Origin of the sequence: Synechococcus sp. H60.2 (assembly GCF_047462315.1) — a bacterium.
Lineage (GTDB): Bacteria > Cyanobacteriota > Cyanobacteriia > Thermostichales > Thermostichaceae > Thermostichus.
Map to the genome: position 1 here is coordinate 1 of NZ_JANSIZ010000005.1, position 56,749 is coordinate 56,749.

Genomic DNA, 56,749 nt, shown 5'->3' on the forward strand with positions numbered 1-56,749 from the left:
AAGCATTTTATTCGACAGTTTTCCAGAGTTGGGAAGTATAGCATGGAGCAGATAGTGCAGACTTCTTTACTCCTGATTAATCCATCCTGCTTCCGAAGTTGGTTTGCTAAGTGTTGCTACTGTACCCCTTGATTCCTTAACAGGCTGTACCGGGCAATAGCCAGATTGGGCTCGATCAGGCCTTGCAAATCTTTGTATTCTTAGGGTCGGTAGGTTGGTTGCCGAGGGTGTGGGGAGTGATGAGTCTTGGGATACGCAGCCTGAAGGCATGGGTGGTGGTCGGTTGGCTCGCTCTCTTGCTGTTGGGCAGTTTCTGGGGGGTTGCCCCATCTCAGGCGCAGAATGTCTACCAACTGCAACAGCGACAGCAGCAGATCCAGCAACAAATCCAGGGCACCCAACGCCGCCTGGGAGAGCTGCGCCAAGCGGAAGAAGAAGCCCGCCGCCGCATGGGATCCCTGCGGCAAAACATCCAACAGACGGAAGCCAGCCTGCGCGACAACCAATACCGTCTAGAACAGGCCCAGAGGGCGCTAGAGCAAGCGCAGAAGGAGCTTAAAGAGCTGGAAGACCGCCTGCGACGGCAGCAGCAGGGCACGGCCGCCCGCTTGCGCTACATGCAGCGGCAGGGGGCAGAACATTGGTGGGCTTTGCTGCTCACCAGTCGTGACCTGAACGAGTTTTTCGATCGCCGCCACCAGTTGCAGTTGCTAATCGAAGCCGACCGGCAGTTGATCCAAGAGCTGCAGGCGATGGCAAAGGAGGTGGATCAGCAGCGGATTGCCTTGGAGGCGCAGCGCAACGAGATTTCCTTGATCTTGCAGGAGCTGGCGGCCCAGAAAAACCAACTGCAGCAGCAGGCTGCCGCTCAAGAGCAACTGGTGGGCCGACTGGCCAACGAGCGCGCCGCCTATGAAGCAGCCCAACGGCGCTTGGAAGCCGATTCCCAACAGTTGACCATCCTCATCCAGCAACTGATCGCCCAGCAGGCTCAGCAGCGGGGGGGCAGGGATCCGGTTCAGGGCACGGGTCGGTTGATCCCACCGGTGCGCGGGCCGATCACCAGCGGCTTCGGCTGGCGGGTTCACCCCATCTATCGCAGCCGCCGCTTCCATGCGGGAATCGACTTCGGTGTGCCCACCGGCACTCCGGTGAGGGCTGCAGACCGGGGCACGGTCATCTACGCCGGTTGGTACGGCGGCTACGGCTACACAGTCATCGTCAACCACGGCGGCGGCATCACCACCCTGTACGCCCACAACAGCCGCGTCGCCGTCGGGGTGGGCCAGCAGGTACAGCGGGGGCAGGTCATTGCCGCTGCCGGCTCCACCGGTCTCTCCACCGGGCCTCATGTTCACTTCGAGGTGCGGGTCAACGGCCAGCCGGTCGATCCCCGCCGCTACTTGTGAAGCAGCGCATCTGCCGGCAACGGCTGCAGGGATCCCGCCTGCAAGATCCACCGCACATCGGCAATGGAGGACAGCTCCTCGGGGTCGTGGGAAACCACCAACACCGTCCAGGTGGATTTCAGGCGGGCCAGCAGCTCAATCAACTGCTGCCGCACTGACCAGTCCAGCCCCGCCGTCGGCTCGTCCAGCAGCAGCAGAAACGGGCCGCGAATGAGCTGTACCGCCAGGGCCAAGCGCCGCTGCTGTCCGCCGCTGAGATGGTTGGGGGAGGTGCACAGAGGGATCCCTGCCAATCCCACCTGTTGGAGAACGTTTTCAATCTCCTTTTGCTGCAGCTCCGGGTGGCCGAAGCGCATTTCCTCTAGCACCGTCAAGCCACAAAAGTGGCGCTCCGGGAACTGAAACACCAGCCCCGCCATGCTGCGCAGTTGCTGAGGAGAGAGCTCTGTTCCTCCCCAGGCAATCCGCCCGCGCGTGGGCCGCGCCAAGCCAGCCAAAATTTCCAGCAGGGTGCTTTTGCCGGCCCCACTTTTGCCCACGATCAGCCCCAACTGGTTCAGGCCTAGCTCAAAGGAGAGATCCCGGAGAATTGGCTGAGAGAGGGTTGCCGGGTGGTAGCAGAGATCCTGAACCTGCAACATAAGCGGCGGTGCTGGGAGAGTTGTCGTTATTTTGGCACTGGAAAGCTCTGCCGGACAGCTACAACCACTCTTCTAGGCGCCCCAACTGATCCCGGAAGCCATAGGTGAGTTCGCGGTACCACTCTCGCAGCTCCAGTTGATCTACAGCTCGCCGCAAAGCCTCTTGGGAGCGCTCGATGGGGCGCAGAGCCGCAGACGGGATCCCTTCTTGAGCGGCCCATTGTTCAAACAGAGCCAGCTCCGTCTGCAAGTAGAGAATGAGGTTGGCCACATCCTGCGGGTGCGGGTAGCGGGTGGCATCTGGCATAAGACATCTCACCAGGGGAACTAGCTCCATTCTGGCCAAGAATCTGTCCCGCTGCCGCCTGAGGGCCCTATCCCCTCTCGCCTGCTTCTGTACTCTAGGCCGCAAAACGCAGATAATGCGGGGAGAAATGTTCACTGCCGGCGAGGGATCCATGAGCCAAAAGCTGCTGTTTGTGTGCCTGGGCAACATCTGCCGTTCTCCCGCTGCCGAAGGGATCACCAACTACCTGCTGCAGAGCAGCGGTCATGAGGGGGACATTCTCTGCGATTCGGCAGGTACAGCCGCCTATCACATCGGCAGTCCCCCAGATCGCCGCATGCAACAAGTTGCCCAGCGCTATGGACTGGAGCTGCACGGCCAAGCCCGGCAAATTCATCCTTTGGATCTGCGGGAGTTCGACCTGATCCTGGCTATGGATCGGCAAAATTATCGCGATATCCTCAGCCTCGATCCCCAGAGAAGATATGCCGACAAGGTGCGCCTCATTTGTAGCTACTGTCGTTCTCACACCGATGAAGAAGTTCCAGATCCCTACTACGGGGGCGAGGCTGGGTTTCACTACGTGATCGAGCTGCTCTGGGATGCCTGCAGCGGCCTGCTGGAATCCTTGATCCCCGGGATCCAATGCCCGCCGCTGCCCAGCCGCACCTAAATTCTCGCTCAATTCTATAGTTTTGCTGAAATCCGCCTGGCGGACGGATCCCTTCTGGTTAGCCTAAGCCTGGGTTTCCAAGTAGGCCCCAGCAGCCCTGGCAGAACATCTACAGAAACGTGCTGCTGGTAACCATTGGCAAAGGGTAGGGGGGCGAGGATGGATCAGCTCTTTCTAGTCTTGGTTGGGATTGTCTTTTATGCCTTTTTTAGCTACACCTTGATGGTGATTGGACAAAAGCTGAGTGTACCCAATGCCTGGTTGGCCTGGATCCCGATTGGGAACGCTTGGGTAATGTGCAGGGCTGCTGGCAAGCCAGGCTGGTGGGTTCTCCTCCTTTTTATTCCCTTAGTCAACCTAATTTTCTTCATCTGGGTAATCTTTGCCATCCCGCCCCGGCTCAACAAATCTCGATGGCTGGGGCTGTTAATCTTCTTGCCTCTAGTGGGGGCCTTGGCTTATATGAGCGTTCTGGCCTTCACGTAGACTCACCGAGCGTCCTTGCTGTCGATCGCCCCAGGCGGCCGTGACCAGCCTGCCAGCAGCTAGCTCTGGCACTTTACTTTCCCGATAGCGAGCGTTAACTGGGTGCTTACTTCAGCCGGCTCCCGAGTTGAGTTGTTGCCACTAGAAAGATGAAGCTGCCACAGCTCTCTGCCAAGAAGGGGAGCCTCTGGCAGCGCTCTCCTTGTTTTTCTGGGAAAAGAGCTACCACTTGAGCAGGTTGAAGCTCTCCATGTCGATGGTGGCCCGGTTGCGGTAGATCCCCAACACAATGGCCAAGCCCACTGCCGCCTCGGCAGCCGCCACGGTGATGACGAACACGGAAAACACCTGGCCGCGAATCAAGCTGGAGTCAACAAAGTTGGAGAAGGCCATAAAGTTGAGGTTCACCGCGTTGAGCATCAGCTCAATCGACATCAACACTCGAATGGCGTTGCGACTGACGATCAAGCCGTAGATGCCGATGCAAAAAAGAACTGCCGCCACCACCAAAAAAAACTGCAGTTGCAACATCGCAAGAGGCTCCAGTGGATACAGATGAGAGGGGTACCAGGAAAACTCTGGGCTGTACGTCCGAAGCAATCGGGTTTAACGGGTGCTTACCAACTCTGCTCGCCGTTCTGACTCGGCTTCAAGCTGGGGTCGGGCTCGCTCCAGCAAACTCAGATCGCCTTCTCCGGCTTCGGGAGCAACAGACTCTCGACGCGCCACGACAATGGCCCCGATCAACGCCATCAGCAGCAAAACAGAAGCCAGTTCAAACGGCAACAGATAATCGCTAAAGAAATGCCCGCCAATCACCAGAGCACTGCTTAGAGGCTGGATCGCCTGCAGAGGCCAAGGGGTGTTGAACGCCATCACGGTGAGCAGGGCAAACAGACCCAAAGACACCACCGCCGTCACTCCATTGCGCAGCCAGCCCAGTTTCAGAGGAGCAAAGGTGTAGCGCCGGTTCACCAGCATGATGGCAAACAGGATCAGTACGTTGACAGCGCCGACGTAGATCAACACTTGAGCGGCAGCCACAAAATCGGCATTCAAGAGGAGGTACAGCCCAGCCATGCTCAGGAAAACGCCCCCCAAGAGAAAGCCGGAATAGACGATGTTAGGGGCCCAAACCACTCCTAGGGCAAAGCCAATGGCCATCGCCGAGAGCACCCCAAAGGTAACCAGTTGCACGCCTTCTGCAAGGGTCATGGGATCTTCGTCCTTAACAAATCGCTATCGCTGCTCCCTTACCACTGTACTGTCCCGGCGGATTTAAGAGAAGCCCAACCCCCTTGTTCAATCGATAGAGAAATCTCTAGAGTTGGGTCTCACCAACTGCCGCCTGCTCCGCCGCCGTCACTGCTGCCGCCCCCGAAATCTCTATCAGAGTCTCTATCAGAGCTATCAGAGGTACTTCCAGAATCCCTCTCGGAGTCACTGTCCCTAAGTGGCGGGATCACCACTGTTCTCTCGCTACGGTACTGGCAAATCGGGCAGGTTAGGATCTCCAACTTCAAACCGCTGGAGGAATAGGTTGCTTCCTGGAGAATTTGGGTAGTGAGGTCAAGGGTAAGGGCTTGACACCGGGGGCAATAAAGGTGGCGACAGGAGGTGCCTTCGCGCACGACCACGGCCATCCCCTGACAGGCGGGGCAAAACCAGCCGTAGTAGCGGGCTCTGCGCTGGCTTTTGGCCAGGCGATGCGCTGGGGGAAGTTGCTTATCCAGAACTTGCGGCTGGATGGGGCGCAGGGGCCGACCGCAGCTTTGACACACCACCGGCTGAAACGGGATCCCACGCTTCGAGCCCAAGATGCCGTCGGTGGTCACAACTGCCAGGAAGGGCAGCACCAGTACCAGCCAGTTACCGCTGACCGACATCAGGAAGAGACCAAGGCAGAGGGAACCGGGATAGAGAAGCCGGCGAATGGGGGCGCTCTGGAGCGAAGAGAAGGCAGCCGTTGTCCCCTGCTCTCGGCGTGTTAGCGACAGGACTTTCGCTCCTCCCCGCTCGGCCTTGAGATAGACCGGCAGGCGGGAGCGCCGCCACCCCAGCCCTAGGAGCAGGATCCCCAGCAGCAGTAGGCTCCCTTCCAGCAAGCCTTGAGCAACGGCCAAGGCTTCCCCTCCATCTGCTCGAGGAACGGCTGCAGGGGAAAGCGCAGAGGAAGCTTGAACCTCGGCAACTGGCTGCCCCTGCAGCACTGCAGTTAACTGCCGTACTCCTGCCAAGGTGCCGCCATCGAAATCCCTATTGCGAAATTTGGGTAGAATGTGCTGGTCGATAATCTGCTGAACGCGGCTGTTGGGAAGGATGGTGGCCAAACCCCTGCCAGTCTCAATTTCCACCCGCCGATCCCCCACCGAGATGAGAAACAACACGCCGTTGTTGCGACCGGCCTTGCCAATGCCCCAGTAGTTAAATAGCTGCGTGGTGAACGCTTTCGGCGTGGCATATCCCTGAGTATTGGGTACCGTCACCACCGCCATCTCGGCAGTGGTACGCTGCTCGAGCTGGGTAAGGAGACGGTTGAGCTCGTTTTCAGTGCTGCTGCTGAGGATGTCGGCGGTGTCGGAAACCCATCCTCCATACTGGCGGCGGGGGTTGGGCACTTGTTCGAGGGTAATGGCCCAAGCGGGCTGCGGGAGCCACAGCGATACACTGAGCAAGACTGCCGCCCAAACTTTTGGCATGGCTCACCTGGCTGAGCGCTGCCTTGGTTTTAGCACAGCCCCTTTGGATGGAGATGCATCTGCAACACGGAACTGTCTAGAGGCGTCTTGACAGTGCCTTTACGGGCTCGTTTGTGGACTGCGTAAGAATCCCCCCCTTTAGGCGGTGGGAGTGTCAAGAACGCAACCACTTCCAAAGTTATCCCGAATACCAATGAGACGAACACCCCCTCACCCCTAGCCCCTCTCCCAGAGGGAGAGGGGGGAAGTGGATCTTGCCGTTCTCTATCACTCAGGGTCAGCTATCCCTGCCGGATCCTCCCAGTGAAGCGGATCCGGCCAGGTTTCTTCTTGCCATTCCACCTCAAAGCACTCCTGGGCCATTTGGAGAAAATGTTCCATCAAAGCAGGGATCCCCGGCGCTGTGGGGCAAAGGTCGTACAGGCCAATCACCTGCGAGCCGGGCAGGTATCGTTCCCACAGCTCGAAATTGGGCCGCAACAGCAGGGATCCCTGTTGCAGGATCCCCCAGGGTTGCCACAGTTGGGCGTTGCCCATCAGCTTTTTGCCTCCCCAGCTGAGATCGGCGCGGGTACGGGCAGCAAAGCAACTGGTTTTGTTGCGGTAGCCCGAATCTAGGGTTGGGCGGTTCTGGCCATGGGTTCGGTTGTGAGCGAGGATTGGATCCACCTCAACGCCCAGTTCTGCCAGCCCCTTTACCCAAAAGCGGCAGCAGAAGTCGTACACCGAGGCCCGCTGCAAACGGGGCAGCCGAGCTTGGAGGTAAGACAGGGGCAGCACCAGGCTGTAGGTGAGCTCTGCTCCATCTTCAGCCGCCTGGTGTAAGACCGCTCTTCCGCCAGTGGGACGGCGCACCACCGGAATCCCTGGCGCTGGATCCGGCCAGGCCTGGTGCCGTCCCAGCGAGAGGGTAAGCCGATCCCAGCCGTAAAAGCGCAAATAGGGTCTAGGGGCGTGGCGCAGCCGCTGCAAAAGCCAGGTATCTTGCTCCATTTGCCAGGTGCCGGCGGCTACGCAATAGGGCAGCCAGTAGCCTGGGGATCCCATCCTGATCGCGCCGCGGCTCAAGCTTTGGGAAACTCAGCCTGGAGCTGCTCATCGTACTCATCGGCCAAGCTGGCCACAAGGGTGATGGCGCGCGAGATCTCGCCGGCGCTGATCCCTTCCAGGGTGCGGTGGTGGTTGAGTACCACTTGGTTGTTCCAGATGCAAAAGCGCGCTTCCAGAGTGTCGCTCCAATTTTTCTCCAGCAGCTTCTGCATGAGCTTAGCCGGCTCTGCCACCGGCAGAGAGAGAACGGGAGACCAGACCAACAGGGTATCTTCGGGGGATTCGCCGCTCAGGTGGACGAACACTTCCACGCTGCCGTAGGTGAATTTCCAGGTGTGCCCCTGCTCGTGGTTCTCATAGGCGGCATCCTCCTTGAGGCTGGAAACCACCGCCGAGACGATCTCAACATAGCGAACAGGTTCCTCCAACACCGAAAAAACCTCTGGAGAACGGTCAACGAGCGGCTCGCTGTAGGCCATGATCTTTCCCCTACTCCCTGTCCAACCACCTTAACTATACTGCCTAGCACCCCGACCTAGTCGGTCGCCTCTCTCTCGGGATCCGGCTTGGGCCAGAATGGAGCTGTTCGACGTTGGGAAAGCGGCTGATGCCCCAGATTCAAGTGCAAGGACGCACCCTCGTCTGTGAGGTGGGCACCAACCTGCGCCAGGTGCTGCTGCAGGCCGGGATCCTCCTCTACAACCCACCGGCTCATGTCCTCAACTGCCGCGGTCTGGGCACCTGTGCCGTACAGATCGAAGGGGCTGTCTCCCCCATGGGCTGGCGAGAACGGGCCCGTCTATCTTTGCCACCCCATCAACCCCCATCCACCTCGGCGGCGCAGAGCAGCAACGGGCTGCGCTTGGCCTGTCAAGTACAGGTGGTGGGAGATCTGAAGGTCACCAAATGGCCAGGCATGTGGGGGCAGCGGATCCCTACGGCCTCTCAAACCTGAGGAAAGCGCTATGGCATCTCCATCCCACTCCCCCCCGAAGGCTGTTGGCATTTTGGGAGCTCTGCCGGAAGAAGTGGCCATGCTTGCCGAAGCGATGGAAACTCGCTCCATTCATCACCACCTGGGGCGGCAGTTCCATCAGGGATCCCTGGCTGGCCAACCGGTGGTGGTGGTTCAAGGGGGGGTAGGTAAGGTACGGGCAGCAACCACGGCAGCTCTGCTGGTGACCCATTTTCCTTTGCGGGGCATCATCTTTACTGGCGTGGCCGGCTCCTTAGCCGATCACCTCCAGATGGGGGATGTGGTGCTGGCCCATGCTGCCATCGAGCACGATTTCGGCACAGGACGCCCTGAGGGCTTTGTCTTAGGGATCGACTTCATCCCTGAACTGCGCTACCCTCTGGCAGAAGCCGATAGCGCCTTCTACGACTTAGTCGTGGCCCAATCGGAGCGGATCCCTCTTCACTCCCTACACGGACGGCAGCCGGTCATCCACCAAGGCCTGGTGGCCACCGGCGACGTGTTCGTAGCCGACGCCGAGCTGCGCCGCCAAATTCGCGAGCGCACCGGGGCACTGGTGGTGGAGATGGAAGGGGCAGCCGTGGTGCGGGTGGCTCAAGAGGCCGGGATCCCTTGTCTGCTGGTGCGCTCGGTCAGCGACGCGGGGGATGAAACCGACTTCCTCAGTTTTTTTCAGGTGGCGGCGCTAAATTCAGCAGCCGTTGTCCACACTGTCTTGCAAAGCTTACCCCACCTCTCCTCCTAAGCCTGCTGCCTCGTCCAGCTCCCCCAGCAGCAGAGGATCTTAGAACGAGGCAGAGCCCCAGCCCTTTCCCCGCACGAGCGACCTTTTTCGGTCTCGGTACAGTTATGTAGCCAGAGTCGGAGCGAAAGGATTTGAACCTTCGACCCCCACTACCCCAAAGTGGTGCGCTACCAAGCTGCGCTACGCCCCGACGCACCTAAGCCAGAGAGAATCTCTGGAGGTGCTTTACTAATCTAGCTTTTAGAACTGGATCTCGGCAAGGGGGAGGTCTTGGTGGCCGGATCCTGTAGAAGACATGTTAGCTTAGTTAGGCTGTTAAAATACCACACGCCCGAGCCACCGGGTGTCCCCAACGGGGATCCGTTCGGGCGGAGGCCAACCCGTAGGAGACAACCAACTCATGAGCATAGTCAGTTTGCCTCAACTGCTGGAGGCAGGAGTACACTTCGGCCACAAGGCCAGCCGCTGGAACCCCAAGATGCGGCCCTACATTTTCGCCGAGCGCAACGGCATTCACATCATCGACCTGGTGCAGACGGCCCGTTACCTCAACGAAGCCTATGAATACGTGCGGGAGGGGGCCGAAAAGGGGTGGCGTTTCCTGTTTGTCGGCACCAAACGGCAAGCCGCCGGGATCATTGCCCATGAGGCCACCCGCTGTGGCAGCTACTACGTCAACCAGCGCTGGCTGGGGGGCATGCTCACCAACTGGGCCACCATCAAAACCCGCATCGACCGCCTCAAGGAAATCGAGGAGATGCAGAGCAGCGGCCTGCTGGATCGCCTGCCCAAGCAAGAAGCGGCCCGCCTAAAACGGGAATTGGCCAAGTTGGAGAAGTACTTGGGCGGCATCAAAACCATGCGCAAGCTCCCCGACGCGGTGATCATCGTCGATCAGCGGCGGGAGGCCAACGCCGTTCAGGAATGTATCAAGCTCAAGATTCCAATCATCTCACTGCTGGATACCAACTGCGATCCTGACCTGAGCGATGTCTTCATCCCCTCTAACGACGACGCCATCCGAGCGATTAAGCTGATTGTAGGCAAGCTGGCCGATGCCATCTATGAAGGGCGACACGGGCAGCTCGACACAGTCGAAGAGGATGAGTACGACTACGAGGGGGCTATGGACATGGATCTGGAGGATGACATTCTGGAAGATATGGAGGATGAAGAGGAGGGGGATCCCGACGAGGGCGAGTGACCCTTGGGACGAGAGCAGGGATCCCGTGCGGTTCGAGTTACTCCCTGTTCATCCTTTCTCCGGAAGACTGTATCCTTAAAATCTAGATTCATCCTTTGTTCTGCTCCTGGCTATCCTCTACATCCAGCCACATCCTTTCTGCCTCTTTGTACGATGTGAGATTTGAGGAACCCTCATGAGTATTGATGCCAAATTGGTTAAAGAGCTGCGCGAAAAGACGGGCGCAGGCATGATGGACTGCAAAAAAGCCCTGGAAGAGTCCGGTGGCGATATGGAGAAAGCCATCACCTGGCTGCGGCAGAAAGGGTTGGCAGGGGCAGCCAAAAAGGCCGGTCGCGTCGCGGCTGAGGGGGTTGTCGATAGCTACATCCACTTCGGCAACCGGATCGGTGTGTTGGTGGAGGTGAACTGCGAGACGGATTTTGTGGCCCGCAACGAAGACTTTAAGAAGCTGGTGCAAGATATTGCCAAGCAGATTGCCGCCTGCCAAAGTGTGGAGTACGTCAGCATCGACCAGATCCCTCCCGAAGTGGTGGAGCGGGAAAGGGCCATCGAGATGGGCAAAGAGGATCTGGCCAGCAAGCCTGAAAACGTGCGGGAAAAGATTGTGCAAGGCCGCATCGAGAAGCGCCTGAAAGAGCTGTCTTTGATGGATCAGCCCTTTATTAAAGATTCCTCGATTACCGTAGAGGAATTGGTGAAGCAGCACATTGCCAAGCTAGGGGAAAACATCCGGGTGCGGCGGTTTGCCCGCTTCGTTTTGGGAGAAGGGATCGAGAAACAGGAAGCGGATTTTGCCGCTGAAGTGGCTGCTCAGGCCGGTCTCAAGCCGGCAGAGCCAGCGCAAGGGGCAGAACCTGTCGCTGACCAAGCTGCTGCCGAGACTACTACTGAGGTGGTTGTTCCTGAACCGGCTGCCGAGAGCAAGCCAGCCAAAAAAGGCTCCAGCAAGAAGAAAAAATAGCTCTATTTCCGATGGATCCCTGAATTTACCCCAGTGGGCGGCAGCAGTGCCACTCTGCTTCTCCCACCATGGCAAGCCGGCTGAGCAGGTTGAGGCTTTCTGGATGGAGTTTCCCTATTTTTTGCCTTGGCACGGCCAACTACAACACGCTAGGGTGACAGGCGGTCATTTTGGATCTTGGGCATGAGCTGTATCCTACGCAATGCGTTGATCCGCACCGGCACAGGCTACGAAACCACAGATGTGCGCATCGAGGGGGAACGGATTGCTGCTATCGATAAAGGGTTACCCGCAACGGGCACAGACAGCCTAGAACTGGAGGCCGGCAACCAACTCTTGCTGCCGGGCTTTGTCAATGCCCACACCCATTCTTCCGAGCTGTGGCAAAGAGGGATCATCCCGCCCTACCCGCTGGAGCTGTGGCTGGCGCAACTGCACGAGTACGCGCCGCCGGATCCGGAAAAGATCTACCTCAGCGCGCTGGCAACGGCGGTGGAGACCCTGCTCAGCGGCGGCACGACGGTGGTGGATCATCTCATCCTCATCCCCGGCCAGGAGCTGGCCACCCTCGAGGCGGCGGTGCGGGCCTACCGAGAAGTCGGGATCCGCGCCTTCATCGGTCCCCTGCTTCAGGATCAGGCCCTCTCCACCTGCCTGCCCGGCGGTTCATCCTTCGCTGGCGGGGCGGCAGCCTATCCCCTGAGCACCTCAGAGGTGCTGGCCCTGGTGGAAGAGGCGGTTGAGAAGTACCACCGCCCGGAAGAGGGCATCACCCTGATGGTGGCCCCCACCGGCATCCAACTCTGTTCTGACAAGCTGTTTGAGGGCTGCGCAGAGTTGAGCCAGAAGTATGACCTCCCCCGCCATGCCCACCTGCTGGAAACCCGCGCCCAGCAGAGGTTGGCCCAGGAAAAATACGGCTGCAGCGCAGTCGAGCACCTGGAGCGCTTGGGCTACCTAGACCGGAAAACCTCGCTGGCCCACTGTGTCTGGCTTACCGATGCCGATATCGAGATCTTGGCCCGCACCGGCTCTACGGTTGTTCACAACCCCTTGAGCAACCTACGCCTGGGCAGTGGCATCGCCCCCATCCTCAAGTACCGGCGGGCGGGGGTGAATGTGGCCTTTGGCTGCGATGGATCCGCCAGCAATGACTCCCAGGATCTCTTGGAGGCCATTAAAATCGGCACCATCCTGCACAACATCACGGATCCCGACTACCGCCACTGGATCTCGCCCCGCGAGAGCGTCGAGATGGCCTCCCGCGGTGGGGCCATTGGCCTAGGGCTGGGAGAGAAGCTGGGATCCCTGGAGGTGGGCAAGCAGGCGGATCTGGTGCTTTACGATCTCACCCAACTGTCGCTGTTGCCCCGTACCGATCCCATCGGGCTGCTGGTGCTGGGCCGGCCCACCCAGGTGGTGCACAGCGTCTGGGTTAGAGGGAAACGGGTGGTGGCCAACGGCGAGGTAACGACGGTGGACGTGGCCCAGTTGCGGCAGGAGCTGTTCGAGCACAGCCACTGGGATCCCTTCCGTCGCTCGCAGCAGGCAGCACAACTGGAGGCCCGCTACCGCCAGGTGATGGGTCTGCCAGAATAGCCCTAGAGTTGCCGGGGCCGACCGTGGGAGGAGCAGCCGACTGGGCTAGAGCTACCGAACAGGTGAAGCAGCAGGCGCTGGCGCTGGGCTTTGACAAGGTCGGCATCGCCAGTGCGGCGGATCCCCCTGACTTGGCGGGCTTGCGGGCCTGGCTGGCGGCGGGCATGGCCGCCGACATGGCCTGGATGGCCGATCCGCGGCGAATGGATCCAGAGCGGGTGCTGCCGGGGGTGCAATCTCTGGTCTGTGTGGCCCTCAACTACTACACCCCCATCTGCCACAGTCGGGATCCGGGCAAGGGCAAAATCTCCCGCTATGCCTGGGGGCGGGACTACCACCGCGTGCTGGGGCGGCGGCTGAAGCAGCTCCACCTCTGGATGCAAGCCCAGTTCCCGGATTATCGAGGCCGATTCTATGTGGATACCGGCCCGGTGGCGGAAAAGCCCTGGGCCATGCGGGCGGGCTTGGGCTGGATTGGCAAAAACGGCCTCTTGCTCACCCGCGAGTACGGCTCCTGGGTTTTCCTGGGGGTGATCTTGACAACTCTCCCCCTGCTCCCCGACCGTCCCCATACTGCCCACTGCGGCACCTGCAGCCGCTGCCTGGAAGCCTGCCCCACCCAGGCCATCGTCAGCCCAGGGGTGGTGGATTCCCGCCGCTGCATTGCCTACCACACCTTAGAGAGCCATGCTGAGCGGATCCCTGCCGAAATTGCCCAGAACCTGCACAATTGGGTGGCCGGCTGCGACATCTGCCAAGAGGTCTGCCCTTGGAACCAGCGCTTTGCCCGCCCCAGCCGGATCCCGGATTTTCAGCCTTACCCTTGGAACGTTGCCCCCGATCTCCAAGAACTGGCGCGGATCGGCGACGAGGAGTTTGACCGCCGCTTCCCCGCCTCTGCCCTGCGCCGCCTCAAGGCCCACCGGCTGCGCCGCAACGCCCAAGCTGCTCTCCGAGCCCATCCCACCTCTGCAGCCTGCAGCAACGATTTGGAAGCCCTCTCTACCTAATTTGGATATCCTTTTCCAACAGGATCTGGGGATCCCTACCCTTGGGCCTGGGCCGGCACCGGAAAACGGTGGGGCTGTTGTCTCCGGGCTGGGGACGCAAGCTAGCATACAGGTCTTATCCTCTTTTTTGGGATCCCAGTGCTGGGCTGAAGAGCGTCAGGCGTCCACGCCCTAGCGCCTCCTATTGGTTTCCCCTCTTCTTAGACCCTAACCCTGCATGGATAACGATTACGAAGACTATTACCCCGGCTACCGGCAGGCCAATAGCTACAACCTACTGCAATCTGGGTGGAAGCCCCTGTACCGCCATTTCGATGCCGAGTATTTCTGGCAACTGGCGATGCAGGATCCCTGGGCGTTGGCCGAGAAATTTTTGGATGTGTGCAGCGATGTTGCCAATGCGGTAGGACGTAGAGAGTACAGCCCGCTGGCCAACTTTCTCAACTTATTTTCAGAGAACACCCGTTACGAGATCGAAGAGTTTTGGAATAGCATCACCCCACCTCTGCCCGGCCCCGACTATACAGTATTTCAAGATCAGCTCTCCACGGAGACGCCGATTCGGCAGCAGGTGAGCCGCGATCAAATTCCCATCGATTACGTTTTAAGGCGCCTGCAGGAAATGACCGTTCTCAGAGTTTTGGCGCATCTGGGGCGACCGGCGCAGATCGTGCAATTCTATATGGAGCGCTACTTCTACTATCCGGTCGAGCGTTTCAGCAGTTGGGAGGAAATCAGCAGCCCGGGCACCACCTATGCCTTCTGGCCAGAGCACCAGATTTGGCTGCAAGTTCAGACCACCCATCACAACCGTCGCCGCTACACCCTGCTGGGCGTGGATCTCAGGCCCTTAATTCGCAAGGTTACTTACAATCTGGCGGTGATGGTGAGCGGCTACCAAAGCCGGATCGGGCAAGTCTACAGCCCCTATCCAATCAGTTCTTTTCCCGCTGAAATTCAGGCCTTTACCGATCAAGTACAACAGCAGATTCTACAGCAGGAGCGATTGGCGGTCTTGGTGCACGGGATCCCAGGTACAGGTAAAACGGCCTGGACGCAAGCGGTGGCCCACGAGCTGCTGGTGCCCCTGGGCTATGTGGTGTTTATCTTGGATCACGAAGCCGTACAGGAGTTCATCGCGCCCCCCTACCTGGAGCGGGTCTGCTTGATCATCAACGAAGCCGATAACCTCGCCCAAGACCGAGCCAGCGAGGTGGCCCAGCAGAGCACCAAAACCGAACGCATCCTCAGCCTGCTGGATGGCACCCTTCACCAAAGCGTGCTCGATCCCGATTATCTCGACTGCAGGCAGAGGCTGGTGGTGTTGATGACCTGCAACACGACCGAGCGCCTGGATCCGGCCGTTTTGCGCAAAGGGCGGGTGGACTTGATCCAAGAGTTTACCCACCGCTTTGTTTGAGCTGTGTCGGCATCTACCCGGTTTAGCCGCTGGGGCCAATCTTCGATTTGGGTCGGGCTTGGGTGGGCTAGGTAGCCCGCAGTTGAACCGGCATGACCAAATAGCAGAGGCGCGTCGCTCCAATTGGCTTCCAGATGGCCGGCTGAGTGGCGCCGTTCAGCTCCAGGCTCACCTGCTGCGTATGAAACACCTTAAGGGCCTCCAGCAGGTAGCGCACATTAAAAGCCAGCTCCAGGTCAGGGCCGGACATCTGTACCGGCAGAGATTCCTCGCCGCTGCCCACATCGGGCGCCTCGGTGCTGATGCGTAGGGTTTGGGTTGCCTCAGAAAGGTTGAACTTGATGATGTCGTTCCGCTGGGCAGCAAACACCCCCACCCGCTCCAAGGACTCGATCAAAGGCCGACGCTCCAGGGTTACATGCCGCTCAAATTGCCGCGGGATCAGGCGGTTGTAGTCGGGGTACTGGCCCTCCAAAAGGCGGCTGGTAATCCGCTGCTGGCACTGAGTGCCGCCGGCGCCCAAAATAAATTGCACCTGCGACCGGTCAAACCGCAGTTCCACTGCAGAAGCGGCCGTCTGGGCAGCGAGGATGCGCTCCACCTCTCGTAGAGTCCGAGCGGGAATGGTGAAATCCAGTTTTGTCCCCCCAGCAGCCAAATCAACTGGGATCCCTTCGGCCTCCACCTGAACCATCGCCAGGCGATGTCCATCGGTGGCTGCAAACTCCAGCCGCGGCGGATCCCCGGTTAAGAGCTTGACATGTACACCCGTAAGCACTTGCTTGGTGTCATCACCGGAAGCGGCAAAGAGGGTTTGGCCAATCCCTTGCAGCAAGCTCTCGATGGGCAGCTCAAGGATCTGGGCGGCCAAGCTCTCCTCCTCAGCATCGGCAGTGCGGAGCGCTATCTCGGGCAAGGTGGGATACTCTTCCGCAGGCATGCCGCGTAGCTGGTACTGTCCGGCGGCCGATGTAAGGGTCACAGCAGCGCTCTCCGGAGCTTGGCTAACACCGATCGGGCCGCTGGGCAGGCGGCTGACGATGTCGCTGAGCAGCTTGGCCGGCAGCGTGGTGCGACCGGATCCCTTCACCTCGGCCTCGAACTCGCTGCGAATGCACAAGTTCAAGTCAAAGGCCGTCAGAGCAACTCGCTGTGCCTCTGCGCTTGCCTCTACCAGCACGTTGGCCAAAACCGGCAGGGCAGGACGGCTGGCAACGGCTCGGCTAACTGCAGCAAGGTGATGGCTGAGCGCAGCTTGCTCACAGGTGAAGCAAAGACCGCCGGCAGGTAGATCGACAGCCTCGCTGAAAGACTCTGTCCCGTTGACGGGAAAGGGATACCCAGAGCTGCCGTCGCGCGGGGCAGACGCGGGCGAGCTGGCTTCGACTTCCCAATCCACAGGACGTTGAGCTTGCACCATTGGGGACTTGCGAGCTGAATATGCCTATCCTACACCGCCTGCTTCCCACGGATCCCTCCCTGCCCAGACGAGTTTTGCAAAAAAATTTTCTTCGCGCGCGCAGGATAAAGTTAAAAACCACGATCCCTACCCAATTTAATTTTTTGATCTAGTAGTAGTAGGGGCTGTGGAAACTGTGGAAATTGATCGGAAAAGCCTTGCGCCACAAGCTTTTGATCGTATTCCCCACCTGTGGAAAAACTGTGGATAACTTGGCCAATTTTCCACAAGGTATAAATACTCTGTGGATAACTCGGGGGGTTTTTCCACAAGTTTTCCACAGATTTTTGGAGTTTTCCACAAGTTTTCCACAGGCCGAGAGGATAAAAATGTTGTTATTCCCTGACAAATTCATAAAACTTAACACACAACCGGTGTAGGATGCCCTAATCTAGTATCCCACTGCTCTAGATGTGGCCTGGGGATCCTATGAAGGCTGGGGGCGGCCTTTGGGGGGTTCCACGGGTTTTCCACAGGTTGCTTGGGAAAACCATGGCAGCCTTTGGCTGGCTGGGCCCGCCAGACCAAAAGTCCGCATCGAGCTCAGGTGCGGCGGAAGCTGCTGGTCGCGAGCTCCCGTTTGGCAAGGTTACTGTCACTTCAGCTTCAGCCAGGGCAGTTTGCCTATGCTCAACTGCCCATAGCCAGACAGGGTCGCTTCTCCAGAAGCGTGGATGCCTTGTTTCAAGATGAGTTTCAAGATGAAAACAACCGTTTGCAAACGGCAGTCAAAGGTCAATTGGCTACTGCCCAGCCGTTAGGGCAAAAGGATCCCCTGCTCAATTTCGGAGTTTGAGTCTTCAGTTACTTCTTCCGGCTGCAGCGGGGCCTCTTGGCAGCGCTCCATGGCCTGAAGTAGAAGGGCTTCCCCTTCTTGCAAGGTTTCGATGCGGCAGAGAAGGGCGCGAAACTGAGAGGCACCGGCAAAATCCTTGATGTACCAGGTCATGTGCTTGCGGGCCTGACGGATGCCACGTTCTCCCTTATACTCCCAGAGGCCTCGCAAGTGTTCTAAAGCCATTTGAATCCGATCCAGGGGGGTAGGAGCTGGTCTTTCTTGGCCGGTTTTCAGGAAGTAATCGATTTGCCCCACTAGGAAGGGGTAGCCCATGGTGCCGCGGGAGCACATCACGCCGTCGGCGCCGGTTTCCTCCAGACACTTCACCGCTGCAGCGGCCGAGAAAATATCCCCATTGGCGATTACCGGAATGCGCAGATGCTCTTTGACGCGGCGAATCCAATCCCAACGGGCTTTGCCGTTGAACCCCTGAGCCCGTGTCCGGCCATGCAAAGTCAGCAATTGCGCTCCGGCCTCCTGCAGCCGGTGGGCAAAATCCAGGATGTTGATCTCCTGATCCGACCAACCCAGGCGAGTTTTCACCGTTACGGGCACGGACACAGCCTTAGCCACCGCTTCCACAATCCGGGCTGCTGTGTCTGGCTCCCGCAGCAAGGCAGAGCCACCGCCATTTCTGGTAATCTTGTTTACTGGGCAGCCCATGTTGATATCTACCAAGGTCGCCCCTTCATCTACCGCCATGCGAGCTGCTTCCGCCAAAAAGTGGGGTCGGCAGTCGAACAACTGAATGCCGATGGGCTGCTCCCCCTCGCCCACTTCCATGATGCGGGGTAGCTCGCGGGCATAGTGCAACCCCGTCGCGTTCACCATTTCGGTGTAGACCAAGCTTTGCGGGGCAAAGCGGCGTACCAGCCCCCGAAACACTTTGTCGGTTACTCCCGACAGGGGTGCCTGAAAGACACGACTGAAAATCTTCACCCCACCAATCTCAAGGGGTTGGGCCATTCGAGCTTGCAATTGCGGCGAAAGCTGCAGGCTCATCGGGATCCGGAGAAAGCAACCAGCAACTTATCCTTCTTTGTTGACAAAGTAAAGAAGACCCAGGATGCGCGCCCGTTTGATGGCAGTAGACAGCTCCCGCTGCTGCTTGGCGGTCAGGCCGGTGATGCGGCGGGGCAGAATTTTGCCTCGCTCGGTTACAAATTTCTTGAGCAGCTCAACATCGGTGTATTTGATCGGCTCTCCCGGCTTGATGGGAGACAGGCGGCGACGAGCGTAAACCATAGGTCAGGAGAACGGTAAAGCGGCTTGAACTACTTGATCTCTTTATGGACGGTGTGGCGGTTGCACTTGGGGCAGAATTTCTTCAGCTCCAAGCGGGCCGTGGTGTTACGGCGATTTTTGGTGGTGGTGTAGCGGTTCACCCCTGGAGAACGCTTATTGACGTTGGTGCGGCACTCCGTACACTCCAGGGTAATGATGATGCGAGCACCCTTTGCTTTGGCCATAGTGGATCCCAAGGTGGAGGAAGTAAAAGCACTTGAGAACCCCCAACCCCAGGGGTTGAGGCTGGAGGTGGGTTCACCTCGTAAGCGCGATCACCAATTATCCAACTTTTCTTTGACGGAATCAACCCAGTTTTTGACTTGCTTGCCGGTTTGTTGTCTTAGGCTGCGGGTGTTTCGATCCACGTCCTTGCTCAGGCGCTGCATCTGCTGGGAAAGATCGCGCACTGCCTCATTGCGTTGAGCTTGGCGCAACAGCTCGCGAGCAGCGGACTTGACGTCCTCGGCGGCGTCTCCCTCCAGGATGTCCTGCAGCAACCGCAGGGCTTTCTTATCTAAGTGGTAACCCTGCTCCGATTCCACCACCAGGGTGCGCCCGGCGCGGTCGTGGATGCTCTGGCGTTTTTCCTTGTCGAAGAAGGCAAACAGCCCATCGGCCGCCAGGGGCACCAGCAGGGCTTCCGTGAGCACAAATAGGGAGAGCACCCCCTCGCGGGCCAGGGAGCGAACCAGGTGGGGTGGGGCCTCGGTTTCGGGATCCAAGGTTTTGAGGTTCAGCAGCCATTTGCCAAGGCTTTGGCCAGCGGGGCGGGATTGGAAGTAGCCGCGGTTCACCAGCCAGGTGGCGAAGAAGGCGATGTAGCCGGTCATGTCCACGGCGCCCGCATCGGCTCCCACCAGAGAAGCCAAGCCCTGCGCCAGGTAGGAGACCCCCAGCCCCAGCCCAAAATCCAGGGCAAAGGCCCCGATCCGTTTGCCCCAGGGGGCCAGTTTGGGCAGGTTTTCCTCGGCCTGGGGCGAGCTGGCTGCTTGGGAAGCCGGTCGCTCTGCTTGTACAGGAGGCAAGGAGGTTGCCGGGGGCAAGGCGCTGAAAGCTTGCCACTCGCTGGCGTTTTGATCCAGTTGCTTAGTTTTGGGCCGCTCTGGAAATGGAGGCCGTTCAGGATAGGGTCTGGGATCCGTCATCGCAGGTTGAGGCTGTCAGTCCTATCATTCTAGCTAGCAAGGCGGGTCTAGACCCCCACCGGCAGGGGAGCAGGGCTGCGGCGCGGGATCGCGTAGGTCATCCGATCCCGGGCCAGAATTGTGTTGGGAAAAATCGCTTGAGCTTCCGCCAGCAAGTCTTCTAGGGTGATGGGAGCTTCGGGGGTGTAGCGGGGACTGAAGTGGGTGAGGATGAGGGTCTGGGCCTTGGCTTCGGCGGCCACCCGCGCGGCCATGGCGGCAGTGGAGTGCTTGGCGCGCTGGGCCAGTTCGCGATCCGCTTCGGCGTAGGTGGCCTCGTGGATGACCAGGTCAGCAGCACGGGAGAGATCGACGGCGTTGCGGCAGAAGATGGTGTCGGTGCAGTAGGAGAACTTGCGCCCTGGGATGGGATCCCCCACATAATCTCGCCCGTGGAAGTGGCGGCCCTGCCAGAAGATGGATTGCCCGGCCTTGAGCTGGCCGTAGAGGGGGCCGGGCGGGATCCCGTCGGCCTGAGCCTTGGCCACGTTAAAGGTGCCTGGCCGATCCTGTTCCACCACGCGGTAGCCGAAGGCGGGCACCCGGTGATCCAGGGGCGCGCAAAAAACCCAATATTCTGGATCCTGAAGAATGAGACCTGTTTCTACGGTGTGAACCCGGAAGGAATAGGGGATCCGCGTCTCGCTGTAGCGCAGCACCGCCTTCAGGTACTCTTCCAGGCCGGGGGGGCCGTAGATGTCGATGTGCTGGGGGGTACTGCCCAGGCCACAGGAGGCCAACAGCCCCGGCAGGCCGTAGATGTGATCCCCGTGCATGTGGGTGATGAAAATGCGGCGCAACTGGCTGGGGCGCAGCTCGTCTAGCCGCAACAGTTGGTGTTGGGTGCCCTCGCCACAATCAAACAGCCACCATTCCGACCGCTGCGGAAACTGCACCGCCACGCCAGAGACATTGCGCTGGCGGGTGGGCATGCCGGAGCTGGTGCCCAAGAAGGTAACACGAATGGCGTTGGGATCCGTCACAAGGGCAGAACGGTAAAGTTGAAGGAATGGGATCCCTAGCTTATCAACTGTTCCTGCCGCGCGCAGGGAAAAGACGGCCCAAAACCCTTGTTAGGATGAAAAGTAAGTGTCAGCTTTCCCGCCATGATCACCTTGACCGAGAGCGCCATCCAAGAGCTAAAACGCCTGCGCAGCAAGTACGAGAAAGAGGGATCCCAGCCCATCCTACGGCTGGGGGTCAAGCCCAGCGGCTGCTCTGGCCTCTCTTACGTGATGAACTTCGAGCCCCAGGCCAACCCTGATGACCATACCTTTGACTTTGGCGAGCTCCGCGTGGCAGTGGATCCCTTGAGCATGACTTTGATCCAGGGCCTCACCGTCGACTTTTCCGAGGATCTGTTGGGGGGCGGTTTCAAATTCAAGAACCCCAACGCGGTGGCTAGCTGTGGCTGCGGCACTTCCTTTGCCACCGCCGAAACTGCCGCTGCCGTCGGCCATTGATCACATCCTGCCGGACGACTCTAGGCTGGGCAGGCGGAGTACAAAACACGTCCACCCGTCCTCGCTGCTGACTCGAACGTGGCCCTTGAGATGCTCCACCCACTGCTTCACCAAAGCCAACCCCAGGCCGCTACCTGGCTGGGCCCAGGGATCCGCAGTGGGCACGCGGTAGAAGCGCTCGAAGAGGCGGGGCAGATGTTCCGGCTCGATCTGAGCGCTGTTGCCGATCTTAAACTCAACCCCTCCAGGGATTGGCTGAACCCCTATACGGATCGTGCCACCTGGCTGGGTAAACTTGCAGGCGTTGTCCAGCAGTTCTTTGAGGATCTGGGTCAGGAGCTGCGGATGGCTGTAAAACCGCCAGGGGGAGGGGGGCAGATCCCCCACCTGCAGCGTGAGGGAGCGGGCCTGGGTGGATTGCTGCGCCGACTCGATCAAGCTGTGCCAGAGGTGGGGCAGGTCAATAGCTGCAACGGCAGAGCCCAGGTCTTTCCCTTCCAGGCCCTGCAGATCCAATAGGCGGTTGATGAGCTGGATTTCGGCCTCGCACTCCTGCAGGGCAATGTCCCGGTATTGCCGCTGCTTCTCGTTGAGGGGGGTGCGGCCCAGGAGTTCCAGGGCTAGCTTGATCTTGGTCAAAGGCGTGCGCAGCTCGTGGGAGACCGTGGCCAGAAAGTGGTCTTTGAGGCGGTTGAGCTGCTCCAGATCTGCCACCTGGCAGGCCAGTTGGGCGGTGCGCTCCTGCACCTTGGCTTCCAGTTCCTGGTTAAGCTGCTGCAGACGGCGCTGGGCCTGGTTGGCTTGCAGCAAGTGGCGCAGCCGCCGCTTCAAAACCGACCAGTGGATGGGCTTGGGGATGTAGTCGCTGGCACCGGCGGCAAAGGCCTCACTGACAAAGGCTTCGTCTTCTAAAGCGGTGACGATTAAAATTGGCATGTCGGGGTTTTGGGCGTGGAGGCGACGGCAGCACTCAAACCCATCCAGATCCGGCATCACCGCATCCAGGAGCACCATGTCCGGCTGATGGCGGCTTACGACTTCTAGACAAGCCAAGCCGCTGTCCGCTTCTACAACTTGGTAGCCTTCCCGCTCCAGGGCATAGCGAGCCAAAAGCCGCTGGCTGGGATCATCGTCGGCAATCAGCAGCAGTGGCTTTTCCTCGGCTCCAGAGAAGCTCCCTCCCCGCCGATCTGACATAGGCTTGGCATTAAGCTTCTGCATGGGTACTGGCAACAGGAGAAGGCCCAGACGCGGCAGCCGATAACTCCAGGGTAACTCGCTGGTACTCGGCTTCCAACCGTTGCAAGGCCTGCTTCAGGGTATCCCAGTTTACAAAAGCGGGAGAGGGGTGGCGAGAGAGGTTCTCCAGCTCCTGACACATCTGAGCTAGCGACTTGGCCCCCAGGGTGCTGCTGCTGCCCTTGAAGCGGTGGGCCAGTTGGGCCACGGTTTGGGCATCTTGCCGCTCCAGAGCCTGGCGCAGGGATCCCAGCAGGGCCTGGCTGTCTTGCTGGTAGGTTTGCACCATCTCCTGCCAGTCTTCGGGGGATCCCAGCATGCTGCGTAGGCTGGCCAGGGTGTCGGGATCCAAGGCTGGCTCCGGTTTTTCTTCCGTGCAAGAAGAAGAGATTTCCTGCAAAGCGCGCTCCAGCACAGCCGGCTGCAGGGGCTTGGTCAGGTAGCCGTCGACGCCGGCGGCCTCGGCAGCAGCACGGCTTTCCAGGAAAGCATCGGCGGTGAGGGCAAGAATGCGTGGCTGGCGATCTGGGGGAAGTTCGCTGCGGATGCGGCGGGTGGCGGCCAGGCCGTCCAGCTCCGGCATGTGCAGATCCATCAAGACCAGGTCGTAGGCGCGCAGTTGCAGCGCCTGCAGGGCTTCCAGGCCATTGGCCACGATGTCCGGCTGATAGCCCAGCCGCTCCAGCATTAGGCGGATGACTTTTTGGTTAACGGGGTTGTCCTCGGCTACCAGGATGCGCAACGGGCAGCGGCTGGCCAAAGGCAGCGGGGGCTCCAAGGGGGAAGTAACGGCAGGCACTTTTTCCTGGCAAAGCAGAGCCCGCAGTTGCGAGGCCTTGACCGGCTTGCTCAGGGCAGGAAAAGAGCCAGAGCTTGCCAGAGCCGCGCTGCGGGCCACCAGCAGCAAAGGCCTCAGGGGGGGCTGCTCCTGCTGCAGAGCCTTGGCCAGGGCCAGTCCATCGCCGTCAGGCAGGCTGGTATCCACCAGGGCCAGGTCAAAAGTCTGGGCCTTGGCCAGGGCTTGGGCTTCTGTTGCAAAGCTGCAGGCCGTTACCTGCATCCCCCAAGCCTGGAGCAGGCGAGCCAGGAGCTGCCGTTGGCTGGCGTTGTCTTCCACCAACAAAACCCGCTTGCCGGCTAGAGCAGCATCGAGGGCTGGGGCTGCCAAGAGGGCCGGATCCGGAACACGCAGCGGGACACGGAAACCAAAGGTGGATCCCTGGCCCGGCTGGCTTTGCACCCAGATCTCTCCGCCCATCAGTTGACAGAGGCGCTGGCTGATGGCCAAGCCCAAGCCCGTGCCGCCGTAGCGGCGGCTGATGGAGCTGTCCACCTGGCTGAAAGGCTTGAAGAGGCGATCCTGCTTTTCCGGCGGGATGCCGATGCCGGTGTCTTGCACCTGGAAGCTCACCCACTGCTCCTGGGCCTCGACGCTTACCACCACTTCTCCCTGCGGGGTGAACTTGATGGCGTTGCTGAGGAGATTGGCCAGGATCTGGCGCAGGCGGTTGGGATCCCCCACCAGGCTGGCTGGCAAGCTGGGATCCACCCAGGCCACCAGCTCCAGATCTTTGCTCTGGGCTTGGGCGGCCATGAGATCCAAGAGCTCCTCCATGAGCTGGGGCAGGGAAAAGGGCGTTTCCTCCAGCTCCAATTTCTGAGACTCGATCTTGGAGAAATCCAAAATGTCGTTGATGAGGCTGAGCAGCACCTCGCTGCCGTAGCGGATGGTCTGCACCCAATCCCGCTGCTGCGGATCCAGGGGGGTATCTAGCAACAGGCTGGCCATGCCCATGATGGCGTTGATGGGCGTGCGGATCTCGTGGCTCATGGTGGCCAAGAATTCGCTCTTGGCGCGGTTGGCCGCCTCGGCAGCTTCCATAGCCGCCTTCATCTGCTCTTCCGTCTGCTTGGCCAGGGTGATGTCCCGCCCGGCGGCGTAGGCCAGGGATCCCGCCAGAGAGGCGCGCCATTCGATAAAGCGGTAGCTGCCGTCTTGGGTGCGGTAGCGGTTGACTAAGCCATCCAGGCGTCCTTCTTGCAGCAGCTTTTGCATCGCCTTCTGCGTGGCCAGCAGATCTTCCGGGTGCACCCATTCCCAAAAGGGGTGCTGCTGCAGCTCCTCGAGGGAACGGCCCAGAACAGTCTCCCAAGCAGGGTTGAGGCGGCGAAAATACCCCTGCTCGTCGGCAATGCAGAGCAAGTCCAAAGCTACCGAGAAGAATTGCTCCAGCTCTGCTTCGGCCTGCTTGCGGGCGGTGATATCGACGGCGGTAAACACCCAGCAAGGGATCCCGCGCAGCACCAGCGGCTGGACGAAGACGTCTTCCCAAAACTCCCGGCCATCCCGCCGTTGCCAGTGCCACTCAAAGCGGGCAGATCCCTGAGAGCGAGCTTGCTCCAGGTGAGGCTGCAGCGAGAACCCCCTTCCCTGCAGGGCCTGGCGATAGGGGGACTGCTCCAAAACGTCGAAGGCCCGCAGCTCCTCCAGGCTAGAAAATCCATAGGCGGCAAGGGCGCGCGGATTAGCCTCCAAGATCTCGCCCGTTTCGGCATGGCGAATGAGGATGGCCACGGCAGCATTTTCAAACAGGGCGCGGAACTTCTGCTCGCTCTCTTGCAGGGCTTGCTGTGCCTGCACCCGCTCCGTGATGTCGCGAATGATGAGCACCACTTCCTGCGCATTCAGAGGGGCAATGCGCACCTCCTCGTGGCGCACCTCGCCATCGATTTCCAGGCTTTGCTCGTAGCGCTGCAGGGTTTGGGTGGCCAGGGCTTGGCGAATATAGGCAAGCCGCCGCTCCGCCAGGTCTGGGGGCAGGAGTTCGTGGGGTGAGCGCCCCAGGTAAGTTTCTGGCAAGCCGTAGGGCCGCACCTCCCCCCCACAGCTCACTCCCAGGCAAACGCCCTGGCTATCGAGGTGAAAGATGAGATCCGGGATGGCCGCCAAAATAGCTCTTTGCCTTTCCTCGGCAGCTTTGAGCTCCAGCTCGGCCTGCTTGCGCTCTGTGATGTCCCGCACCAAGACGTAGAGCTTCTCGCTGCCGTGGGCAACGATACAGGCCCTGCGATACTGCCGCACCCCGCCTGGCAGCTCGATCTCGTACTCCAGGTATTCGACGCTCTGGTTGGCCAGAGCCCGCCTTCCCAGAACCTCGCATTGCTCCCTCAACGCAGCAGGCAAAATCTCCTGGAGCCGACGGCCAATGTAGTCCTCGGGGGGGCGCAGAGTGGCGAAGTAGCGGGGCGGCTTGCAGTCGAGGATGCGACCGTCGGCAGCGATCTCCAAAACCATATCCGGGATTGCCTCGTAGAGGGCGCGGTAGCGGGACTCGCTTTCCTGCAGCGCCTGCTCCCGCTCAACCTGCTCGCTGATGTTGCGGCTGGTGATCAGGATCCCGTCCCCCACCGGCACCACCTGGTGGTGGATCCAACGGGCCCGCAAGCCCGGCTGGCCGGAGATGGGAAACTCCTCTTCCAGGGGGATGCGGGTTTCCACCACCCGCTTGTATTTTTCAAAAAAGCCAGCCGTGCGGTTGATGGGCAACAGCTCGCACAGCCTTTGGCCGAGGATCTCCTCCCGGCGGCGGGAAATGAGCTCCTCCCCTTTGGCGTTGACATCGACGAAGACAAAATCCACAATCTCGCCGGTAAAAGGATCCCGCACCGCCTCCAAGAGATAGATGGCATCCAGGCTGGCTTCCAGTGCTGCGCGGAAACGGATCTCTGGGCTGGAAGTCGGCAGCGCTCCCTTGAAAATGAGCTTGAAAACTCTCTTAAAGAGAGGGATCCGCCGCCGGAGCCAGCCAAGCCCTAGAAGTGCTCCGAGAACCAAAACAATCCCCCCAAGCGTAAAGCTGGCCCAGCCCGGCAGCATTATCTCTATCCCCAGCTCTTTTCTGGTGGCGGCTGCTTCCAGCTTATCTTCTGGCTTCCGCAGAATCGCTCAGTTAAGTTGCGGAAAAAAGCTGCCCTACCCTGCCCTGGGAAAAAGCTTTTGGCAAAGGAGGAAACCATGGAAGCTAGCCTTAACGGGGGCGCCAGCGGCAGTAGAGTTTTTCCAGATCTACCCAGACCATCACTACTGTGCTAAAGCCGACGCAAATGAGCAGCTCAGTGAGGGTCAGTTCTTCTGTCCCGAAAAAGTCGCGTAGGAAGGGCACATAGAGCAGGGCCAACTGCAGCAGCAAAGTGGTCAGCACCGCCCCCAGCAGGTAGGGGTTGGAAAAGGGGTTGAGCTCGATGGTCAGCTTGTCATTAGAGCGAACCGCCAGCGCATGGCCCATCTGGGCAATACACAGGGTGGTGAAGACCATCGTGCGCCAGTGAACAATGTAGGCTTCCACAATCGCCATCATGAGGATCGTCGCCAAGCCAAAGACGACGCCAATGCGCACCATGTAGGCGCCGAGCCCTTGGGCAAAGATGCTTTCTTTGGGGTTGAAGGGGGGGCGCTGCATCACCCCTGGCTCTGCTGGCTCCATTGCCAAAGCCAGAGCGGGCAGGCCGTCGGTTACCAAGTTCATCCAGAGGATCTGCAGGGGCGTCAGCGGCACGTCCTCTAGGCCTAGAAGGGGTGCAGCAGCCACGGTCAACACCTCGCCGATGTTGCTGCCCAGGATGTATTTCACGAAGCGGCGGATGTTGCTGTAGACCACCCGCCCTTCTTCGATGGCCGCTACGATGGTGGCGAAGTTGTCGTCTAGCAGCACCATGTCGCTGGCCTCTTTGCTGACATCGGTGCCGGTGATGCCCATGGCAATGCCGATATCCGCTTGGCGCAGGGCAGGGGCGTCGTTGACGCCATCGCCGGTCATGGCCACAAACTGGTTTTGCTTTTGCAGGGCCTGCACGATGCGCAGCTTGTGTTCGGGAGCCACGCGGGCGTAGACGTTGACTTTCTGCACCGTCTCCATCAGCTCCTCAAAGCTCAGCCGGGAGAGGGTGCGCCCATCAATGGCCTGGTTCTCGGAGTCGAGAATGCCCAGCTCGCGGGCAATAGCGATGGCGGTGAGTTGGTGATCGCCGGTAATCATCAGGGTGCGGATCCCGGCCTGCCGGCAGCGGGCTACCGCTTCCCGCGCTTCGGGCCGAGGGGGATCGTACATGCCCACTAGGCCCAGCCACACCAGGTTGCGCTCGATCTCCTCCAGGTTCTCCGGGATCCGCGGCAACTGCTGAGTGGCCACCCCCAAAACCCGGATGCCCTGGCCGGCGAGGCGGTTGTTGGCGCCCAAAATGGCCTGGCGATCGGCTTCTGAGAGGGCCTGCCAAGTTCCGCTTTTCTGGATATAGGTGCACTGCTCCAGCACCAGCTCCGCGGATCCCTTGACGTAGATGCGGTAGCTGCCCTCCTCTTGCACCACCACGCTCATGCGCTTGCGTTCCGAGCTAAAAGGGATCTCCTGCACCCGCGGGTGCTGCTCTTGCAAAGAGGCTTTCTGCAGGTTGGCCTTGGCGGCAGCCACCAGCAGGGCGGCCTCGGTGGGATCCCCCAGGATTGACCAGGTGGGGGCAGCGCCGCGCTGGGCTGAGAGATTGGCTTGCAACAGGGCATCGTTGCAGAAGACCACCGCCCTGAGAAGGGCCTGCAAATCGGGGGCACGCTGGGGATCGATGGGCTGGCCGCCGCAGTAGAAGGATCCCTTGGGAATATAACCGCTGCCGCTGACGTGGTAGTGGCGCTCGGGGGTGAGGATGTCGGTAACCACCATTTTGTTTTCGGTGAGGGTGCCGGTCTTGTCGGAGCAGATGGTGGTGACAGATCCCAGGGTCTCTACGGCCGGCAGGCGGCGGATCAAGGCGTTGCGGCGCACCATGCGCTGGGTGCCGATGGCCAAGGTAACCGTGATGACAGCCGGCAGCCCCTCCGGCACCACCGCCACGGCCATGCTGAGGGAAGTTTCCAGCAGCGAGGCAAAAGGCGCCATGCTCCCGGCTTGGAGCAGCCCCACGATCACCACCAGCGCCACCAAGGCCAGGGATCCCGACACCAGCACATTGCCCAACTGGCTCATGCGCCGCTGCAGGGGGGTGGGCTCGTTTTCCACCGTCTGCAGCAGCCTGGCCACCTTGCCCAGCTCCGTGTTCATGCCGGTGGCAGTAACCAAGAGGATCCCTCGCCCCTGCAGCACCTCGGTGCCCATGAAGGCCATGTTGCGCCGCTCGCCCAGCTCTGTGTCTTCGGGGAGGACACAATCAGCCTGCTTGGTAACCGGTACCGCCTCTCCGGTCAGGGCCGCCTCTCGCACCTGTAGGTTCACCGCTTCCGCCAAGCGCCCATCGGCTGGGATCTGCACCCCTGCTTCCAGCAGCACCCGATCCCCTGGCACCAACTGGTTGGCAGGGATCTCCTGCCACAGCCCGTCCCGCTGCACCCGCACGCTGGGGGAGGCCAATTTTTTTAGGGCCGCCAGCGCTTTTTCCGCCCGGCTTTCTTGCAAGTAGCCCAGCAGGCCATTGAGACCTACAACCAGCAAAATGGCTAGGGCGTCTTTAGGAAACTCTCTCTTTTGCCAATCCAAAAGGGCTGAGATCGCCGCCACGGCAATCAGCATCAGCAACATGACGTTGCGGAATTGGTCGAGAAAGAGCTGCCAGGCGCTGCGGCCAGAAGTGGAGATCAGCTCGTTGGGACCGAATTCCCGCTGCCTTTGGATCACCTGCTGGGTAGTCAGGCCAGAATCGGGATCGGTCTGCAACTTCTGGATAACAGCGGGAAGAGGAAGACTATGCCAGGCAGGAGTAGAAACAGCGGCGGATCCAGAAGCTTGGGCCATCGCAAACACTTCCAGGGAATGGACAAATTCTACGTTAGCTCTCGAAGCTTTCCATAGAGGAAAAGGGATCCCCATTTCCCCAGTTTCGTGGCAAGGTGGGGACAGAGGCCCCCTGGAGACTGCTATGGCGAGCAAAACTCCCACTCGCGATGTTCAAGTGGCCGTTATCGGCCCCTCTACCTTGGTTCTCCGCTCTCGCACCTGGGATCGCCTCAAGTTTGAGCTGGAATACGCCCGGCAGCGGGGCACCACGGCCAACAGTTACCTCATCCAGGCCCGGCAGACCTTGCTCATTGATCCGCCGGGGGAGTCGTTTACAGACATTTTTCTCGAGGAGCTGGCCCAGCACCAGTACCTGCAGCGGCTGGACTTTATCCTGCTCAGCCACGTCAACTTCAACCGCATCGCTACCCTCAAGGCACTTCTGCCGCTGGCTCCCTATGCAGCGGTGCTCTGCTCTAAGCCGGGATCCCTCACCCTGCGAGCCGCTTTTGAGGGCAGGGAATCCCCGCCTCCTAGCCGGGATGAAGAGGAGGCCGCCGATTTTGGCATTCCCTACGGCAATGACCAGTCCTTTCGCCTGCGGGTAATCCGGGATGGGGATTGCCTGGATCTAGGCGAGGGCCATGAGCTGCACTTTCGCACTGTCCCCACGCCCCGCCACCCCGATGCCCTCTGCACCTACGACCCAGCCACTGGGATCCTCTTTACCGACAAGCTGTTTGGTGCCCATGTCTGCGACGAGCAGGTGTTCGACGAGCACTGGCGGCAGCTTAGCGAGGATCGCCGCTACTACTTCGACTGCTTACACCGCAGCCAAGCGCCCCAGGTAAAAGCAGCCCTGGCCAAGCTGGAGGAGTTCCCCGCCCAGATCTACGCCCCCGCCCACGGCCCCTTGGTGCGCCACAGCCTGCGGCGGCTGCGTCTAGACTACCAGCTTTGGTGTGAAGAGGATCCCTTGGAGCAGCGGGTGGCTCTCCTGTATACCTCTGCCTACGGGAACACGGGCCTGATGGCGGTAGCCATTGCCCAAGGCTTGGAGCGAGCAGGAGTTACCGTGGAGCGGATTAACTGCGAATGGGCTACCCCTGAAGAGATTGCCCAGGCCCTGGAGCGCTGCCAAGGGTTCATTATCGGATCCCCCACCTTGGCCGGCCACCCCCCTGTCCAGATCCAAACAGCCCTAGGCATTATCCTCTCTTCTGTTCCCACCAGCAAGCTGGCCGGGGTCTTCGGCTCCTATGGCTGGAGCGGTGAAGCTGTGGATCTCATTGAAAGCAAGTTGCTCAACGCCGGCTTTACCCTGGGGTTTGCCACCATCCGCGCCAGGTTCAAGCCTACCCCCGCCGTCCTGGAAGCCTGTCAGGAGGCGGGATCCCAGTTTGCCCAAGCCCTGCGCAAGGCCAAGCGAGCCCGTGCCCCCCGCCAAGGCGGTGTTGAAACTCAGGCGGATCGGCTGGGGCAGGCCCTCAGCCGGGTTGTGGGATCCCTCTGTGTGGTGACCGCCCTGCAAGAGGGGATCCCGCGCGGCTTCCTCACCTCCTCGGTGGCCCAGGCCAGCTTCAACCCCCCTGGCCTAACCCTTTCTGTAAGTAGAGACAGCGAGGCAGAACTGCTCACCCGTCCCCAAGCGCCTTTTGTGCTCAATATTTTGCGGGAGGGCAAAAGCAGCAGCCTGCAGCGACACTTTCAACGACCCCAGCGCCCTGGTGAAGACCGCTTTGCCGGTTTGGCCACGGCTACTGCCGAAAATGGCTGCCCGGTTCTATTGGATGCCCTGGCTTACCTAGAGTGCCGTGTCAGAAGTTGGATGGAGTGTGGCGATCGCTACCTGGTCTATGCCGAGGTGGAACGGGGCAAAGTCCTGGATCCCACGGGGGTTACCGCCATGCGGCGCGGGTAAGATAGTACTAGTATTTTGCTGGTCTCAGCTCCCAGGGGGTGCCATTGACCATGCAAGACATTCTTGAGGGGTTCTTCAAAGGTTTTGCCCAGATTGGCGGAAAAGTTGTAGAGACCGCCTTTGATATAGGCAAGGTTACCGGGTCAGCTGCGCAAACTGTCATTGGTACAGGTATCGAGACCACCCAAAAAGCTGGAGAAATTCTTCTTGGCACGGGTCAAGCCACTTTTGAAGTCATCCAGAAAGTTACAGAAACTATTGTTGACGGGACTAAAGACTATATTTTCGAAGAAGTTACCCATCATGAGCCTCATTTGATCCGCATTGAATCCTCCCTGAGGTGGGACGAGGCCCTGGTTTTCATCAACGGTTTCCTTAGCGAAGGTGAAACCCAACCTTCGGAAAAAAGACTGTTGTGGGAGACGCTTCGACGTGCCGGATGGCAGGGATCCCTGTACTACCTTTGGTGGGATGCTTCCAACGCGGCGAGTTTGACCTTGTCCCCTCTGAAGCTAGGGGTAGGACTACTTGCCCACTGGGAAGCCCACAAAGCAAAGGCCAAAGAAGTGGGACTAAAGTACGCCTATCCCCTGCTCTCTGCTTTGCCGGAAAGGCAGATTACCCTGATGGGGTTTTCCTTGGGGGCAAGGGTAGCCTACTACATCATGCGCGGTTGGCCCCAGAGTGCAGATCGGCGTCTTAAAGATGTTATCTTGCTCAGCGGTGCCGTTAGGAGGCAAGCCGATAAGAACTGGAGCCTGCATGTAGAAAATATCACCGGAAAGTTAGTAAACATCTACAACGAAGACGATTGGGTTCTGGCCTACGTCTTCAAAGTACCTTCCCTCAACCGCAGCCCCTGTGGGATCAAGCCAATTAGAGAGTTTCACCCCAGAATTGAAAACCTCAATGCCACTCACCTAATCGGTTCAGGAGAGCATAGCTGTAAAGCCTATCTGCCTCACTTGGAGTTTCTTCTGGATCAGAAGCTGGACTGGAAAGCTCGCAGCAGCCACCTGATCTAGCCTATGCCAAGCCAGATGGTTTCTGCCCCAGCCACAAGAGAGGATCCCTGTTCGATATCCATCTCTGGAACTGCCGGGATCCCACTCGAGATTGCTAAAGAGCTTGCTTTGCCGTGGTCGGCACGCAGCCTGGCTGCGCAAGAATAAATATCCCAACTGACGGCTATCTTGAGCCTACGCCTGGATGCCGGGGTAGGCGATTGGTCAGGCCACCAACATCGACAGTGATGGCAGCTCTCGCCACGGCCTATCCCTGCTTCACCTAACGCTCCAATCTATCTTCATCTGAATGCACGGGATCCCCCACCGCGGTGGGGAGGGGTAGCGCCTAATATACAGTACCAGTCTGCCCCAAGTTCTGACTACAGCCTGTTAAAGAATCAAGGGGTACAGTAGCAACACTTAGCAAACCAACTTCGGAAGCAGGATGGATTGATCAGGAGTAAACAAGTCTGCACTATCTGCTCCACGCTATACTTTCCAACTCTGGAAAGCTGCCGAATAAAATGCTTCAACACCGACCACATCATCTCAATAGGATTCAATTCCGGTGAATACACAGGCAGGTATAGGATTCGCGCTCCTGTCCCCCTAATCAATTCCTCAACTTCCCGACTCTTATCGATATTTAAGTTGTCCATCATCACAACCTTCCTCGCCTCTAGCTTCAGACATAAATCGCTTCTCAAAAACTCTAAAAAATCCCCTTTCCTCATCCTACCCTTAATGAGGCAATAGCCAACTAACCCTCTCAAGGAAATAGCTCCAATAACAGTATGCTTTCCCCCTTATATCTCTGACGATAATGATAGGCTCTTTGACCGCGTAAACTCCGAGCTACTCCCCGTTCCATTCCCTCCCACACCCCTGTCTGGTCAAGGGTAATCAAATCTTCTGCTGGAATATCTCTGACTTCTTGACTATAAGCTAGCCGTTCTCTGTGCACCTCCTCTTCTTGCACTCTCCCACTGCGGTAAGTCTTTTGTTAGAGTCATTCCTTGCTTTTTCAAGCAATTGTGTATCGTGACGGTACTCGCGTCAATTGCTAAGCATTCCCGCAACAGTTCTTGATACCGCCACAGGTAGAAGTTTGGGTGTTCTGCCATAGTTGCCATCACTTCCTGTCAATGTTGTTCCAAAATACCCACTTGCTTCGTACCTAACTTTACTTGGGGGTTAAATCCTGAGTTTGTTGGTACTGTCGCACCCAGCGGTGTACTGTTCTTTTGGTTACCATGAACCGTTCGGATACCTGGCAGATGGAGATCTGACCTGCCTGATAAGCTGTTACAACTCTCTGCCGTAAATCCAAAGAATGGGTTGGCATCCCCTTCTCTCCTTCCTTTTGAAACTGTACCCTGTTCTAAACTAACAGGCTGTACTTAGAACCCTAGCAAAACAGAAAGCTCTCAGGAAAAGCAATCGCCTCTCCCGGAGCTTAAACCGTGTTAGGTTAGAGCTTAAATCTAGGCCTTGCCCGGCTCATAAAAGGTGCTGGGCACGGGTTGGGAGAACCTTGAGACATCGATCTCCGGTTTGCGCGGCCCATAGTTCATCTTCAGATCAGGAGGCTGAAAGAAATTCTCTACCTTTGCGGGCTCATAGAAGATCCATCTTCTAGGGGTGTAATTGACCTGATAAAGAGTTTTTCGGATACCGTTTACTAGGGATGACGACCCTGAGCCAAACCCTTGCTGCGGTTGATACAAATAGACATTCTCCAACGATACTGAGAGGGGCTCAGGATCGGCGAAGGGAGGCTCATAGCAAAGCGCAGGATTTGGCTGAGGTTGACACTGAAATTGAACCTGATACACAGCTTCAGAAGTCATTTCCTGCCGGGCCTGCTGCCAGGACTGCAGTACCTTGCCAATATCAAAGCCCATAGCCCGCTGAAAATGCCACAGGGATCCCTGGAGGAAGAAGAAGGCCAAGTAGAAGTGAGCGTTGGCCAGCCAGACCCTTGAGGAGTAGTTCCAGGCCCCCGCTTGGTTGGGATCGAAGTAGTAGGGGGTGAGGGCCGACTTTAGCTGCAGAGTTGGCCCATAAAACTCCACCGGATAGGCCAGTGAGTTAAACCCACAATAGTAAGAGGCTGTAAATCCGGCTAAGGCAACACCAAACAGAGAGTAGGAGAGGATCCCGTCTGCTGAAAAGAGAAAGCGAGCTTTAACCCACTCAAAGGGTGGAACCAGGATGTGCCACACCCCTCCCAGCAAGAGAAGAGCTGCCACATAAATGTGGCCTCCCACCAAGTCTTCCAAATTATCGACATCGAACAGATGGGTGCGGTAGTTCCAAAGAGTGGCAAAATCCAAAGTTGGGGACCTGACCAGGCGCACCTGAGCAGTGGTGGCGTCGTACAGCCCTCCAAGCAGCATCGCCTTGGCCACCAGCAGCAGGGATCCCAGGCCCAAGATGAGTAGGTGGTGCCCCAAAATTATCCCCAGTGTTTTGGCATCATCCCAGGCAAAGTGAAACTTGGCAGCCTTGCCGAACTCCATATCTAGGCGGGGGGAAAGTTGGGTTTGGTGGAAGTAGGCACCCCAAGCCAACACGCCGGCAGCCACCAGGTGAATCGAGGCAATGGCCACATAGGGGAAAGTATTGACGATCTGGCCACCGGGGCCGACCCCCCATCCCAGTGTGGCCAAGTGGGGCAGCAAAATCAACCCCTGCTCGTACATTGGCAAATCTGGCGAGAACTTGGCCAGCTCAAACAAGGTGAAGCCGCCCGCCCAAGCCATGATCAAGGCTGCGTGGGCCACATGCGCCACGATAAAGGTATTGGAGAGGTCGATCAATCGAGCGTTACCTGACCACCAGGGGTAAGCGGATGGGTGCATCCTCTTGGCATTCATGGGTAGTTCCTCAGTAAGTCCAGGCGCGTTTAGCTCAGACCGGCAATGATGTGGTCAAGATAGGCAGCCATTTCTTGACTTGCCTCTGGGTCCAGACTTTCTGCTAGCACCTCCTTCATTGCATTGAGGGCTTGAATGACGCGATCGATGGGGACTCCCAGAGTGATGTAAGTCTCTTTCAGACCTCTCAATACCCGCTCATCTAGGATGGAAGGATCGGCGGCCAGCATGGCATAGGTGGCATAGCGGAGAAAATAGGTTAGATCCCGCAGGCAGGCTGCGTAGCGCCGGGTGGGATACATATTGCCCCCCGGCAGGGTAATATCCCCGTAGAGCAAGCTCTTAGCAACGGTCTTGCTGATAATGCTGCTAGCGCTGGAGCTGATAATCTTGGCTGCTTTGACGCGCATGCTGCCACTTTGGAAATAGCGACTTAATTGCTCCAGGGCTGCGGCATCTAAGTAGGAGCCTTTCTCGTCAGCAGGATTGATCAGAGAAGTGATGGTGTCTTTCATGGCTTTTCCTCCAGGAATTATCTAGGAACTGGTTTTTCGAAGCGATTGGGCATTTCCTGACCATCTTTTGCCCAGGCATTGCCCCCCGAGGACTCCATTGCAACCTAAGACACCTCAGAGCCCGCAGGTCAAGCCTGTAAAACGAACCTAGACCTCAAACTCACTATCCAAAAGTGGCACACACCGGCTCTCCAGTAAAACTTAGAACTGGTCAGAAGCGCGGCGAACCAACTTACCTATTCAAAAAGCGCGAATGAGTCTGTCGAAGTAGGGAGCAGCTAAAGCCATCTCTTCCGGAGAAAGAATACCGGCGGCTACGTCTTTCAGGCAGCTCATCGCCACCCGCAGGTTTGGCAGCGGCACGCCCAAAGACATGTACATTTCTCGCATACCGTTCAGGCCAATGTCCTCCAGCGGCTTATCGTTGCCTGCCAAGATGCAATAGCTAATTAGGCGGATGTACCAACCTTGATCTCGCTGGCAGAGGGCAGTTTTTTGGGGGTTGCCCTTGTTGCTGGGGGTGTTAGGGCATTTGGCCCAAAAACGTTTGCTGCCTTCTTGGACAATTTTTTGCTCGTTCTCTGCTAACTTTTGGGCGGCTCGGATACGCACTTGACCTTTGCTGAAGAAGTCTTCTAGCTTGGCGATCTCGGCACTGCTGAGGAAGCGATCGGCCGCATCCGACTGCGCGATGACTTGGGCAACAAGGCTCATAGGTTTTCGACGAGGAACGCTCTACAGGTAACAAAGTAAGTCAGATCCTCAAGATCGAAACCACTTATTAAGAAAAAGTTGTGAATTGAAACTTACTTGCAACAAATTCCCTCTGACCTGCGCTTTTAGTACCGCAATAACCTTGACCCCCTCTTTACCGACCAGGGCGATTGCCAAGGTTTTGAATCGTATCTATTGCTACAGAATCTACGATAGAATTGGCGTGTAGAGGTCAGGGTGGGGAGATCTCTCATGAACGCAACTGCTGAAGCGAGTAGAGTTAGCTTCCGGGCCTGCCATCGGCGGAACATCGCTGCCTCTCTGGCCCATCGTTTAGAAGCAGCCAGGGCAGCCAACAACACCCGCCTGCTGGAGTTGCTGGAACAGGAGCAACGGCAACTAGCAGCAGAGTCCAGCGGCAGGGATCCCTCTGTTTTGGGTCTGCCTGAAAGATGGCGCCACCTTTGGGAGGGCCTGAAAGCCGTGTTGAGCGTCCAGGAGGAGCTGCGGGTGCGCCAGTGGGTGGATGGTGGCGGCACGGTCTGGTGGCACGCCCAGGATCCGCTCACAGGTGAGTGTCTCTGCACGCCGTCTGAGCAAGAGCTGATGGATTGGATCGAGAAGCACTCTCGGAACGGCTAGGGAGGATTGATCCCTAAGATGAAGGCCGGAGGGGGAGCGGGCAGAGGGGGCAGGCTTGCTGGCATTGGTTATTGGTTCTTAGGGCGGAGGCGGGATCCACTTGTTAGGATTGACCTAATCCCAGGAGAGGCGCGGGGATGGTTTGGCAATTACTGACGTGGCCGGCGCAGAGCCTGCTGTGGTTGGCGGAGCAGATTCGAGAACGGGCCGAGGCGCAACTCGACAGCAAAGAAAACCTCCAGAAAGAACTCACCGCTCTCCAGATTCAGCTCGATCTAGGGGAAATCGACGAAGAGACCTATACCCGGCGGGAAGAGGAGATCCTGCTGGCGCTGGAAGCCCTGGCCCAAGCCGAAGCCGGCAGCACCGATGAGCGGCCTGGCGGGGATCTCTAAGTTCTGCGGGGGATCAGAACATGGGAGAATAAGCTTTGGTTGACCTCATTTTCCTACCCTGGGTTGCTTTCCATGACCGAATCCCGTGAAACCTTAGTGCTCCGCGACGAGCAGAACCAGCCTCTGAAATGCGAGATCCTGAGGCAGGTGGTCATTGAGGAGCAAACCTATGCACTGGCCACGCCCGTGGACGCCGTGATCAAAGTGCTGGTTTGGGAGGGGGAGGAGGAGCCCGGCCAAGCGGTGAACGGAGATGCGGACATGGAAGGGATCCTGGATGAGCCGGATCCAGAAGAGCTCCAGGCTGCCCTGCCCACCATCCAGGCCGTTTTGGCGGAGTTGAACTTGACTCTGCAGCAAAACGGCTTTGACATCCTAACGGTCCAGGGAGAGTTGCCCCCTGTGGAAGAGGAAGATGTGTTCGAACTGGGCGAAAGCGAGGAAGATGCCCAGGAATTCCAACTGCTGGCTACCTTCTTCTACAAAGATAAGAAGTACGGCATCTTTACGCCCCTCGACCCAGTTCTGGTCTACGTAGCCCTGCCTGATGAGGGGGATCCCTACCTCCTGAACCCAGAGGACTCACCAGCCCTGTTCGACCAACTCAATGCTGTGCTGCTTGATCTGGACGAGTCAGTGGAAGAGGAGGAGTACGATGATGAATATGACGATGAAGACGAGGACTAGGCAGCTCGGGATTTCTGCCTGAGAATTCAAGGCACCTGGGCCAAAAAGCCCAAAGGTGGAAGTACCAAGCCTCTTGCCCCAATGCAGCCCCTTGGTTGCCGCTCAAGTCGATTGGGCGGAGTCCTTTTGCCGCCAGCGCCGACTGGGGGAGCGGCAGATAATGGAAGGAGGCCCTCGTTTGGTTCCCCAGGCGTTGCCCGATCCCAAGGAGCAGCAGGGATGCAACCGGTTGATCTAACCACCCTCCGTGCTGTACTGGCGGAGCTAAAAGGGGCTGAGGCCGGCGGGGATCCCTTGCTGCCTGCCCGCGTGGAGTGGATCCAGCAAACCGATCTGTGGACAGTGGTGATCGGCTTGCGCACTCTTAGGGCCCGCCCTTGCTTGCTGTTGTCTTGGCATCCCCAGGCGGCCCGAGTTCACCTCTGTCAGGCTCCTCCCAAGGAGCCAGAGGATTTTTCATTTAGCCAACACCTGCAGCGGCACCTGCGGGGCTTGGCCCTGACGGAGCTGGCGCTGCTGGACGAGTGGGAGCGGGTGATTGACTTTCGCTTTGGCCCTCGCCCCGGGGATCCGCCGCAGCGCCACCTTTATCTGGAAGTGATGGGGAAGTACAGCAATGCCATCTTGGTGGACGAGGCAGGCCTGATCCTAGCCTGTGGCCACGGGGTAAGCGAGCGGCAATCGCGGGTACGCCCCGTACAGCCGGGACTTGCTTACGAAGCCCCCCCTGCCCTGACCGACCCAATCCCGCAGCGAGCCGAGCCCTTCTCTCAGTGGCAAGAGCGCCTGGCTCTAGTCCCCGGCCCTATTGCTCAGCGGCTCCTGCGCTGCTACCGCGGCCTCAGCCGGCACTTGGCAGAGGCAATGTGCCTCCAAGCGGGGATCCCACCCCAAACCCCCAGCAACCAACTCTCGCCCCAGGAGTGGCAGGCGCTGTTTTTTTGGTGGCAGGACTGGCTGGCCCGCCTGGAAACGGGTCGGTTTGAGCCGGCACTCACCTCCCAGGGGTACACTCTTCTCGGCTGGAGGGGCTCTAGCGCCGAGGTGGTAGGGGGGGATCCCTCTCAGCCCAACTTGCACCAGCTCCTGGAAGCCTACTACCAAGCCCAGCTTAACCGCGAACGCTTTGAGCGGGAGCGACAGCGGCTGGGGCAAAAGCTGGCCGCCCTGCTCAAAAAACTCCGCCAGCGGCGCGACCACTTCGAGAAGATGTTGGCCGACTCAGCCCAAGCAGAAGCCTCCAAGCAGGCTGCCGATCTCCTCATGGCCCATCTCCACCTCTGGCGGCCAGGGCTGAGCTCGCTGGAGCTGCCAGACTTTTTTAGCGGCCAGATGGTCAAGATCCCGCTGGATCCGGAGAAAAACGCTGTTCTCAACGCCCAGGCCTACTACCGCAAGCACCGCAAACAAAAGCGAGCCCAGGAGGCCGTCCAGCCTTTGCTAGCAGCCACAGAGCAAGAGATCCGCTACCTAGAGCAAGTGGAGGCAGCCCTGCAGCAGCTGGAGGCCTACCGGGATCCCCAGGACTTGGTCATCCTTGCAGAAATTGAGGCGGAGCTTATTCAGCAAGGTTACCTCGAGAGTCCTAGCAAGGCGGAGGGAGCTAGACGTTCCCCTGCAGCCAGCTTCAACCCCTATTGCTTCACTAGCCCCAGTGGTTTCCCTATCTGGGTGGGGCGCAACAACTGGCAAAATGAGCGGCTGACCTTTCGCTTTGCCCAAGACCAGGATTGGTGGTTTCACGCCCAGGAGATCCCGGGTAGCCATGTGCTCCTGCGCCTGCCTCCCGGGGCTGTGGCCGAAAGCGAAGATCTGCAAGCGGCTGCCGACTTGGCGGCGTATTTTAGCCGCGGTCGCCTTAGCGACCAGGTGCCGGTGGTATATACCCGCCCTAAGTGCGTCTTTAAGCCCAAGGGATCCCCCCCTGGCATGGTGGTCTACAAACAGGAGCGGGTGCTGTGGGGCCGCCCCAGCCGCGCTCAGTTGCTCCTGGAAAAGGACGGAGCGCCCAAGTCGGATGTCCCAGCAGGGCTATAGCCCTCTACTCCGGGTTGACTACGGATCCCATAAACAGCACAGTTTGCGCCTCCCGGTTGGCTCCGGAGGCCACAATGGCCAACCAGAAGGGGCGATCCGCTACAAATTGGAAGGGCTCTTGCCGGTCGAGGGCGGTGCGGGAGACGATTACCCCGGTGGCAGCAGCCGCCTCGGATCCCTCTTCGTTAACTTCGATGGCGGTTTTGTGCAAGACTCTGCTGACCTGCGTTGGCTCTGGGGTCAGTTGGCTAAAATCGGCCCGCCGGGAAAAGGCAATCCCCATGCCCAACTGCTGCAAAGCTGGCCCCAGATTGATTTCGGAGGTCAGCTTAAACTTGGGGATCCGCACCGAGCCAGGGCGGGTGGACAGGGATCCCGTCCATTCTTGCCAAGTTTCTGGGCTAAGCTTCTCCCGCAGGGCTGCTAAGCTCACCCCTGGTTTGGGCAGCAGGATCAGCATGGCCAGTTCCCCTTCCCCATAGGGCAGGCGCACCACCTGGAGCTGCTCGGTCTCCCGGTAGCCGTAGCGACCGGATTGGGCCATCAGCGGCACTTGGACACGGCGGCCATCGGCGCGGGTGAAGGGCTGGGGCTTGGTCAGGGTCGGATCGAAGGGCTGGGTCCACTCTCCCTTGAAATAGATGGCGTTGAGCAAAACCATCCTGTCTTCACGGCTGAGGCGATCCACGATGCGGTCAATCTGGCCCTGGGTGCGCTCGGCTACCCAACGGTTAATCGCCTGCACCGTCTGGCGGGATCCCAGCTCCACCCGATTGGCCACTGCTTGGTAATAGGTGGCCAGGGCTTGCAAAAAGGAGGGGCGCAAGGTGAGGGTTGTATCGACCCAAAGGCCGTTGGCCATTTGCAGCTGGATCGGTCCTTCTGCTTGGGATCGCTCCACCAGCCAGCGCATCATCTGGGCATTGGTCCAGTTCAACTCATTGAGGGAGAGTTCCTGGGCCTCCAGCACCTTGGCCATGGCCGCTTGGGTCTCTCCAGCAGCGCCGTTGTACAGCATGCTTAGAGCCAGACGAAGGCTCAAGGGGGAGAAAAAGAGGTTCTCTTGCGGTTGCTGCTGGAGGAGGTAATCGAATAGCTTTAGCGCAAAGCGACTTTGGGCTTGCTGGGCCACAGCCTCCTCTCCATAGCCTTCCCCATCGGTCACGGTCGGCTCAAACGGGGTTCGCACCGAGGTTTCCCCGTGGGTGGGCCGGAGACCCAAAAGCAATAGGCCCAGCAGAGCCAGCAGCGGGATCCGGCTCACCGAGGACATACTCAAAAGGTCTTTCATCGGGGCTCTCCTGGCCGGGTGGGGAACGAGTCTATGGCTAGGGTATCGGGTTGGGGGTGGATGGCCCCTGCCCAGGCCGGCCATGGCGGCTGCGCTTGAGGTGAGATCGACAGGCCAAAGCCCGCAGGGGATCCCGGCCAAACTCTAGAGAGCAGGGTAGGATTAAGCCTGCACAGCTCAGCAGGAGAAAGGGATGAGTTGGTGGGTAAGAGAGCGCCAGGTTGTCACAGCAAGCGGGATTGCCTTGGGCCTGGCTCTACTGCTGGGATGCGCCGCTGGAGGAGAAGCCCAGGGGACGGCAGCCGTTGCCAACGCAACTCCGGCCAAAGGACAGCCCCAGCACCTGCCGGTGGAAGCGGAAGTAACCCTTGCTGGCAAGCGCTTTGAGCTGGAAGTGGCCCGCACCCCTGAGCAGCAGCGCTTAGGCCTAATGTTTCGCACCGATTTGCCTCTTGATCGCGGCATGTGGTTTCCCTTCGACCCGCCCCAGCCGGCTGCCTTCTGGATGTTCAACACGCCGCTTAACCTGGACATTATCTTTCTCTATCGGGGCCGGGTCGTCTACATCGCCGCCGATGTTCCCGGCTGCCCTGCCCAACCCTGCCCTGTTTATGGGCCACCCCCTGACCAGTTGGTAGATGGCGTGTTGGAGTTCCGCGGCGGGACGGCGGCGGCCCTGGGCTTGCAAGTGGGAGATGTTGTGGAGATCCGCCAGCTTCCGCCCCCAACTCCTTGATTTCTCTCTTTGGGAGAAGGGCCAGGGGTGAGGGAAAACAAGCTTGCAGAAGAAGCTGGGATCCCAAAGGCAGCCGTTTGCCCTCTTGCTCGCGGTCTAGGATGATTGTCTCAGGGATCTTTGGGATGATTTTTGAGGGTCGCCAACTGTGGGAGGTTGATGCCAAGAGGCGACGGCGAGCTCAGGATGGTTTAAACCCTATGGATGTTAGCAGCGTAACTCAGTGGCTGGAGGTTGGAACTATTGCCTTGGCTTCCGTCCTTTGGGCGGAGATCGTGCGGGATGTGCGCCATTGGCTGGCCCACCAGTGGCCCTGGCTGCTGCCCAAGCACACCCTGCACCACCGCCTGTTCCGCCCCGATCTCAGCGTGGTAGACCCCAAGTTATACCGAGAATCCCAGTGGCACCACGATGTTCCCGAGGCAGCAACGATGGTTCTAGCCGGGATCCCTTGGGTAGTGCTCTTGGGACAGGGATCCCTCTTCTACGGCCTGGCAGCGGCAGTGGGGGTACTCTACTCGGCCAGTTTTCTAGTTGCCGGCGCGCTGCGGGGCTGGGGGCTGGCTCTGCAGACGGATATCACCCACCAGCCGGGGCCTTTCCCTTCCCCTCCTGCGCAGTGGTATGTGAACCGCGCCTACCACTGGCGGCACCACTTCGACGATACCAACGCCTACTTTTGCGGCACCCTAACCTTGGTGGATCGGATCATGGGCACCAGTCTCTCTTTCAAGGGCAAACGCGTGGCCGTCACCGGCGCTTCTGGCACCCTGGGCCGGGCCCTCTTGCAGCACTTTCACCGCCACGGAGCCAAAGTCATTGCCCTTAGCTCCCATGCGGATTCAGTTGCCATCGCAGTGGACGGTCAGCTCCAGCCGGTGGAGACCGTTCGCTGGCAGGTGGGGCAGGAGGGATCCCTGGCCGAACTCCTGGAGCGGGTCGATATCTTGGTCATCAACCACGGCCTCAACGTGCATGGGGAGCGGGATCCCGAGTCTGTCCGCCAGTCCTACGCCGTCAACACCTTCTCGGCATGGCGCCTGATGGAGCTGTTCTTTCAGACGGTGCGCAACAATCCGGAAGTGGCCACCAAAGAGGTTTGGGTAAACACCTCAGAAGCCGAGGTCAGCCCTGCCTTTAGCCCCCTCTACGAGCTCTCCAAGCGGGCCCTAGGGGATCTGGTTACCCTGCGCCGCCTGGACGCTCCCTGTGTGGTGCGCAAGCTCATCCTCGGCCCCTTCAAGAGCCAGCTCAATCCCATTGGAGTGATGTCAGGCGATTGGGTGGCCGCCCAGATCCTGGCCCAGGCCAAACGCGACTGCCGCAACATCATTGTCACCATCAACCCCCTCACCTACCTGCTTTTCCCGCTGAAAGAGTTGGCCGTCAGCACCTATTTCCGCTTGTTCAGCCGCCGCTCTTCTCGCCCAGTTCTTCTTGATCCCGTCGCCGGGATCCCTTCGATTTAGGGGAGTCGACCAATCCTGCCCGGCTCTATGGCATCAGGCGCAAAACTGGGGTAAGACAAGAGCAGGTTCTTTGGCCGCAGGAGAGGGGATCCCTTGCGCCAATGTGAACCTTGGGGGGAGCGAAAGGGCCCTTTGTTTGGAGGAATTCAACAGCTCGCTCTCCGAGTGAATGTTGGGTGTGAGGAGTAGGAGTGAGCGTCAACATGGTGCGACAGTGGGTAAGCGCAGTTCTCTGCGCAGTGGGTGGGTCTTTAGTGACGGGCCTTTTGGCGGGTTGTGCCATCCCCATAGCCTCTGCAGAGGTGGCGGAAGTGCAGGTGCGCTTGGTGCATGTGGCCCCCGATGCCCCTCGGATTGACTTGGAAGTGGGAGGGGTAAGGGCTGCCCAGGGTGTAGCCTATGGCGCAGTGAGCGAATACGTGCGCATGCCGGCGGGCGAGTACGACATTGTTTTGTTTTCAACACCTGAGAACCCTGGCCAGCCCTCGGGTTCTAAGGACTCCGTTGCGCGAACGGTTGTGGCCAGGACTGTGGCCAACCTCAGGGGCGGGGGAGTGTTCTCAGTGGTGGCCGCCGACGAGCCCAATCGCGTGACGGCCTTGGTACTGGAAGACAATATCAACCCTCTATTTGATCAAGCCCTGGTGCGGTTTGTCCACGCTGCCCCTGATGCGCCGGCCCTGCAATGGCAAGGGGAGCAAGGCCGGGTGCTGTTGCCCCAGTTGGCCTTTGGGCAAGTATCCACCTTTCAAGCCATGCGCCCCGGCTTTACCCAAATCCAGGTGGCTACAGCCCCTTCTGCTTCAGGTGGGCAGATATCTCCCAGCCGGAGCATTCCCTTGCAACGGTTTGACCTCCAGTTAGAGGCAGGTAAAGTCTACACCCTCTACGTAGCCGGCCTGCTGCGCAGCAATCCGGGCTTGAATATGGTGCTGGCAGAGGAAACTCGAGCTCGTAGGCTCCTATAGCAAGGCTGCCTGCGGCTTGATCCTCTCTATACTGTGAGACTAGCCGCTCGTCTCTGGCTTTGGGGGCACAGCCTGTGGATGCCTTATTTCAAGTGGTGGTGCTTAGCCAAACTCCAGATCCCGAACGGGTGATCTGGCAGGCGATGCACCAAGATTACAGCCCCGATTTTGTTACCCCAGAGGGCCGGATCCCGGAAAAGTATGGAGAGGCCGTGGTGCGGCATCTGCTGGAGGGCAATCGTGGCCACTATGGGCCTCTTGAGCACCCTCAGATCACGTTTGGGGTAGGCTATTTTCCCCATGCTGTCATGCAACAGGCCCGTACTCATCGAGTGGGAGTTTCTTTCGACGTTCAATCCTTTCGATATACAGGCCGGCAAATTGCCGATTTGGGCAAAAGACTCTTGTCTGCGCCCCCGTTCGCGCTAGCGGGACGGAGTCCTTGCACCAACGAAACCGCTGCTTTTGCCGACAAAACCGGCGCGGAGCCCTCGTTATCTTTGCAAGAGTTGGAAACTCTGTTTTACGTTCCTGCCAGCGTCAAAGAAGGCAAGGCCAAAACCCGCCAAGGCTTCAAGCCCATCTCTCCTGAGGCCCTGAACATCATTCTTGAGCAGTATCGCAGTCAGGCCATTGCCTATTATCGCCTGGTCGAAGAGTGCGGATTGCCCTATGAAGATGCTCGTAACATCATCGGCTACGGGATCCGCCAACATTTTGTGGTTTCTTTTAATTGCCGCAGCTTGATGCATTTTCTGGATTTGCGGGCCAAAGACGATGCCCAGCGGGAGATCCGCGAGCTGTGCGAGCTCATCTGGCCCCACTTTGAGGCCTGGTGCCCTCATGTTGCCGCCTGGTACCGCAAAAATCGCTGGGGCAAGGCCAGGCTTTCTCCTTGAAACCTAAATCGCGTAAGCGGGACGGAGTTCTCTAACACCGGAAAAGTATAGGATAAGGTCATCTTTCGACCCTCACCCCCAACCCCTCTCCCAACCCCTCTCCCCTCGTGGGAGAGGGGAGCAAGGGATCAACTAACAAGCTGTTTCCCAATACTTGGAACGACTATTGTATGGATCCCAGAGCTTATGAACAAATGGCGGGCTTAGAAGATCGACATTGGTGGTTTGTGGGGCGCCGCCGCATTCTCAGGCAGGTTATTGCCGGGATCCCTCTTCCGCCCGCGGCTTGTATCTTGGAAGCCGGCTGTGGCAGTGGCGGCAACCTAGAAATGTTGTCTCAGTTTGGCCAAGTCTGGGCCATGGAAAGAAGCGAAATAGCATTGCCTTTGGCTCGGGCCCGCGGCATTGGGATTGTGGCCGAAGGTGAATTGCCGCATCAGATCCCTTTTGGCTCCCAGCAATTTGACCTTATTGCCCTACTGGACGTTTTAGAACATTTGGAGGAAGACAAAGCAGCTCTGGAAGCTCTCATCCAAAGGTTAAAGCCATCCGGCTACCTGGTGATCACGGTACCGGCCTACCCCTGGCTGTGGAGCGCCCATGACGAGCTCAATCACCACAAGAGACGCTACACAGCAGCACAACTTCTCTCCTTACTCAAGAGTGCCGGCCTGCAAATTCATACCTTTACCTTTTTCAACAGCTTTCTCTTTCCATTAGCAGCAGGGATCCGCCTAGCCCAAAAGAGCCTTCGCCTCAAGGAGAGTCAAGATCTAAAAATGCCCTCGCCTTGGATCAATTGGCTTTTAACCGAGATTTTTGCTGCAGAAGCCTATTTAATTTCTAAGTTCTCCCTACCCTTTGGCCTGTCTTTATTGGCGGTAGCTAGTCCTATGAAAACTCCTTCTCTAGGAAACTGAATCTCTTAATCTTCTCCTCAGCTTCTTGCTGTTATGACTGGTTTTTCAATTACCGTTGACTTTGCCGTTCGCGCTAGCGGGACGGAGTCCTTGCAGCCTCAAATGGATAGCCTTTTCTGTAGGATTGTTTCCAGTCTTAACTGCTGGAGGAGATAGCTCTTGGCCAATCGCGCTGGCGGGACGGGTTTCTTTCGCGGCTACACCCTGAGCTTGGATCCGCATCGCCTGTGGGTGCCCTTGGCTTGTTTGGGGGATGGGCTCTGTATTTGGCTGGCCTTCGGGGCAGGCTACTGGCTGCGCAGCTTGCGCCCCCACCAGCTTTTGCCCTGGGATGTTTATGCTGGCCTGGGGTTGTTGACAGTCCTTAGCTATTGGGGCGTTCAGGCTGGCTTGGGAGGATACGGCGAATCGAAGCGCTTATTTCGCTTTGAGGAATGGGCCAGTTTGCTGCTGGGGCTGGGGGTGACCTTTGGCTTGGTGTTGGCGGGGGCCTTTTTCGTGCGCTCCGTCTCGCTGTCGCGCTTGGTGGTGGGCTATGCCAGCCTGCTGGCCCTGCTTAGTTTGACGGGGATGCGGGCGCTGCTACGGCTGGGCATGGGTTGGCTGTATGCCCACGGCCAGGGGCGGCGAAGGGTCATCTGGGTGGGATCCGGCCTGCTCTTGGCTGATGTGCTGGAGCGGCTGGAGCGCTGCCCAGCCTTGGGGTTTGAGATTAAGGCTTGGGCCGTGGCCGGGGATCCCTCGGCGCCAGAACCAGAGCCTTTGCAGAAGCTGGAGCGGCTGGAGCCCAGCCACCTGGTGGCCTATGTGCAGGCTCACCCCGAGATCGAAGAGGTGTGGTTTGGGCAGCCGGAGCTGGCCAATGCACCTCTGTTGCTCAGCTTGCAGGCCCTGTCGGTGCAGGTACGGCTGGTGCCAGATATCCTCGGTTTTTTGACGGTGAACTTCAGCCTCCAGTCCCTGGACGGGATCCCGCTGCTGACGCTGCGCCAGCCCCCTCTGCGCTACGCCCACAACCGTTTCCTCAAGCGAGCGGTAGATATCCTGGGGGCCTCCCTGGGCCTGGTGTTGCTCAGCCCCCTGTTTCTGATCATCGCTGTGCTAGTGGCCTGCAGCAGCCCCGGCCCCATCTTGTATTGGCAGGAGCGGGTGAGCTTGGATGGGCGCCGCTTTTGGATTGCCAAGTTCCGCACCATGCGGGTGGATGCCGAGGCAGCCGGCCAGCCGGGCTGGACGCGCCCCGGGGATCCGCGCCGAACCAAGATAGGAGCTTTTTTGCGCCGCACCAACCTGGACGAGCTGCCCCAGCTTTGGAACGTCTTGAAGGGGGAAATGAGCCTGGTGGGCCCCCGCCCGGAGCGGCCCTACTTCGTGGAGCAATTTAGCCAGGAGATCCCCAAGTATCCGGATCGGCATTTGGTGAAAAGCGGCCTCACCGGCTGGGCTCAGATCCACGGCCTGCGGGGAGACACCAGCATTGCCCGCCGCACCCAGTATGATCTCTACTATGTGCAAAACTGGTCTCTGTGGCTGGATCTGCGCATCCTCGCCATTACCCTTTGGCAAGGGATCCGCGGACGGCTGACCGGCTATTAGGGGTTGCCTATGTCCTCCTCGCCCACGTCCCCAGAGCTCCTCTATGAGGGCAAGGCCAAGCGGGTCTACCGCACCGCCGATCCCCAGGTTTACCTCTGCCACTACAAAGACGACGCCACGGCCTTCAACGCCCAAAAGCGGGGATCCATCGCCGGCAAGGGGGAGGTCAACTGCACCGTCTCCAGCCGGGTGTTTGCCTACCTGGCGCAGCAGGGCATCCGCAACCACTTTTTGGCCCAGACCGGCCCTCGAGAGATGCAGGTGCGCGCCCTGCGGATCCTGCCCTTGGAAGTGGTGGTGCGCAACCGCACGGCCGGCAGCCTCTGCCGGCGCCTAGGCCTGGAGCAGGGCCTGCCCATCGAGCCGCCGCTGGTGGAGTTTTACTACAAAAACGACGCCTTGGGGGATCCTTTGGTAACCCCCGACCACATCCGCCTGCTGCACCTGGCCACGCCAGAGCAAGTGGAGAAGCTGGGATCCCTGGCCTTGGCGGTCAACACTCACCTTCGCAACTTCTGGCGGCGCTGCCGGTTGGAGCTGGTGGACTTTAAGTTGGAGTTTGGCCTGGACGAGGAAGGGGAGATCTGGCTGGCGGACGAGATCAGCCCCGACACCTGCCGCCTGTGGGATCTAGAAGGGACTGAGCCGCGGGTGCTGGATAAAGACCTCTTTCGCTTTGATCTCGGCGATCCAGCAGCCGGCTACCAAGAGGTGCTGCAGCGAGTGCTCCAGGCTACTGATCCCAATCTCCCCTCTCCTGCAGCGCGGGAGAGGGGCAGGGGGTGAGGGTGCCATGACTTCCCCCCGCTCCTCTGGCCCCGACGACCGCTTCCGCCGCCAATTGGCCGACCTGTTGGACACCTGGGTGGAGCAGGGGCTGATTCAGCCGGCGCAGCGGGATCGCCTGCGGGAGTACTACCAACTCGATAGCTTGCCGCGAACAGCTGCTAGCCGCTTTACCCTGGTGCTGCTGCTGTTGGGCGCCGTGCTGGTGGGCTTGGGGGTGATCTCCTTCGTGGCCGCCAACTGGGATGCCATTCCCCGCTCGGCCAGAGCCTTGGGATCCCTGGCCCTCACGGTGGGACTGCAGGTGGCCGGCTTGCGACTTTGGCAGCAGGGATCCCCGCGCTTGGGCAGCGCCCTATTGATTGCCGGGGAGCTGGCCCTGGGAGCCGCCATTATTCTGATGGCCCAGTGGTTCCAAATGGGGGGATCCGCCGCGGGCTTGTTCTTGGCCTGGGGGGCGGGCAGCTTGGCCGTGGCCTACAGCTTGTTCCACACCCCCAGTGGCGTCCTGGCCTGTCTCTTATTCGCCCTGGCCGGGATGACTGACCTGTGGCAGAGGGGGATCCGCTCGGCTCTGGATCCCCTCTACCCCTGGCTGGCCCTGGCCCTACTGCTGCCCCTTGCCTATGGGTGCCGCTCCCGCTGGATCTTGGCTTTGGCACTGGTAAACTTCGGCCTGGCGCTACAAAGGTCGGCAGAGGGCTGGGACAGCTCTGGAAAAGGCTTGACCCTCTGGCTGCTGCTGGGTCTTGCCGTTGTCTGGGGGCTGGGCTTTTGGCACCAACGCCATGGTTACCGACTAAGCCGGATTTTGACCGGAGAAAATGGCCAGGATGGCGAGCAGGAGCAAGTCTTGGATCTGATCCCGACGGCGGAGGGCCTGGCTTTGCTGGGGCTGGGTTTCTTGCTCTACGTCTGGAGCTTCCGTGACCCCTGGGACTGGGATCCCGACCCCTCACCTCTGTTCCAGGCTGTGGATCCCTGGGCAAGCTTGTCGGCGGCAGGGTTGCTGCTGCTGGCCGGCTGGGGCTGGTGGCAGGGGTGGCAGGCCAAGAGATCCCAGCCTGTCTCCGCCTGGCTTAAGGATGCCGTCGTTTTCCTCTCCCTGATTACCCTGGCCCTTTTGCTGGTGATCAGCAATGCTGTTTCTGGGGACTTGACCTCAAAAGTGGCCCTGGCCTTTGTTGCCCCCTGGATCCTAACCCTGCTGCTGGTGGGGTTGTCGGCGATCCTCTGCTGGGAAGGGTTGCAGCAGGGGCTGCGGGGGCGCTTCTGGCAGGGGCTATTGGGGTTAACCCTGGTGGTGCTGACCCGCTTTTTCGAGTATGAGACTGGCCTCTTGGTCAAGTCGGCGGTGTTGGTGGCCTGCGGGATCGGCGTGATCTGGGTGGGGCTGAAGGTTGAGAGACGTATCTTTAGGAATAATGACTAGAAATCCTCCCTTTGGTCTTCAGGAACTTAAGAGTCAATAGAAGTTTACAGAAAATCCCCCTATCTAGGGAACTTGCTTTTCCCTGAAAAGTCTTTGTTATTAAGTTTCCTGGAGAACGTCAATGAAAAAAACAGGCCTGGGCCTAGGTATACTGGCTCTAGTCTCTTTTTCTAGTTTTTGGAGTTATAGCTCTGCTTCAATTGCTGCGGGCAGAGATCGGTTTTGGGAGCATTTCCCCGTTGCGCAAGCTCCAAGGCCGGCTGTAAGGCCTAGGCCTTTAGAACCAACGCCCTCCCCCGTTCCCCCAATTGGGGAGCTCGATGAGCTGTTCCGGCAGATCCCTATTCTCCCCTCCCCAAGACCGTTGCCCACGCTCCCCTGTTCTCAGCCCATGCGGTTGCAGTCGGTAAGGCTGCAGGCTCCACCACCCAGCCCCGCTGTCCCTTTGCAGTCAGAGATACCGGCCACCATTTGGAGCAGTCTCCAGGGTCCTTACGGAACTACCAACTGGGCAGAACCAAGCCCCAATAAAGTCTTTGCCCATACTTTTCAATGGGATCCTCCTTGTAAAATAGGCTGCCGGCTAGGAGGTACTCTGACATTTGCCTACCGCAACAATCTGCCGGCTAGCAGCAACAGTTCTCCAGATGCGGGCAACGACAAGTACTACGTGTATAACGGCGGCACTCTAACTCAGTCGGGGTTCTTGTACGCTTCACCCGTTAGTTCGACGGGCCAGACTTTTACCAAAACCCTAACGCTCTCTCCCGCTGAAGTTGCCAACAACAAGGTTACGTTGGTGGTTCAAGACGACACGGCTGTCTTGGAAGCTAAGGTAGAGCTCAACTACTGTTGCTGTGAATGCGAGTTCCCTATCTAACGCAGGTCCTTGAAGCAGGAACGGCAGGGGAGAGGAGTTAAAACTCTCCCTGCCGGCTTTCCAGAGCTAGCTCAAAGGATTTAGCGGCGAGCCTGGGCAAAAATGGCCTGCAGGATTTCGTCGGCCCCCTGTTGCTTCAGCTTTTCCGCCAGGGAGATTCCCACCGCTTCCGGATCAGCAGTGGATCCCGTTTGGGTATCGCGGATCAGCCGTCGCCCCTCTAGGTCGGCCACCATGCCGGTTAGGTGCAGCTCTTCCCCCTGCACTTGGCTGTGGACCCCGATGGGCACCTGACAGCCCCCCTCCAAAGCCCGTAGGAAAGCTCGCTCAGCCAAACAGCGGGCTGTGGCCTCCGCATCGGCCAAGGGTCGAATGAGCTCCAAAATCCGCTCGTCCCCCTGCCGGCACTCGATGCCGAGGGATCCCTGGCCAACGGCGTACAAGGACACACTGGGATCCAGCACCTCGTGGATCCGCTGGGCTTGGCCCAGGCGCTTCAGCCCGGCCACCGCCAAGATCAGGCCGTCGTACTCCCCCCGATCCAGCTTGGCCAAGCGAGTGTTGAGGTTGCCCCGCACGTCCTTAAACTGCAGGTGGGGAAAGGCGTGGCGCAGTTGGGCCAGTCGCCGCAGAGAGGAAGTGCCGATCACCGTCCCTGCTGGTAGGGTGGCCAGGTGGTAGGCGCGCAGCTCCTCCCGCAGCACCAGCGCGTCCAGAGGATCCTCCCTCTGCGTAATTGCCCCCAGAACCAGGCCTTCTGGCAAGCGGGTGGGCAAGTCCTTGAGGCTGTGCACCGCCAGATCGCTAGTGCCGTTGAGCAGGCTAACCTCCAATTCCTTGGTAAACAGGCCCTTATCCCCGATTTTGGCCAGCGCCACATCCAGGATGATGTCTCCCTGGGTGGAAAGAGTGTGCAGCTCTAGGGGCAACCCCGGATGGTGGGCCTGCAACTGCCCCATCACCCAGCGGGTCTGGGCCAGAGCCAGCTCGCTTTTGCGGGAGGCGATCCGCACCGGCTGGACAGCTTGCCAGGGAGTTGAGGCCAGTTCGCTCATGGCTGCTGCAAAATCCGAGAACACCGTCTTTCACGCTAGCCGAATCTGCGCCGCCGCAGGGCAGCGGCCTTCAAGATCCTTAACCAGAACCGCCATTTCCCCCCAGCCGAGACTTTACTGCGGGGATCCCAGCCGGTAGGATAAGTAAACGGGTTCTCCGCCGCGGCGGGGAGAGGTCTGGTCTGTCAAACCTCCTTCTCCGAGGTTGCTAGAGGACAATTCTAAGTAGGGCCCCCTGATTTGGTTGGTAGTCTGCCTGGATAGGTCTTATGGAAGAAAGCAACGTCGGCAACGGCACTCAGTTACTGCTCAAGCGCACCATCCCTGTCAAGGTGGTGGTCACCCCCCTTTGGAAGAAAGAAATGCAGGAGCAATTGGAGCGGCAAATCGAAGCCACCGATGCTCAGATGCAGCAACTGGAGTTTCAGGGCAAGCGGGCCATTGCCGAAATCGAAAAACAAAGCCCTAACCCCAACAGCCCCCAGGTGCTCCAACAGGTAGAAGCGGTAAAAAGCCGCGTGAATGAGCAAAAGATCAAGCTCTTGGATCAAAAAAACCAGTTGCTCCAACAGATCAACCAACTGAGTAGCCTGGAGCTGAACCAAGAGGTGCTGCAGGGCAGCGTGGAGAGCTTCTTCCGCGTGCAAAAGGGAGACAACCTGATCCAGAAAATGCAGGTGGAGATCCTGCTGGAAGATGGGGTGATCAAGGAAATTCGCGGCAACCCATAAGCTTTTCATATCCTTTGGGAGGACAGGGATCCCTTGCTGTGGGGTAGCAGACCAGAACCTTTGGTCTTCAACCCAACGTGGTGGCAACACAATAGGTGACAATAATTAACGACCTCTTAACAGCCGCTGGGCTCGGGGCGGCTGATGCGTACGGGCAAAGTTGTTACCTACGAGATGCTCCCCATGTCTGAGTTTGTCGGGTCAGAGCCTGCTCCCCTCGAGGATCTACATCTTCCCGATTGGCTGCTCACCTCGGCCCAGCGCCGCCGTCTCAAGGCTTTCCTGGTTCTGGCGACGGTGTGGGGTCTGGTCAGCCTGATGCACCAAGTAGCGGTAGCCCGCTGGTTTACCGTTGGCCTGGCCACCTTCATGGTCATCCACATCAACCGCTTGTTCCGGCTGCAACCGGCAGCTCTGCCGCCCCCCTTGAGGCTTCACCCTCCTGGAACAATGGCCCGGCCTCCCGCCGTCGCCGAAACAGCCTCCCTGCCTTTGCCTGAGGTGGGCGGGGCTCAGCCCTTAGCGCTGGCGGGTTCTCCTCTGCCGCGAGTGGCGGTGTTGATCCCGGCCAAAAACGAAAGCGCAGTGCTGCCGCGGCTGCTGCATAGTCTCACCCAGTTGGATTACCCCAGCAGCCACCTGGAGCTGTGGGCCATTGACGATGCCAGCAGCGATGCCACCCCCGACATCTTGCAGGAAGCCCAAAAGCGGATCCCTCATCTGCGAGTTTACCGACGGCCCCCGGGGCGAGGAGGCGGAAAGTCTGGCGCCCTCAACGAGGTGCTGCCCCTGACGCGGGGGGAGATCATCCTGGTCTGCGACGCCGACGCCATTGTGCCCCCGGATTTGCTGGCTCGCACCCTGCCGCTGTTTGGCCAGCCCCCCCGCCCCGGCAGACGGACAATCGGCGCTGTTCAGGTGCGCAAAGCCCTGAGCAACCCCAACGTCAACTTCTGGACTCTGGGCCAGGTGGCGGAGATGGCCTCCGATGCCTACTTGCAGCAGCAGCGGGTGGCCATCCGCGGGATTGGCGAGCTGCGAGGCAACGGCCAACTGGTGCGACGGGATGTCCTGGAAAAGTGCGGCGGCTGGAACGAGAACACCCTCACCGACGACCTGGATCTCACTTTTAAGTTGCACCTGGCGGGGGTGGATATTGCCTTTCTGACGGAGCCGGCCATCGTCGAAGAGGGGGTCACCTCTTGGAAAAGCCTTTGGCACCAGCGCTGCCGCTGGGCGGAAGGGGGCTACCAGCGCTACCTCGACTACTGGCCAGGGATCCTCAGCCGCCGCCTGGGCATGGCTAAGACGGTGGATCTCTGGGCCTTTTTTATCTCTCAGTACTTGCTGCCGATGGCCTTAGTTCCCGATACCCTCTGGGTACTCTTGGCCGACCACTCCTCAGTGCTGCTCCCCTTGAACGCTCTGGTCATGGGATCTGTGACGGTGGCCTTCTATCGCGGGCTGCGCCAAGTGGAGGGGCTGCGCGGACGAAAGCTCTGGTGGCGCACTGCCCTAGGCTTGGTGTACATGCTGCACTGGCTGCCGGTCATGATTGTAACCACGGCTCGTATGTGTGTGCAGCCCAAGCGGTTGAAATGGGTGAAAACCGTGCATCACGGCCTCTGAATTTCGCCTGCCAGGGATCCCCTTAATCCTGCTATCCTAATCAAACGCCAGCTCACCACACTACCCAGCCCGACTATGGCCCGCCTCTACTACGACTCTGACGCCAACCTGGATCTCCTGGACGGCAAGACCGTCGCCATCATCGGCTACGGCAGCCAGGGCCATGCCCACGCCCTCAATCTGCGCGACAGCGGTGTCAACGTCCTCGTCGGCCTCTACCCCGGCAGCCCCTCTTGGCCCAAAGCCGAGCAGGACGGGTTAGTGGTCAAGACTGTAGCAGATGCTGCGGCTGCCGCCGACTGGGTGATGATCCTGCTACCGGACGAAGTGCAAAAGACCGTCTTCCAGAGTGAGATCCGCCCGCATTTGCAGCCGGGGAAGGTGCTCCTGTTTGCCCACGGCTTCAACATCCACTTTGGCCAGATCCAGCCGCCGGCGGACGTCGATGTCATCATGGTTGCTCCCAAAGGCCCCGGTCACCTGGTGCGGCGCACTTACCAGGAGGGCCAGGGGGTGCCTTGTCTGTTTGCTGTCTACCAGGATGCCTCGGGGATGGCGCGGGAGCGGGCCATGGCTTATGCCAAGGGGATTGGCGGCACGCGAGCTGGCATCCTTGAGACCACCTTTCGGGAGGAGACCGAGACCGACCTCTTTGGCGAGCAGGTGGTGCTCTGTGGTGGCCTCACGGCTTTGATCAAAGCCGGGTTTGAGACCCTGGTGGAAGCGGGCTACCAGCCGGAGCTGGCCTACTTCGAGTGCCTTCACGAAGTCAAGCTCATTGTCGATCTCATCGTCGAGGGGGGTCTGGAGAAAATGCGCCACAGCATCTCCAACACGGCAGAATACGGCGACTACACCCGTGGCCCCCGCATCATCACGGAGCAAACCCGCGCCGAAATGAAACGGATCCTCGCCGAGATCCAAAGCGGCCAGTTTGCCCGCGAGTTTGTCTTGGAAAACCAGGCTGGCAAGCCCGGCTTTACGGCGATGCGCCGCCGCGAGGCCGAGCACCCCATCGAAAAGGTGGGCAAGGAGCTGCGGGCCATGTTTAGCTGGCTGAAGGAATAGGTAGAGGTCATTTCCCAGGCAAGTCTCGTGCTGGATCTGAAGCTGCTGCGGGATCGCCCAGAAGAGGTACGCCAAGCCCTGGACAAGCGCGGGGCCAGTATCGATCTGGATGAGATCCTGCAGTTGGATCGGGAGCGGCGCCAGTTGGAAGCTCGGCGTGGCTCTCTGCAGGCGGAAAGCAACACCCTTGGCAAGAAAGTCGCCGCGCTCATCCGCCAGGGAGCGGATCCCCAGGGATCCGAGGTGGCGGCCCTGCGGCAGCAGGGGGCAGAGCTCAAGGCCGAGATCGCCCGACTGGAACAGCGGGAGCGGGAGCTGGAGGAGGAGATGCGCGCCCGCCTGCTTACCCTGCCCAACTTGCCCTTGCCCAGCGTGCCGGTTGGCCGAGATGAGGCCGACAACGTGGAGGTGCGCCGCTGGGGAGATGAGCTAAAACCCGCCCATCCCGTCCTTCCCCACGACGAGATTGCCGAGAAGCTGGGCCTCTTGGAGATTGGCCGTGCTGTCAAGGTAGCCCAAAGCCGCTTTGTCGCCATGGTAGGGGCAGGGGCGGCTCTGGAGCGGGCCTTGATTGCCATGATGCTGGAGCGCCACATTGCCGCCGGCTACACCGAGGTAATCCCTCCTTTTTTGGTCAACAGCGCTGCTCTGCAGGGAACAGGACAACTGCCCAAGTTTGCCGAGGAGAGCTTTCGCTGTGCTGAGGATGACTTGTGGCTGATCCCGACAGCGGAAGTGCCCCTCACCAACCTGTACCGGGACGAGGTGATCCCAGCCGAGCACCTGCCGCTATATTTCTGTGCCTACACGCCTTGCTTTCGCCGCGAAGCCGGCAGCTATGGCCGGGACACCAAGGGCCTGATCCGGCTGCACCAGTTTCAAAAGGTGGAACTGGTCAAAGTTACCCACCCCACCCAGTCGGAGGTAGAACACGAAAAGCTGGTACAGGATGCCGAGGCCATTTTGCAGATGCTGGAGCTGCCCTACCGGGTGGTGGAGCTGTGCACCGGCGATCTGGGTTTCTCGGCGGCCCGCTGCTTTGATCTGGAGGTGTGGTTCCCCTCCCAAAACCGCTACCGGGAGATCTCCAGTTGCTCCA

The 56,749-nt window shown here is 59.3% G+C and carries 48 protein-coding genes, 1 tRNA gene and 4 pseudogenes (1 of these 53 cut by a window edge); 30 read left to right on the forward strand and 23 right to left on the reverse strand.

Annotated elements, in window-relative coordinates; genetic code table 11:
- Positions 1–132 (forward strand): annotated as a pseudogene (locus NW845_RS01320) (IS630 family transposase); the annotation flags it as partial.
- A 107-nt stretch (positions 133–239) separates the two neighbouring features.
- Positions 240–1,409, forward strand: coding sequence for a murein hydrolase activator EnvC family protein (locus NW845_RS01325; protein ID WP_414376460.1), 1,170 nt, complete (start codon positions 240–242; stop codon positions 1,407–1,409).
- Here the strand turns inward: NW845_RS01325 and NW845_RS01330 are convergent.
- Positions 1,400–2,050 carry an ABC transporter ATP-binding protein gene (locus NW845_RS01330; RefSeq protein ID WP_414364156.1) on the reverse strand — a complete coding sequence of 217 codons (651 nt, stop codon included), beginning with the start codon at positions 2,048–2,050 and terminating at the stop codon, positions 1,400–1,402. The genes NW845_RS01325 and NW845_RS01330 overlap by 10 nt on opposite strands.
- 58 nt (positions 2,051–2,108) lie before the next feature.
- A complete protein-coding gene (locus tag NW845_RS01335; protein ID WP_011430466.1) occupies positions 2,109–2,357 on the reverse strand; it encodes a hypothetical protein in 249 nt (82 codons plus the stop codon).
- Between the two features lie 151 nt (positions 2,358–2,508).
- Between NW845_RS01335 and NW845_RS01340 the strand changes: the two genes are divergently transcribed.
- Positions 2,509–3,009, forward strand: a complete 501-nt coding sequence (locus NW845_RS01340; protein ID WP_414364162.1) for a low molecular weight protein-tyrosine-phosphatase — start codon at positions 2,509–2,511, stop codon at positions 3,007–3,009.
- A gap of 159 nt (positions 3,010–3,168) precedes the next feature.
- A complete protein-coding gene (locus NW845_RS01345; RefSeq protein ID WP_414376462.1) occupies positions 3,169–3,495 on the forward strand; it encodes a DUF5684 domain-containing protein in 327 nt (108 codons plus the stop codon).
- A gap of 222 nt (positions 3,496–3,717) precedes the next feature.
- On the opposite strand, the gene nuoK is transcribed toward NW845_RS01345, so the two are convergent.
- The 5 genes from nuoK to NW845_RS01370 form a co-directional block, all read right to left on the reverse strand.
- Positions 3,718–4,023 carry an NADH-quinone oxidoreductase subunit NuoK gene (gene nuoK / locus NW845_RS01350; RefSeq protein ID WP_414366802.1) on the reverse strand — a complete coding sequence of 102 codons (306 nt, stop codon included), beginning with the start codon at positions 4,021–4,023 and terminating at the stop codon, positions 3,718–3,720.
- Between the two features lie 78 nt (positions 4,024–4,101).
- Positions 4,102–4,710: an NADH-quinone oxidoreductase subunit J gene (locus NW845_RS01355; RefSeq protein WP_414376463.1), complete on the reverse strand. Its 609-nt coding sequence runs from the start codon at positions 4,708–4,710 to the stop codon at positions 4,102–4,104.
- Between the two features lie 119 nt (positions 4,711–4,829).
- Positions 4,830–6,194 (reverse strand): TPM domain-containing protein, encoded by a 1,365-nt coding sequence (locus NW845_RS01360; protein WP_414376465.1) that lies wholly within the window; start codon positions 6,192–6,194, stop codon positions 4,830–4,832.
- 267 nt (positions 6,195–6,461) lie between these two features.
- The gene (locus NW845_RS01365; protein WP_414376467.1) at positions 6,462–7,241 is read right to left on the reverse strand and encodes a lipoyl protein ligase domain-containing protein; all 780 of its coding nucleotides are present in this window, start codon (positions 7,239–7,241) and stop codon (positions 6,462–6,464) included.
- A 17-nt stretch (positions 7,242–7,258) separates the two neighbouring features.
- Positions 7,259–7,723 carry a YbjN domain-containing protein gene (locus NW845_RS01370; protein WP_414364896.1) on the reverse strand — a complete coding sequence of 155 codons (465 nt, stop codon included), beginning with the start codon at positions 7,721–7,723 and terminating at the stop codon, positions 7,259–7,261.
- A gap of 128 nt (positions 7,724–7,851) precedes the next feature.
- Here NW845_RS01370 and NW845_RS01375 point away from each other — a divergent pair, with 128 nt between their 5' ends.
- A complete protein-coding gene (locus NW845_RS01375) occupies positions 7,852–8,199 on the forward strand; it encodes a (2Fe-2S)-binding protein (RefSeq protein ID WP_414376469.1) in 348 nt (115 codons plus the stop codon).
- Positions 8,200–8,209: 10 nt separating this feature from the next.
- Positions 8,210–8,965, forward strand: a complete 756-nt coding sequence (locus tag NW845_RS01380) for a 5'-methylthioadenosine/adenosylhomocysteine nucleosidase (RefSeq protein WP_414364900.1) — start codon at positions 8,210–8,212, stop codon at positions 8,963–8,965.
- Positions 8,966–9,081: 116 nt separating this feature from the next.
- On the opposite strand, the gene NW845_RS01385 is transcribed toward NW845_RS01380, so the two are convergent.
- Positions 9,082–9,155, reverse strand: a tRNA-Pro gene (locus NW845_RS01385).
- A 210-nt stretch (positions 9,156–9,365) separates the two neighbouring features.
- Here NW845_RS01385 and rpsB point away from each other — a divergent pair.
- From rpsB to NW845_RS01410, 5 genes and pseudogenes are all read left to right on the forward strand, one after another.
- Complete coding sequence (rpsB, locus tag NW845_RS01390; RefSeq protein WP_414364901.1) at positions 9,366–10,169, forward strand: 30S ribosomal protein S2; 804 nt, start codon at positions 9,366–9,368, stop codon at positions 10,167–10,169.
- 175 nt (positions 10,170–10,344) lie between these two features.
- Positions 10,345–10,989, forward strand: a pseudogene (gene tsf, locus NW845_RS01395) (translation elongation factor Ts); the annotation flags it as partial.
- A gap of 327 nt (positions 10,990–11,316) precedes the next feature.
- Positions 11,317–12,732 (forward strand): amidohydrolase, encoded by a 1,416-nt coding sequence (locus NW845_RS01400; RefSeq protein WP_414371494.1) that lies wholly within the window; start codon positions 11,317–11,319, stop codon positions 12,730–12,732.
- A gap of 8 nt (positions 12,733–12,740) precedes the next feature.
- Positions 12,741–13,742 carry a tRNA epoxyqueuosine(34) reductase QueG gene (queG, locus tag NW845_RS01405; protein ID WP_414371492.1) on the forward strand — a complete coding sequence of 334 codons (1,002 nt, stop codon included), beginning with the start codon at positions 12,741–12,743 and terminating at the stop codon, positions 13,740–13,742.
- Positions 13,743–13,959: 217 nt separating this feature from the next.
- Entirely contained in the window at positions 13,960–15,162 is a 1,203-nt protein-coding gene (locus NW845_RS01410) for an AAA family ATPase (protein ID WP_414371490.1), read from the forward strand.
- A 67-nt stretch (positions 15,163–15,229) separates the two neighbouring features.
- On the opposite strand, the gene dnaN is transcribed toward NW845_RS01410, so the two are convergent.
- From dnaN to rnz, 6 genes are all read right to left on the reverse strand, one after another.
- Entirely contained in the window at positions 15,230–16,582 is a 1,353-nt protein-coding gene (gene dnaN, locus NW845_RS01415; protein WP_414364908.1) for a DNA polymerase III subunit beta, read from the reverse strand.
- A gap of 796 nt (positions 16,583–17,378) precedes the next feature.
- Positions 17,379–18,461 carry a tRNA dihydrouridine synthase DusB gene (dusB, locus tag NW845_RS01420; protein WP_414376470.1) on the reverse strand — a complete coding sequence of 361 codons (1,083 nt, stop codon included), beginning with the start codon at positions 18,459–18,461 and terminating at the stop codon, positions 17,379–17,381.
- A 27-nt stretch (positions 18,462–18,488) separates the two neighbouring features.
- Positions 18,489–18,704: a 30S ribosomal protein S18 gene (gene rpsR / locus NW845_RS01425; RefSeq protein WP_414364911.1), complete on the reverse strand. Its 216-nt coding sequence runs from the start codon at positions 18,702–18,704 to the stop codon at positions 18,489–18,491.
- A 29-nt stretch (positions 18,705–18,733) separates the two neighbouring features.
- Positions 18,734–18,928 (reverse strand): 50S ribosomal protein L33, encoded by a 195-nt coding sequence (gene rpmG, locus NW845_RS01430; protein ID WP_011430486.1) that lies wholly within the window; start codon positions 18,926–18,928, stop codon positions 18,734–18,736.
- 90 nt (positions 18,929–19,018) lie between these two features.
- The gene (locus NW845_RS01435) at positions 19,019–19,891 is read right to left on the reverse strand and encodes an RDD family protein (RefSeq protein ID WP_414364913.1); all 873 of its coding nucleotides are present in this window, start codon (positions 19,889–19,891) and stop codon (positions 19,019–19,021) included.
- A 47-nt stretch (positions 19,892–19,938) separates the two neighbouring features.
- A complete protein-coding gene (gene rnz, locus NW845_RS01440; RefSeq protein WP_414364925.1) occupies positions 19,939–20,895 on the reverse strand; it encodes a ribonuclease Z in 957 nt (318 codons plus the stop codon).
- Positions 20,896–21,036: 141 nt separating this feature from the next.
- Between rnz and NW845_RS01445 the strand changes: the two genes are divergently transcribed.
- Positions 21,037–21,393, forward strand: a complete 357-nt coding sequence (locus NW845_RS01445; RefSeq protein ID WP_414376472.1) for a HesB/IscA family protein — start codon at positions 21,037–21,039, stop codon at positions 21,391–21,393.
- Here NW845_RS01445 and NW845_RS01450 read toward each other — a convergent pair whose 3' ends face one another.
- The 3 genes from NW845_RS01450 to NW845_RS01460 all read right to left on the reverse strand — a co-directional run bounded on the left by NW845_RS01450 (position 21,394) and on the right by NW845_RS01460 (position 29,411).
- Positions 21,394–22,590 carry a response regulator gene (locus tag NW845_RS01450; protein WP_414376474.1) on the reverse strand — a complete coding sequence of 399 codons (1,197 nt, stop codon included), beginning with the start codon at positions 22,588–22,590 and terminating at the stop codon, positions 21,394–21,396. It abuts the gene before it with no gap.
- A 10-nt stretch (positions 22,591–22,600) separates the two neighbouring features.
- Positions 22,601–26,509 (reverse strand): PAS domain S-box protein, encoded by a 3,909-nt coding sequence (locus NW845_RS01455; protein ID WP_414376476.1) that lies wholly within the window; start codon positions 26,507–26,509, stop codon positions 22,601–22,603.
- 151 nt (positions 26,510–26,660) lie between these two features.
- A complete protein-coding gene (locus NW845_RS01460; RefSeq protein WP_414364920.1) occupies positions 26,661–29,411 on the reverse strand; it encodes a cation-translocating P-type ATPase in 2,751 nt (916 codons plus the stop codon).
- Between the two features lie 124 nt (positions 29,412–29,535).
- On the opposite strand from NW845_RS01460, the gene NW845_RS01465 reads away from it, so the two are divergent.
- Entirely contained in the window at positions 29,536–31,314 is a 1,779-nt protein-coding gene (locus tag NW845_RS01465; protein ID WP_414376478.1) for a flavin reductase, read from the forward strand.
- A 50-nt stretch (positions 31,315–31,364) separates the two neighbouring features.
- On the forward strand, positions 31,365–32,339 hold the full coding sequence (locus tag NW845_RS01470) for a DUF726 domain-containing protein (protein WP_414376480.1): 975 nt from the start codon (positions 31,365–31,367) through the stop codon (positions 32,337–32,339).
- 380 nt (positions 32,340–32,719) lie between these two features.
- On the opposite strand, the pseudogene NW845_RS01475 reads toward NW845_RS01470, so the two are convergent.
- The 4 genes and pseudogenes from NW845_RS01475 to apcD all read right to left on the reverse strand — a co-directional run bounded on the left by NW845_RS01475 (position 32,720) and on the right by apcD (position 36,429).
- Positions 32,720–33,666 (reverse strand): annotated as a pseudogene (locus NW845_RS01475) (IS630 family transposase).
- Positions 33,667–34,201: 535 nt separating this feature from the next.
- Positions 34,202–35,200 (reverse strand): annotated as a pseudogene (locus NW845_RS01480) (chlorophyll a/b binding light-harvesting protein); the annotation flags it as partial.
- A gap of 29 nt (positions 35,201–35,229) precedes the next feature.
- Entirely contained in the window at positions 35,230–35,715 is a 486-nt protein-coding gene (locus NW845_RS01485; protein ID WP_414362571.1) for an allophycocyanin subunit beta, read from the reverse strand.
- Positions 35,716–35,955: 240 nt separating this feature from the next.
- A complete protein-coding gene (gene apcD / locus NW845_RS01490; RefSeq protein ID WP_414362572.1) occupies positions 35,956–36,429 on the reverse strand; it encodes an allophycocyanin subunit alpha-B in 474 nt (157 codons plus the stop codon).
- A gap of 252 nt (positions 36,430–36,681) precedes the next feature.
- Between apcD and NW845_RS01495 the strand changes: the two genes are divergently transcribed.
- The 4 genes from NW845_RS01495 to NW845_RS01510 all read left to right on the forward strand — a co-directional run bounded on the left by NW845_RS01495 (position 36,682) and on the right by NW845_RS01510 (position 40,190).
- Positions 36,682–37,071 (forward strand): hypothetical protein, encoded by a 390-nt coding sequence (locus NW845_RS01495; RefSeq protein ID WP_414376482.1) that lies wholly within the window; start codon positions 36,682–36,684, stop codon positions 37,069–37,071.
- Positions 37,072–37,208: 137 nt separating this feature from the next.
- A complete protein-coding gene (locus NW845_RS01500) occupies positions 37,209–37,466 on the forward strand; it encodes a gas vesicle protein GvpG (protein ID WP_414376484.1) in 258 nt (85 codons plus the stop codon).
- A gap of 72 nt (positions 37,467–37,538) precedes the next feature.
- Positions 37,539–38,153 carry a DUF3727 domain-containing protein gene (locus NW845_RS01505; RefSeq protein ID WP_414365949.1) on the forward strand — a complete coding sequence of 205 codons (615 nt, stop codon included), beginning with the start codon at positions 37,539–37,541 and terminating at the stop codon, positions 38,151–38,153.
- Positions 38,154–38,372: 219 nt separating this feature from the next.
- Positions 38,373–40,190, forward strand: coding sequence for an NFACT family protein (locus NW845_RS01510; protein WP_414376486.1), 1,818 nt, complete (start codon positions 38,373–38,375; stop codon positions 40,188–40,190).
- Positions 40,191–40,194: 4 nt separating this feature from the next.
- On the opposite strand, the gene NW845_RS01515 is transcribed toward NW845_RS01510, so the two are convergent.
- The gene (locus NW845_RS01515) at positions 40,195–41,481 is read right to left on the reverse strand and encodes a serpin family protein (RefSeq protein ID WP_414376487.1); all 1,287 of its coding nucleotides are present in this window, start codon (positions 41,479–41,481) and stop codon (positions 40,195–40,197) included.
- A gap of 193 nt (positions 41,482–41,674) precedes the next feature.
- On the opposite strand from NW845_RS01515, the gene NW845_RS01520 reads away from it, so the two are divergent.
- The 8 genes from NW845_RS01520 (at position 41,675) to NW845_RS01555 (ending at position 50,287) form a co-directional block, all read left to right on the forward strand.
- Positions 41,675–42,217 (forward strand): DUF192 domain-containing protein, encoded by a 543-nt coding sequence (locus tag NW845_RS01520; protein ID WP_414376488.1) that lies wholly within the window; start codon positions 41,675–41,677, stop codon positions 42,215–42,217.
- Between the two features lie 200 nt (positions 42,218–42,417).
- Complete coding sequence (locus NW845_RS01525; protein WP_414376489.1) at positions 42,418–43,686, forward strand: bifunctional sterol desaturase/short chain dehydrogenase; 1,269 nt, start codon at positions 42,418–42,420, stop codon at positions 43,684–43,686.
- 191 nt (positions 43,687–43,877) lie between these two features.
- The gene (locus NW845_RS01530; protein WP_414365944.1) at positions 43,878–44,654 is read left to right on the forward strand and encodes a DUF4397 domain-containing protein; all 777 of its coding nucleotides are present in this window, start codon (positions 43,878–43,880) and stop codon (positions 44,652–44,654) included.
- A 74-nt stretch (positions 44,655–44,728) separates the two neighbouring features.
- Positions 44,729–45,553, forward strand: coding sequence for an FAD-dependent thymidylate synthase (locus NW845_RS01535; protein WP_414376490.1), 825 nt, complete (start codon positions 44,729–44,731; stop codon positions 45,551–45,553).
- 170 nt (positions 45,554–45,723) lie between these two features.
- Entirely contained in the window at positions 45,724–46,473 is a 750-nt protein-coding gene (locus NW845_RS01540) for a class I SAM-dependent methyltransferase (RefSeq protein WP_414376492.1), read from the forward strand.
- Between the two features lie 159 nt (positions 46,474–46,632).
- On the forward strand, positions 46,633–48,069 hold the full coding sequence (locus NW845_RS01545; RefSeq protein WP_414376494.1) for a sugar transferase: 1,437 nt from the start codon (positions 46,633–46,635) through the stop codon (positions 48,067–48,069).
- A 9-nt stretch (positions 48,070–48,078) separates the two neighbouring features.
- Entirely contained in the window at positions 48,079–48,855 is a 777-nt protein-coding gene (gene purC / locus NW845_RS01550; RefSeq protein WP_414376495.1) for a phosphoribosylaminoimidazolesuccinocarboxamide synthase, read from the forward strand.
- Positions 48,856–48,862: 7 nt separating this feature from the next.
- The gene (locus tag NW845_RS01555) at positions 48,863–50,287 is read left to right on the forward strand and encodes a DUF2157 domain-containing protein (protein WP_414376497.1); all 1,425 of its coding nucleotides are present in this window, start codon (positions 48,863–48,865) and stop codon (positions 50,285–50,287) included.
- A 960-nt stretch (positions 50,288–51,247) separates the two neighbouring features.
- Here the strand turns inward: NW845_RS01555 and hemC are convergent.
- Positions 51,248–52,213, reverse strand: coding sequence for a hydroxymethylbilane synthase (hemC, locus tag NW845_RS01560; RefSeq protein ID WP_414376507.1), 966 nt, complete (start codon positions 52,211–52,213; stop codon positions 51,248–51,250).
- Between the two features lie 278 nt (positions 52,214–52,491).
- Here hemC and NW845_RS01565 point away from each other — a divergent pair, with 278 nt between their 5' ends.
- From NW845_RS01565 to serS, 4 genes are all read left to right on the forward strand, one after another.
- Positions 52,492–52,953, forward strand: coding sequence for a YlqD family protein (locus NW845_RS01565; RefSeq protein WP_414365473.1), 462 nt, complete (start codon positions 52,492–52,494; stop codon positions 52,951–52,953).
- 144 nt (positions 52,954–53,097) lie between these two features.
- Complete coding sequence (locus tag NW845_RS01570; RefSeq protein ID WP_414376499.1) at positions 53,098–54,582, forward strand: glycosyltransferase; 1,485 nt, start codon at positions 53,098–53,100, stop codon at positions 54,580–54,582.
- Positions 54,583–54,657: 75 nt separating this feature from the next.
- On the forward strand, positions 54,658–55,650 hold the full coding sequence (ilvC, locus tag NW845_RS01575; RefSeq protein WP_414376501.1) for a ketol-acid reductoisomerase: 993 nt from the start codon (positions 54,658–54,660) through the stop codon (positions 55,648–55,650).
- A gap of 27 nt (positions 55,651–55,677) precedes the next feature.
- A protein-coding gene (gene serS / locus NW845_RS01580; protein ID WP_414376503.1) for a serine--tRNA ligase crosses the window boundary here: on the forward strand, positions 55,678–56,749 show its 5' portion. 236 nt of this gene lie beyond the right edge of the window; 1,072 of the gene's 1,308 nt are visible here — the first part of the coding sequence; its start codon is at positions 55,678–55,680; its stop codon lies beyond the right edge, outside the window.

Excerpts from the sequence above, each read along its gene's own strand:
- NW845_RS01325 (WP_414376460.1), top strand. The coding sequence starts at position 240 with ATGAGTCTTGGGATACGCAGCCTGAAGGCATGGGTGGTGGTCGGTTGG.
- NW845_RS01330 (WP_414364156.1), bottom strand. The coding sequence starts at position 2,050 with ATGTTGCAGGTTCAGGATCTCTGCTACCACCCGGCAACCCTCTCTCAG.
- NW845_RS01335 (WP_011430466.1), bottom strand. The coding sequence starts at position 2,357 with ATGCCAGATGCCACCCGCTACCCGCACCCGCAGGATGTGGCCAACCTC.
- NW845_RS01340 (WP_414364162.1), top strand. The coding sequence starts at position 2,509 with ATGAGCCAAAAGCTGCTGTTTGTGTGCCTGGGCAACATCTGCCGTTCT.
- NW845_RS01345 (WP_414376462.1), top strand. The coding sequence starts at position 3,169 with ATGGATCAGCTCTTTCTAGTCTTGGTTGGGATTGTCTTTTATGCCTTT.
- NW845_RS01355 (WP_414376463.1), bottom strand. The coding sequence starts at position 4,710 with ATGACCCTTGCAGAAGGCGTGCAACTGGTTACCTTTGGGGTGCTCTCG.
- NW845_RS01360 (WP_414376465.1), bottom strand. The coding sequence starts at position 6,194 with ATGCCAAAAGTTTGGGCGGCAGTCTTGCTCAGTGTATCGCTGTGGCTC.
- NW845_RS01365 (WP_414376467.1), bottom strand. The coding sequence starts at position 7,241 with ATGGGATCCCCAGGCTACTGGCTGCCCTATTGCGTAGCCGCCGGCACC.
- NW845_RS01370 (WP_414364896.1), bottom strand. The coding sequence starts at position 7,723 with ATGGCCTACAGCGAGCCGCTCGTTGACCGTTCTCCAGAGGTTTTTTCG.
- NW845_RS01375 (WP_414376469.1), top strand. The coding sequence starts at position 7,852 with ATGCCCCAGATTCAAGTGCAAGGACGCACCCTCGTCTGTGAGGTGGGC.
- NW845_RS01380 (WP_414364900.1), top strand. The coding sequence starts at position 8,210 with ATGGCATCTCCATCCCACTCCCCCCCGAAGGCTGTTGGCATTTTGGGA.
- rpsB (WP_414364901.1), top strand. The coding sequence starts at position 9,366 with ATGAGCATAGTCAGTTTGCCTCAACTGCTGGAGGCAGGAGTACACTTC.
- NW845_RS01400 (WP_414371494.1), top strand. The coding sequence starts at position 11,317 with ATGAGCTGTATCCTACGCAATGCGTTGATCCGCACCGGCACAGGCTAC.
- NW845_RS01410 (WP_414371490.1), top strand. The coding sequence starts at position 13,960 with ATGGATAACGATTACGAAGACTATTACCCCGGCTACCGGCAGGCCAAT.
- dnaN (WP_414364908.1), bottom strand. The coding sequence starts at position 16,582 with ATGGTGCAAGCTCAACGTCCTGTGGATTGGGAAGTCGAAGCCAGCTCG.
- dusB (WP_414376470.1), bottom strand. The coding sequence starts at position 18,461 with ATGAGCCTGCAGCTTTCGCCGCAATTGCAAGCTCGAATGGCCCAACCC.
- rpsR (WP_414364911.1), bottom strand. The coding sequence starts at position 18,704 with ATGGTTTACGCTCGTCGCCGCCTGTCTCCCATCAAGCCGGGAGAGCCG.
- rpmG (WP_011430486.1), bottom strand. The coding sequence starts at position 18,928 with ATGGCCAAAGCAAAGGGTGCTCGCATCATCATTACCCTGGAGTGTACG.
- NW845_RS01435 (WP_414364913.1), bottom strand. The coding sequence starts at position 19,891 with ATGACGGATCCCAGACCCTATCCTGAACGGCCTCCATTTCCAGAGCGG.
- NW845_RS01445 (WP_414376472.1), top strand. The coding sequence starts at position 21,037 with ATGATCACCTTGACCGAGAGCGCCATCCAAGAGCTAAAACGCCTGCGC.
- NW845_RS01450 (WP_414376474.1), bottom strand. The coding sequence starts at position 22,590 with ATGTCAGATCGGCGGGGAGGGAGCTTCTCTGGAGCCGAGGAAAAGCCA.
- NW845_RS01455 (WP_414376476.1), bottom strand. The coding sequence starts at position 26,509 with ATGCTGCCGGGCTGGGCCAGCTTTACGCTTGGGGGGATTGTTTTGGTT.
- NW845_RS01460 (WP_414364920.1), bottom strand. The coding sequence starts at position 29,411 with ATGGCCCAAGCTTCTGGATCCGCCGCTGTTTCTACTCCTGCCTGGCAT.
- NW845_RS01465 (WP_414376478.1), top strand. The coding sequence starts at position 29,536 with ATGGCGAGCAAAACTCCCACTCGCGATGTTCAAGTGGCCGTTATCGGC.
- NW845_RS01470 (WP_414376480.1), top strand. The coding sequence starts at position 31,365 with ATGCAAGACATTCTTGAGGGGTTCTTCAAAGGTTTTGCCCAGATTGGC.
- NW845_RS01485 (WP_414362571.1), bottom strand. The coding sequence starts at position 35,715 with ATGAAAGACACCATCACTTCTCTGATCAATCCTGCTGACGAGAAAGGC.
- apcD (WP_414362572.1), bottom strand. The coding sequence starts at position 36,429 with ATGAGCCTTGTTGCCCAAGTCATCGCGCAGTCGGATGCGGCCGATCGC.
- NW845_RS01495 (WP_414376482.1), top strand. The coding sequence starts at position 36,682 with ATGAACGCAACTGCTGAAGCGAGTAGAGTTAGCTTCCGGGCCTGCCAT.
- NW845_RS01500 (WP_414376484.1), top strand. The coding sequence starts at position 37,209 with ATGGTTTGGCAATTACTGACGTGGCCGGCGCAGAGCCTGCTGTGGTTG.
- NW845_RS01505 (WP_414365949.1), top strand. The coding sequence starts at position 37,539 with ATGACCGAATCCCGTGAAACCTTAGTGCTCCGCGACGAGCAGAACCAG.
- NW845_RS01510 (WP_414376486.1), top strand. The coding sequence starts at position 38,373 with ATGCAACCGGTTGATCTAACCACCCTCCGTGCTGTACTGGCGGAGCTA.
- NW845_RS01515 (WP_414376487.1), bottom strand. The coding sequence starts at position 41,481 with ATGAAAGACCTTTTGAGTATGTCCTCGGTGAGCCGGATCCCGCTGCTG.
- NW845_RS01520 (WP_414376488.1), top strand. The coding sequence starts at position 41,675 with ATGAGTTGGTGGGTAAGAGAGCGCCAGGTTGTCACAGCAAGCGGGATT.
- NW845_RS01525 (WP_414376489.1), top strand. The coding sequence starts at position 42,418 with ATGGATGTTAGCAGCGTAACTCAGTGGCTGGAGGTTGGAACTATTGCC.
- NW845_RS01540 (WP_414376492.1), top strand. The coding sequence starts at position 45,724 with ATGGATCCCAGAGCTTATGAACAAATGGCGGGCTTAGAAGATCGACAT.
- purC (WP_414376495.1), top strand. The coding sequence starts at position 48,079 with ATGTCCTCCTCGCCCACGTCCCCAGAGCTCCTCTATGAGGGCAAGGCC.
- NW845_RS01555 (WP_414376497.1), top strand. The coding sequence starts at position 48,863 with ATGACTTCCCCCCGCTCCTCTGGCCCCGACGACCGCTTCCGCCGCCAA.
- NW845_RS01565 (WP_414365473.1), top strand. The coding sequence starts at position 52,492 with ATGGAAGAAAGCAACGTCGGCAACGGCACTCAGTTACTGCTCAAGCGC.
- NW845_RS01570 (WP_414376499.1), top strand. The coding sequence starts at position 53,098 with ATGCGTACGGGCAAAGTTGTTACCTACGAGATGCTCCCCATGTCTGAG.
- ilvC (WP_414376501.1), top strand. The coding sequence starts at position 54,658 with ATGGCCCGCCTCTACTACGACTCTGACGCCAACCTGGATCTCCTGGAC.